This is a genomic window from Lawsonibacter sp. JLR.KK007, from assembly GCF_036941135.1.
Classification (GTDB): Bacteria; Bacillota; Clostridia; order Oscillospirales; family Oscillospiraceae; genus Lawsonibacter.
Genome location: NZ_JAYWSY010000001.1, coordinates 1 through 54992, shown reverse-complemented (window position 1 = coordinate 54992; position 54992 = coordinate 1). Strand labels below are relative to the sequence as shown.

Here is a 54992-nt window from a genome sequence, read left to right as displayed (position 1 = left end):
TTATAATGCGCCTTTACTCGATCTCCAGTATATTGCAAAGTTGGTTGGTGTGAAATGAAAATTAAAAATGTTATTAAAATGGTAGTGTTATTGTTAATTGGTGGCACTACCTATTTTGGTATCGAGATGCTATGGCGTAGTCATAGTCATTGGACAATGGCTCTTGTGGGAGGTATTTGCTTTGTTTTAATTGGTGCAATCAATGAATACTTACCGTGGGAACTTGGTATGATTCAACAGGCGTTTACTGGAGCAAGCATTGTTACGTGTGTTGAACTGATTGCTGGCCTGATTTTGAATGTCTGGCTTAAACTTGGCATTTGGGATTATTCAAATATGCCGCTTAATTTATGGGGACAAATATGCCTTCCATTCTTTTTTGCATGGGTGGCGTTATCTGTAATAGCCATTGTAATTGATGATTACTTGCGCTATTGGTTATTTAATGAAGAGAAACCTCATTATCAGTTGATTTGAAAGGGTTGTGCTGAATTGGCACAGCCCTTTACTTATAAAAACAGAAGGGAGGCATTTCAATGGGGAGGAAAACTAATCAATGTCTTGAAACAACACCTGAAAAGATTGAGCAGATTAACCCTGAAAACATTCAGTTGTTAAATGATTTTATGACGTATCTTCGTTCAGTCGATAGGTCGGAATTAACAATTAATGTATATGAGAATGATTTGCTCATCTTCTTCTGTTGGATTGTTGATAATGCGAAGAACAAATTTTTTACTGAGGTTAATAAGAGGGACATTATGATGTTTCAAAATTATGCCTTACAGCAAGGATGTTCAGCAAGCAGAGTACGACATTTGAAAGCTGCATTATCTTCAATTTCTAATTTTATCGAAAATATTCTGGATGACGAATATCCGAATTTCCGTTCTGTTGTTCGTAAAATTGAAAATCCAGTTAATGAACCTGTTCGGGAAAAGACTATTCTAACAAAAGAGCAAGTGCAATCATGCCTTGACTATCTTGTTGAACACAAGAAATATGAACAGGCTTGCTTTCTTGCATTAGCGGCATATTCTGGTCGGCGTAAGGCTGAACTTGCACGTTTCAAGGTGTCTTACTTTGACGATGAGAATATCATCTATGGCTCTTTATATAAAACTCCAGAGAAGATTAAAACAAAAGGACGTGGGCGAAATGGCAAACAGTTGATTTGCTATGTGTTGTACAAACCATTTAAGCCATATCTTGATCTCTGGCTTGCTGATCGTCAAAAACGTGGAATTGAAAGCGAATGGCTTTTTACTGATGTTCATGATAGGACACAGCCAATTACTATTTCCCGCATGAATAGTTTCGCCAGAACTTATTCTAAGATTATGGATACAGACGTGTATCTTCACTCTCTGCGGCATTTCATGACTTCAGAATTAGCAAGAGCCAATATTCCCGATTCTGTTATTCAATCTCTCATTGGCTGGGATTCTGCTGATATGGTCAATGTTTATAAAGATATTGATGCAGATGAGGAATTTGGAAAGTATTTCAAAGACGGCGAGGTTATTGGACAGAAACAAAGTAGTTTGTCTGATCTGTAAGGAGGTGAGTTATGGCTTTAATTGGAAATAACAACCCTGAGAAAATGTTTAATTTTCTTCGTCAACAGGGATTTACTGAAGCTGGATCGGCTGCTGTCGTAGGAAATGGGTATGCAGAATCCGGCTGTTCACCTATTAATCTTCAGAATAATGGCAATAGAGAACTTGATATGACAGATGAACAGTACACCGCTGCTGTAGATAATGGTACATATACAAACTTTGTCAATGATAAATATGGCTATGGCATATTTCAATGGACATACTGGAGCCGAAAACAAAACCTTTTGAATTATGCAAAGTCTAAAGGCGTTTCGATTGGCGATTTGGAAATGCACATGAATTTTCTTATGCAAGAACTTAATGCTGGATATAAGCCTTTGCTTAATATTCTTCGTACAAGTAATTCTGTGTCTGAATGTTCTAATGCGTTTATGTTACAGTTTGAACGTCCCGCCAATCAATCAGTTGAGAATCAAAATAAACGAGTAAGTTATGGACGGGAGTTCTACAATAAATTCTGCGGAAAAGGAGGTACAACTATGGGTTATACAAATAGTCCATTGGTAGACTGTGTAAAGATGAGTCCAAATCATAGTGGTAAACGCACTCATCGAATTGACCATATTACGCCTCATTGTGTTGTTGGACAGTGTAGTGCAGAACGGATTGGTGATTGCTTTCCTGCCGGAAGAGAAGCAAGCTGCAACTACGGAATTGGATATGATGGGCGTGTGTGTTTAATTGTTGATGAGGCTAATCGTAGTTGGTGTACGTCCAGTAATGCAAATGATCAAAGAGCAATTACTATTGAATGTGCGTCTGACTCTACTCATCCATATGCGTTTAAGGACGCTTGTTATAAAAAGTTGGTGAAACTTTGCATTGATATTTGTCAGCGTAATGGTATTAAGAAAATGCTGTGGATCAACAACAAAGAGAAAGCCTTGAACTATGAACCAAAAGCTGGTGAGGGTATCTTTACAGTACATAGGTGGTATGCCAATAAGAGTTGTCCGGGTGATTGGATGTACAATCGTATGGGACAACTGTGTGATGAAGTCAATGCAGGATTAAATGGAGGCAGTTATAATCCACCAGAGCAAGGCGCTGTTGTAAATTATCAGGCCAAGGTTATTGCAGATGATGGTTTGAATTGTCGTATTCAACCTTATGTGGCAAATAATAATCTTATTATGACATATCCGGCTGGAACTATTTTGACAATCACAAAAGAGCAAAATGGTTGGGGATATACTGGCACTGGCTGGGTGTCTTTGGACTATGTTGAAAAAATTCAAAATACTGTTGAGGGGGATGATTATATGACAAGAGATCAGATTCTTAAAGAGATTGGCGATAAGTATATTACTACTTACAGTGAACTTCCTGATTGGGCGAAGCCTGATATGCGTGAATTGCTCAACAATGGCACAATCAATGGCGGTACAGATTATGCAACCGATCCTGATGACATTAATATGTTTATGTCTGATATTAAGGCCATTATTGTTGCAAAGAGGATGATGGAAAAACGCTAAGAGGTGAACCATGAGAAATTTTTCAAATGGAAAACACGCCATACAGAAACACTTTGAATGGTCAAAAATTTTAACAGCTTGGGTGCTTGTGTTAAACACATATGTTGTTTATCACGGCATCCATCTTTGCTATGTTTTGATTGAAAATGGAGGTACAGGTTATAGTTTTGGTTGGCTTGCTACTTTAATTTCTGTTGTTGTTGGTTTAGGCAATATTGTTCTTACTGCTTATATGAGTAAAAGCGGAAAAGAAGGCGTGGAAAAAATCAAGACAAATAGTTCAAATGAAAATTATCCATAAGGAGGTAATTATATGGAATATATGCAGTATATTGTTTCTATTCTTGCTGGCCTTGCAGCAGTTATTCCTTTGGTAATTAAGCTGGTGGAATATGTGCAGAAAGCTACAAAAGAAAAGAACTGGAACAAGTTAGTTTCTTTAGTCATTGATTTAATGCAGACGGCAGAATCTAAACTTGAAAAAGGTGCAGACAAAAAGGAATGGGTTTTGGCAATGGTTAAATCTTCTGCCGATACGATCAATTATGATGTAAATATGGATGAAGTTGGCGCATTGATTGATAGTCTTTGCGATATGAGCAAGGTGCTTAACATCAATTCAAAAAATGCGGAAACTAAGGCAAAATAACAATGAATACAAACATGATGACAGGAGGTGTGTAAGATGAGCCTTATGGAAATCAAGGAGTTGCTGTCTGAAAATACTGGCACACTTCTTGCTATTGTGGCTATTACTATGACATTGGTTGAAATTACGCCAATTAAAATAAATCCGTGGTCTACATTTGGGCATTGGATTGGACGTATTTTCAATGGTGATGTTTTAAAGAAATTGGATACTTTAGAAAAAGGGCAACACGAAACACGTAAGCGGTTAGATGAACATATTCGTGTAGATGATGAGCGTGATGCAAATTTGCATAGGCAACGCATTTTACGATTTAACGCTGATCTTATGAGAGGTGATAATTGTTATACTCATGAATATTTCGTAGATGTGTTGCGGGACATTGATGAATATGAGGACTTCTGTAGAAGCCATCCGGGTTATAAAAATAACCGGGCAGTAATGGCAATCGCAAATATCAAACGTGTTTATGAGCAACACGAAAAAGATGAGGATTTTCTGGTCTAATATAGTTTAGGGGGTACAGGTTTTATGCCTGTACCCCCTATTTTTTACGGATCGTAAGAAATTTGAAAACCACATCGAGTCTTTTTTCATTTGGTGTAAAACTGGTGTAAGATTCAAAATACCATGTCTGGTATCTGAATTGTCATTGTCCTAAATCGCCTTATTTTCTACTGTTTTCTACGATACTGCAACATTTTAAGCCTGTTTTAGAAAATCGTTTCTATATCGCTGGGATTGACCACAACCGTCTGGGTCTTGTCATTGGAGCCGAGCACATAGCCATCCGGACACTTTTCCTCGGTCACCACGATGGTCCCCGTCACATTGGTGATCTTGATCTGACCGTTGCTGTCCGTAATATAGATACCGTTGGACGACAGCTTGCCGCCCTCAGTATCCACTACCCGGCCGTCCGCATAGACGACCTTGAACTGAGCGCCCATCAAGGGGGCCTTGGTAACGGAATCCAGTTTCTCGATCAGCAGCGTCCCAGCCCGCTTGTTCCAGAAGGTGAGGCTCTGCACCTCGCCGTCCTTAATCAGAATCTTCTGCGGGGTGCCGTCCAGCACAAACCCGTCTACCGTTTTGATCTCGCGGGCGATCACCGTAGTGCCGGGCTCCACATCAGACAGCACGATCTCTCCAGCCTTGTTTGTATAGCGATAGGTAATCCGCCGCTTTTACTGCTCTCGTGGGAGAACAGCAGTCAGAGCGGATTTTCCCCCGCTTCGCACCGTGCATGCGACTTAAGTAACGATACAAAAGAAAACTAAAATAAGCAGGTCTTATATGACCTGCTTACTTTTTTAACAAAATAGCCTCTTTACAATGTTTAACAGATATGATATACTTATTAAAACTATAATATTCTTGAGGACGTTGATAACATGGCAGCTTCAACAGTAGATAAACCGAAAATCATTACTAAATGGCAAAGTGAACTTCAAAATGATGAAGAAGGGACTTTTGCAAAAATATACTGCCATGTGGAAATTAAGGACGATGAATCAAGTTCTAATAAAGATGTAGATATAGGAAATGCAGACAAGTATTTCTTTACGGTACGACGTTATAAAGACAAGGCAACAAGAGAAGAACATTTTAGCATAAAAGTATATGAAGTAATAACGAATGATGTTTGTGCAGAGATTGAGAAAACAAACATTATTGAATTAGAAAGTAAGTTGCTTAACCTTAGAGTGTATGGCGTTTTATTAGGGAGAAAGCATTTTCCAAAAGTTAGACAGGTTATAGAGAAAGCCTATCCAGGTTTAACACCTCGTACAGTGGATAACAGTACTTTAGTTACTCCCGAAGTTGTTGAGAGAATCTATATGATGTTCGTTCGATACATTGACGAAGTCGGTATTGAAGTGGGAACAAATGGTTTATACAATATCCCTGTTGACGAGTTCAAGGAGTATCTTTCTGATACAGAATATAGTAAATATAAGTATTCAGACATTCGGCAAGGACTGGCAGAGTTTACTAAGGAAATTGAAAAGAAAGCGCTTAAAGGCACAAAATGCAGTTACGGAAGAAATGATAATACTATTGCCAAAGGAGACAAGCGTATTAAGGTAATAAGTTTTGTTCCGGCAGTAGTTGAAAGTTACCGAATTACCAAGTTACCAGAGACGTAAACAAAATGAAAGCAAGACAAGAACGATTGACACTTTTCAGCTATTTTGGAGGTAAAGCAAGGTTTTGTAAAGAAATAGCTGAATTGTTGGACTATGGCAATACCAACATTTACATAGAACCATTTGGGGGAGCTGCTTCGGTGCTCCTCAATAAGCCCACGCATGGAACGGAGATTTACTCCGATGTTTCCCGTGGGCTTGTTGCTTTGATGACTTATTTAAGTGACTCGGATAAGGCGTCTGAATTGATAGACTGTCTATATGATACCGTTTATTCTATTGACTGCTTTAATGAATGTTTAGAATACAGGAACAGTGTGGATGATAATTATTTGCGTGTGCGTCAAAATGCAGAAAGACGCAGGCAGAAAGAACTCTTTAAGAAAATACTTAACCGAATTAAAGAAAGCGGGCAGTTGAAGCAGTTAAAACAATTATCAGGAGAAGAACAATTTCAGTTTATTAAGAAACTTATAGGGGATAAAAAGAATCCTCTGTTAAGCGAAGAAGAAATTGCCATAATCAATTTACTTGATATTGACAGCTTTGATATAAATGAAAATATCGGTGCTATTGATGAACCTGACCCGTTAAAGTTAGCTGTTGCAACTTATGTCGTTTATAGTATGTCAAGAGATGGCATGGGTACAGCATTCTCGGCAAGTAAATTCCATTCCAGTGAAGCTTACTATAAACAGATTGACAGGCTATATAGGGTTGCAGAGCGGTTAAATGGTGTACAGGTTATAGGCGCAGTAAGTGCTTTGACATACCTGTTAGAAAATTCTTACTTGAATAACTCGAGTGCCATGTTTTATATTGACGCTCCATATTTGAGTGCAGACGAGGACGAGAAAAACCTGGGGATATGTTATAAGGGACAAATGGAAGTATCAGACCACCGCTTGTTGTTGGATACAATCAGCAAATCAAAAGCAAAATTCTTAATATCAAATTATGATACTCCTGTTTATAACGAGTATTTAGGGAACTGGACAAAAGTAACGATTGACACGGTAACGGGAGTGGGCAGTAAAAAGAATAATAAACGTACAGAATGTTTATGGTTCAACTATTAAAAGAGCATAGATAATATAAGGACATGATTTTGAAGGAATCCCTGGAAGAGAAGCGGGCGGAAACCGCTAGAGCCATAAGGACTTTCGGGGATTCGAGTGAGGCACCGTCAGAGGTTTAAGGGGTAGCTGTACCGCTTATTTACCGCTTCTAGGATGGGCCTAAAAAGTGAAAGATGGTACTGCTTGGGAGAAATCCCGGGCAGTACCATTTTTTATGTCTGCAATTCCAAAAATTCTAAATTATTTTGCCATATGCTTTTTTGATTGCTCCAAAAAGAAGTTTAAGTATCAAATGAGACGCACTAAAAAGGTGTCTCAAAAACAAAAAATAAGTTTTTGGGACGGGTCCAGAGGGGGAAGGGTAAAACGCTCTGCAAGGTATAGCTTTCCGGGCGCAACACTTTCGGGACGGTTTCGGTGTTTGGTTTCATTTGAAAATCTAGTTGGGAGGAGCAAGTACAATGAAAGTCGGATATGTGAGGATATCGACCAAGGAGCAGAACACGGCAAGACAGGATTTACTTATGGAGTCATTGGAGGTGGAAAGGGTTTATACTGATAAAATGAGCGGCAAGTCACAGGAAAGGCCCGAATTGCATAGAATGATAGATTTTGTGCGGGAGGGTGACAGTCTGACAGTGGAAAGTATTTCACGCTTTGCGAGAAATACGAGGGACTTGCTTGACCTAACCGCAACACTGGACGCAAAAGGTGTGCAGTTCATAAGCAGGAAAGAAAACATTGATACCAGCACAGCGGCCGGAAAATTCATGCTGGCGGTCTTTGGCGCTTTGGCTGAACTCGAACGGGATAACATATTGGAACGTCAAGCCGAGGGAATCGCCATAGCCAAGGCAGAGGGGCGCATGACTGGCAGACCCAAGAAAGCGGTTGATACTTTCGAGGGTGTTTACCTTAGCGTAAAGGAAGGGAAACTGTCAGCAAGTGAAGGGGCCAGACAATTAGGAATTTCACGCTCGACATGGTATCGAAAAGTGCGTGAATATGAGGATGACCCGTTTGTTGATTTGTAAGGAAACATAGAGGAAAAAAGCTGGTAGCAGTACAGCTACCAGCTTTTTTTGCCTTTCTGGATCCTTTGTGATGAAAAAGTAAGGAAGGCAGATTTGCTCTCGACAATCAAAAAAATGTCAGATACATGGGCTTTTTTTGATGGTATACACGGTGAAATTTTTAGGGAAGCATTGGGGTCAAAACGACATGGTTTTCTAAAAGTGAAAAATTTTGTAGGTTGCTGGTGCATGGATAAACAAAGGGAACATAGGAGTTTAAGAAATAGCTTTAGATACTGGAATGACCTGTGTTCCCGAATAGCAAAGGTAAGCGAAGGCCTGCAATTCGGCGTAAAGCACACAATAAATTACCAAAAGGTGGTCTTATGATATGAGTGGGGGCAACAATAGGCCAACATTTAGGAAAGATATATGGCAACTTAGCTATGGATATTTTAACTCCTAGGGAACTTTAATTGGAATAGAGGGCTTGACGAAAAGTAGGCCCTGCGGTAGAATAAAAAATACAAGAATAACGATTGCAGGCACCTGGGGGAGGGAATAGGCCCCCTCCCCCAGGCTGTACGGGTACACGCACTACCCAGCACAGCAGAGTAACTCTGCACCCAGCATTATTATACCTGTCTTTGGTGACTTTAGCAATAGGGCAGGAAAAATAGCTGTGTTTGCTTTGATGAAAAATCAGGCAATGTGATGGGTTTACATAAATCCGTCGCATTGCTTTTGTTGTTCTTGGCAGGGAAAGCATGGACTGTCCCTGACAGCCAGTCAGGGCGGTTCATGCGGAACCTGTTAAGAATACAGTTTGGAGGAAAGGAACATGAAAACAAGATCTTTAGCAGTTGCTCTTTCCCTTGCGCTTGTGCTGGGGATGGCGGGTTGCGGGGGACAGCAGGCCCAGCAGGAGCCACAGGAGCCGGATCAGGGGAAAGTTCAACAGAGCGAACCTGCTAGCACTATACCTCCGGTTGAATCAATGGAGGTAAAAAATGAGAACGACACCGCTAAACCTTTAACAGAGTTGGAGGACATAGAACCAAAAGAAGCGGGCGGGGCTGGTACATTTGAAGGCTCTGGGAGTGTCGAAGTTGAACTATTTACCGAGGTCAACGAGACAGTCTATGCAACAGGCACTGTTAATATCAGGGCGAGTTATACGGCAGACAGTGACAAGCTGGGAAGTTTATCGGTAGGTCAGTCGGTAACTCGCACAGGTACTAGCATAGCAGGCACCGAAGCAGAAGGATGGAGTCGGGTAGAACTAAGTGATGGAAGTACAGCATATATAAGCAATAAATATTTATCCACAACGAAGCCAGTGGCACAGCAACCAAGTGGAGGTAGCACTCAAGGTAAGCCATCAGGCCAAACCCAGCAACAGCAACCAACCCAGCAACAGCAGCCAACCCAGCAACAAACCCAACAGCAAACACCCCAGCCTAGTGGTGGAGACAGTGAAGCCGAGATAGCCGCCAGACGAGAAGCCTTCATAAATGGTATGGGACAAATGTTTGAAGATCACGGATACGGTAAAGCTGAAGTAGATCATGATTATACAGAAGAAGAACTAGAAGCATTAGTAAAAGCTGTCCAAGTTGGAGGCTAACAACCAATAATAAATAATATTAGGCACCAGTAATGAAAAGAAATTATTGGTGCCTAAAATTATACAGAATACAGCCTTGTTATTAGATGTTCTGTTTATTTAGCTTAACTTTCAGTTGAATTTTAATTTAATTGAAAGGTGGAATTGTCATGGCAGAAGCGATAATAAACAATGTCAAAGTTACCTTGATTCGCAGAAACAATAACAGAGGGCCTTGGAGGAATGAGTATTATTTTCGAGGCAATTGGGGGCTGGGAACTTCATATACTCAAAATCTTATGGGAATTATACTGCCATATCATATTTTGCTTACTACAGGGCAACTGGAATACATTACAAAAATGCTGAGCAACATATACGGGTTGAACCGAGCGAAGAAGGGTAGGAAACCTAAACAACACAGTTAATAATTAAGCAGATAGGCCAGATGTGAAAACATCTGGCTTGTTTTTATGTTTATTTTGAAATGATTAAAAATGTTGATACTTTATATAAACAAGTTTGTAAAACGGGAAACGTTCACCTGTTAATGTGTTTATTGGTAATTGATTAAATAATATGATACGTGCAATAGGCTAGTTAATAAAATGGGTTGGATAAATAAAATGACACCATAGAATGTACACTTGATAAGACAATTAAATTTCAAGGGGTATTCAAAAATTCGTGTAACAAAATTTCATAGGATTCATAATGATTTTGATTCATAGTGTGTTTATGGGTTGAAATTATAGGGTAAATAGGATGATGTGATGAAGGTGGAAAGGTAAGGAATATGAGAAAGTGGCATTTTTTGCATATACCGGACCGAGAGCCCCGTCTGCACGGAGTATTAGCCCCACCCTGCCGGAAAGGAGCCCCACTATTCCACGAGCAGTTTTAGAGGAAAGGCCCTGCCAGCCGAGGCGGCGGGCAGAGCCAGGGATCAGTGATCGCAGTCGGGGATGGGGATACCGTTGGCAGTCAAAACAGTCTCCAGTAATTGAGTGCGATTCAGGTAAAAGTGTAATTCCTCCCGCATGGCATAGAAGATTTCCAAGGATTCCCGTTCCGCTTCACGCAGGATCATCAAATCCAATTCAAGGTCACAGGGGGAATCGGAGGGATTGAAGGGGCAGTCAGGCATCCTGCTCAGCGCCTTTGGCGCGGGAAGACTTCAGGCCATTACGTTCCCGCATGGAGACGCGGCCTTCAACCAGGACCTCATAGGCGTTGTGGATGATGCGGTCCATGATTGCCTCGGAAACGGGGCTGCCGGAGTCAGGATTGGGATCAATGCGTGTATACCAGCCCTCAGACTGGTACTGGGTGCAGAAAATCATGGAGCGCTGGCAGCGGGCCTCCACGATTTCCAGCAGGTCATAGGACTCCTGGGGGGAGAGCGGCCGGATGAGCCACTCGTCCAGAATGAGTAGATCCACCTTCTTGTAGGAGGCCAGACACTTCTTCAATTCGCCGCCGCTGCGGGCAATGCTCAGCTCGTCGAGGAGCTCCGGCATACGGACATAGCGGACCTTCTTGAACCGGCGGCAGGCGGCGTTGCCCAAGGCGCAGGCAATGTATGTCTTGCCGTTGCCGGAAGCGCCTTTGAGGATGATGTGGTGGCCCTCGTCCACAAATTTGCAGGTGGAGAAGCGCAGCATCTGAGCCTTGTCCAGCTTTCTGTCCTCGTAGTACGAAATCTCTTCCACCGCAGCGAACGGGGCGGCGAAGTGGGCGTTGTGAATGAGCCGCTTCACCGTGTTGGTCTGGCGGCGGTTCCACTCGGCAGTCACCAGCAGCCCCAGCCGGTCCTCAAAGCCGAGTTCATTGAATGAGGAGTCCTGTAATTGGCTGGACAGCTCCGCCGCCATGGCGGTCATCTTCATTCCAACCAGCATGTCAATGGTTGCCTGGAGTACCATCAGCCCTCGCCTCCCTTCCGGAAATAGGAGGCTCCGCGTGTAATGCCGAAGCGGTTGGAATCGTTGGGCTTGTCCTGCGGGGCTGCTTTCGCGGGCCGGTCCTGGCCGTTTTTCAAGAGGCTGCTAATGTTGCGGACAGAGGGCGCTGCGCTGTACGCAAGGATCCGCCCACAGGCGTTTTCCAGACGCTCTCTGCCATAGCGCTCTCCCAGCTTTGTCAGGCTGGCACAGGCTTTGTAGCCCTGCTCCGGGGCTGTCCCGGAGGTCAGGAAGTGTTGGATCACCTTCTCCGTCATGGGTCCCACAGACATGGCCCAGCGGCTGAAATCGCCGGCGTTATATGTCAGATACTTCTGGTGCGCCAGCGGCATATGCTCCAGCTTTACCAGCGGCTCGCGCTGGATCGTCTGCAAGCGGCGGTGGCTGGCGACACGACTGCCATGGTAGAATACCTCCACCGCAGTCTTTGTCACACGAATATCCACTTTTTCGCCAATCAGGTTGTACGGCACAGAGTACTTGTTCCTGCCGTCAGATACCAGATAATCGTTGGGGACCTTGGCAACGGACCAGACAGCCGCTTCAAAGGGCACAGCAGGCAATGGCAGCATGTACGGTTTCTCTTCCTCCAGCCAGGCGCTGCGGCGTGTGCCCGCCATCCGCTGGAACGGGCGGTTGTTCAGTTCCTCCAGCTTTTCCGCTATGGCCTCGTTCATCTCGCGGATGGAGAAGAACTTCCGCTCACGCAGCGCCGCAATGATCCATGTCTGGGCAAAACGCACAGATGCTTCCGCTGCGCTCTTGTCCTGGGGCTTGCGGACGCGAGCCGGAACGATTGCCGTGCCGTAGTATTCGGCCAGCTCCTGGTAGCTGCGGTTGAGCACAGTCTCGTATCGGGTGTTAGCCGTAGTGGCTGTCTTGCAGTTGTCCGGAATCAGCAGCCGTGTCACACCGCCAAAATACTGGAAGGCATGGACGTGGCAGGACAGCCAGTTCTCTGTCTTCATGTCCTCACAGACCTCCGCATAGGTGTAGCAGCTGCACGGCAGCACGGCCATGAACAAGTACGCCGGGCTCTGTTTACCGGTTACCAGATCATATACCGGAAGGGTATCGCCCGCCCAGTCCACCTGCATGGCGTCTCCCGGCTTGTGCTGGATGCGCATGGTGGCCTTCGTCACCCGCGCCCACCTCCGGTACTTGTCCCCAAACTGCGTGCTCATGTACGGCGTTTCCCCAGCCTCATGGCACTTCCGGCAGTATTCCTCCCACAAAAGCGCCATGGTCACCCCAGGCTTCGCCAGCTCCCGGTGAATGTACGGATAGTCCGGCTCCACATACCGGCACCCGCTCTTATACTTACCAGGGAACAGAATCTCCTCCAGCTCTGCGTTGGTGATGTCATCATCCAGCGGCCACGCGATTTGCTTCTCCTTTGCTGCTTGCAGAACGCTGCGGACGGTGTGCCGCGAACAATGTACCGTTGATTCGATTGTTCGTTGGCTGTGGTTGAGGCTATCCAGTCTCAAGATCTCCAGATAGTTTGGCATGGTGGGACCTCCAATTGATATAGTCACAGTTTCCTGTGCTACGCCAATTATACAGGTCCCTTTCTTTACTTTCGTGGAGTGGGGCTCCCTTCCGGCAGGGTGGGGCTAAAATTCCGTGCAGATGGAGCTGCTGGTCCGGTGTATGCATTTTGAATGAGTGGATATAGCAGACGTATTGATTAACATTTGATTGTTAATAAGTTAGAGGATTGACAGGTGAATAGGCTTATTATGCTGTATCATTTATCAACTGATTGTGCGCAGTTGATAAGCATGACAGGGTTTATACAGTTCGGGCAGTTCAGGCATATACCCTAATTACAATGGTTAAACCCCTTGCACTTCGTCAATAGACGGAAATGGGCTGTCAGCGTTATAGTTTTATTGTGGTTAGGAGATAAGGCCACAATAAAATTACAGGAGGACTTAAAAATGTGTATGCGCTATATGATTAACCGTGAGGACTTAGGTAAGAGGGTTACAGGCTATATGTTCTATGACGCTGACAGTAAAGGGTTTACGGGCCTGACCGAGAAACAGATCAAAGACACCTTGAATAAGGGTGAGCGGCTGTATGGTCTGGTTCTGGATGGTGAGGGCAATATCACCATGGATAACGAGGGCTTCAAGACCAAAAATTATATGGTTCGCTCTGGCATTAACAGTCTGGCTCCGGCAGTTGAAACGGATATGCCGGCTAACATGATGTATGTGGTAGTCGGGATGAAAAAAGTGCAGGGCGGAGAGAGTGTTTACGAGGTTATCAGTTCTCGGTATGCTCGGGTGGAAATGCCTGAAAGCAAAATCAAAATGCTGTTGGAGTTTGGCTGTATTCAAGGCGGTGTTTACTTCGACAGCAAGGGCAAGCTGATGATCTGCGAGGGGGTCAGGGTGGATGATGGAAAGGAGGTGGGCTAAAATGCCCACCTCTTTTGAATGGCTCATAGGGTTTAGCTGTTTCGGGCTGTTGGCTCTGTTGTACCTTCTGTACCAGTTAATTGAAATATTCCGTGATTTTGTGTCAGTGCTGAAGGAGTTTATAGAGGACGATTAAAAGAAAGTAGCCAGCCTGTAAAAAGGTTGGCTACTTTTGTTTTTATGCAAAAGTTAGGCTAGTTAAAAAATTATGTACATTGTAATAAGCATTTAGATATGTAAGGTGTAAATTAAAAGAGAGAATTTTTTTGATTTACAGAATACATATATGTAAGAAAGGAACATTATAAAATGAAGTTTGATGTAATTCTCAATCACAATAGCACACGGAAGTTTGATAAGATTCTTTTTAACGGTCAAAATTGTATCTTGGGAACTCAAAGGGGGTTGGAGACTGACGAGCATATATCAGTCTTAAATCAGGATATAACATATCCGTCTGATAATACGGGTAAAGTTTTCTATCCTGTCAATAAAAGTGATTATATCACTGTTTGTAAAAAGATAAACGGGACGATTTATGCTGACTGCTACAAGGTTATATCTATTACTGATACTGAAGTTATTGGCGGGATTTGTTAATTGATGAAAAAGGCTCCAGCCCTTTTACAGGGCTGGGGCTTTTATTTATACAGACATAGAGGATAGTTAAAATTTTAAGGACGTTGCAACAAGCATTTTTGTATTCGAGGTAAATTTTTAATAAGGAGAGTTTACCGTGAATACAGTTGACGTAAATAAAGAGGTTGAGGTCATTAAAACCTTTGAATATGGTAGATTCAAGGTCACAGTCAGTCAGATTAAAATGACTGACGCAGAAAGAGAGGTAGAAAACAACAGAATACGAAAACAGTTTATGATGGCTCGGTCTTAATTGACCGAGTTATTTTATTTGAAAACAGGTCTTGACAGTTAAGTGTATCTCTGTCATATATAGATACAGAAGAAAACTAAGGAGGTTGTAAAAACATGGTAGCGATTTATGCTCGGCAATCAGTTTTCAAAGAGGACAGCTTATCTATTGAGACACAGATTGATAAATGTAAATTGCACGTCGAGGAAGGAGAAACTTTTAAGGTATATCAAGACGCAGGTTATAGTGGTAAAAATACTTCACGTCCATCATTTGAAACAATGCTGTTAGATATTGAGCGGGGATTGATTGATAAAGTCATATCGTATAAATTGGATAGGTTTACGAGGTCAATATCAGATTTTTCAAAGACTTTTGATATTTTAAAGAAGCATAATGTTACATTTATTTCTGCAACCGAAGGATTAAATAGCAAGACGGAAATGGGACAGGCAATGCTATCGATCATCGTTGTGTTTGCTCAACTCGAAAGAAGCAACACTATTGACCGTGTACGCAGTACATACTACCAGAGAGCAACACAGGGGTTTTATTTAGGCGGGCCAGCCCCATTTGGATTTGTAAAAGAGAAATACTCGATAAACGGAAAGAATACATCTTATTTAGTAGCAGACGAAAAAGTTATAGGTGTAGTACAAGAAATGTTCCGAAAATACGCATATGACGAAACAGTTACATTAGGAAAGTTAAAAAAGTGGCTTGATTCATGCAATATAGTGACGGGCCGGGGGCTACCTTGGACAAGTGCCTCAATGAGTAGGATTTTAAGAAATCCTGTTTATGTGAGAGCGGATGCAGATATATATACATATCTGCATGACGTAAAAAAGGCAACAGTTAATAATGAAGTAAAAGAGTTTATAGGAATTTATGGTTGTTATACTTATGCTCCAGGGGGTGGCACTGATTCAGAACATAAGAAAGATAAGTTTGCTCATATGGATAAATTAAGTGTGACGATTGCACCGCATGAAGGTATAGTTGATTCTGACACTTGGTTAAGGTGTCAGTATAGACTTGATAACAATAGAGTGTTTAAAGGGGCTGGAAAAGGTTCTCATACTTGGTTAAGTGGCATAATGAAATGTGGATATTGTAAAAAGGCTATGACTGTTACACGTAATAGAACTAGCGGAAAACTCTATCTAAGTTGTGGTGGGCGTAAGAATGGAAAGTGTTTTGATAGGAAAGCTGTAATACAGGCTTTTGAATTGGAAGAAATCGTTGTAACACAGTTGTTTGATAGAATGAGAACTGTTTTAGAGAACGAAAAAACACTTGCACCATCTGAGGACAGTAAAAAGGTAAATGATCTGAAAATTGCAATAGTTGAAGTTCAACAACGTATTGACGCATTGACTGAAAGTATTGCTAGTTTGTCAGTTAGAGCAACTGAAGAAATAGATAAGGCGATTACACGGGAGGTCGAAAAGAAAGACAGTTTAGCGGCAGAATTAGAGGACGCATTAAAGGAACAACGTAGTAAGAACTTTTCACACTACGACATTGAAGAATATCTAAGCAACTGGGATAGGTACGATATAGAGGACAAGAAAAGGGTGGCACGGATATTTATTGATAAAATTTGGGTAGGTTATAAGACCGAAGATGGAGAAGTCCAAGATGATAAAATTCAGATAATATTTAAATAATTTGATACTTTTTTAATAGTTTCTTTTTGTATATAGACCTTTTCACCGCACACGGCGCTCCATCAATGCAGATTATTTGTTGCGTGTATGTGAAGGAACCAGTTTTTCCCTGTAACCGATAATTTTCTTCTGTGCTTTCACATCAAATTGGCTGATTTCTTGGTTCGGATTATTCACCGCCATAAAGCATTTCTTATGGAGTGAGACCAGATTGTTGACACAATTCACCTTGTCCAACGGGAGGTAGGGGTTAACCCGGTGCGCCCATGGCGTGCTGGAAATGAGCCAGCCGCCGCAGACCCGGCACTTGAGCTTGTCACGATTCAGGGCATAAGCCCGATTCATAATGAACTCAAAGTTGTTGAGCTTTCCCCATTTTCCATAGCTGATGGCCCTTGCCGATTTCTCCGAGTACAGTTCATCGAAGCGCGCGTTGATACGCTGCTTTTTCGTGCGCTCAGAGAAAAGTTGCCTGCCAGCTTCAGTGTAGGGCGTCTCTTCCTCCTTTTTGGGGATAGTTTTCTCCCATTTGCAAAAGGAAAGTGCGGTAAAACCGATATAAATATCGCGATATTTCATGGAGGGTATCTTTTGCTTATACTGCTGATGAACACGGGGAAGATTTTGCGTTTGAATTGCAGGAATCCACTTTCCCTTGTACTGCGTCAGGCGGCGTCTGGCAACGAATTGTAGCCTCCTGCTATACTTCTTCATGGAAATGTTCACCCAGGTACAGCATTGATAATATTGGATAATTCCCCTGATTTGGCTGTTGATGCGATTGATTGCGTCCACCATTTGTTCCCGGCCGTAATAGTGCGGGATTTTCTTGATGTCATGAGCAATCTTGTCAGTTTTCCGCCTTAATCTGTCTCTTTCTGGAATCGTTCTTGGAATATAGCCTTTTCGCGCTTTTCCCGGAACCACCTTGTATTCATAGCCAAGGAATTTGATGTACTTTTTTCGGATATCTGTTATCAGCGTTTTCTCTGGGGATAGTGTCAGCTTCATTTTGCTGTGGAGAAATATTTGCAGTCGTTTTTTCCAGTCCTCGGCATGAGCGCGTGTGTCTGTGATGATTATGAAGTCGTCTGCGTATCGGACGAGGAATCCTGGAATCAAGGCCGTTCTACGCAGACCTTTGTACTTGCGGTAGGGTTTTGAGAATGGATATTCTGTTTTCTTTATTTCCCACTGCTTGGTAATCCATTCATCCATGATGTCCAAGTAGACATTTGCCAATAGGGGACTAATTAACCCTCCCTGTGGCGTACCTTCCTCATTTACCTCACATTCATCCATGACCCCGGTTTTCAGCATTGCCTTGATGATTTGCAGTACCCGTCTGTCCCTTATCCCCATGTGATAAAGACGTTTCAGGAGAATAGCGTGGTCAATACGGTCAAAGCATTTGCTGATATCACCCTCGACAATCCAATGGTAGCCAGTATGATGAACAAGCAATTTTGCGCGTTCCAATGCCATAGGTGCGTCCCGCATGGGCCGAAAACCGTAGGAATGGGCAAAGAACTGTGCTTCGAATATGGGTTCTAACACAATCCTCATGCACTCTTGTACGATTCTGTCCCGTATGGTAGGAATGCCCAGCGGACGTTTTTCGGCTTTTCCTGGTTTGTCGATATACACCCGGCGTATTTTCTGCGGCTCAAAGTGCTTGAACGCGCTTTGAATATCTCGAATGACCCACGAATGGGAGTGTTGCAGGTAATCGCGCATGGTTTTGGAGTCCACACCGGGGGTTTCACTGCCGTGGTTACTTTTGATGTTGTGAATTGCTGTGATGATGGTTGCTTCTGCTGACATAATTTCCAGAAGTCCCTTGAGCGCTGGCCTTCCGCCCTCGTCATAGACCTTTTTGCTGTGCTGATACAGTTTATCTTGGAGCTTGCGTAATTCCGTTTCGGTTTTCGGGTAGTCGAATTGTTGTGCCATACGCACCGCCTCCCTTCGGAATTGGTGTTTCTGGTTTTAGTCAGGTATGCCTACGGCTTCCTCGACCTTCTGTTCACATACGAATCTGCACTGACTATGCCCCTTCGCTCCGTCCGCCTTATTATTGCGGACATCCTCGCTACTACGGGCTGCTGCCCCATGGATTAGCGGGTCATTTCCTACCCGCGCGGCGGAGGTGCCACTCCACTTACTTCAAAAAGATGAAGTGCCGTCCATGGTTCCTTTGTTCCCTATGCTTTAGCTTTACATATCGGTTTTAGCCCGTCCCTCTAACCCGGCTGCCATCTTTGACTTGTGTGATATTCTGCCAAAGACATTCGACCTTAATGGTTTTCTGCCGTTTTCCACAAATTCAAATTTCAACGGCGGCAGCACCCCTCATGGGGGCGGATGGCTGTATAATCATCCTGGCGTTTACGAGCCGTACTCTCAGGACATATGTCGGTTGCAACAAAACATACTGGACATGACCGATTTATAGCCTCCTGCGGCGCGATACCGTCTCAGATATCGCCTCCGCTCTTTACCGAGCTTCGCACGTTCCATATGACACTATGGACGCACGTCGGAGCATCAGAGTTTTGGTCACCCGTCACACCGGGTCAGGCAGGTTCTGCCCCTGCCGAATCAAGCATAGAGTTCAGATTTCTTGCGAAATCTGCCTTGTTTTATTGCGTATTTCTACGCAGATTGTCAAGGAACAAAGCGCGCGAATTTGACCCCATAGATTCCGTCACCGGTGACAGAATCCACCTTATGAATGATGATGCCTGAGAAGGGGGCGTTGGTCACCGTCAGCGTGGTAGTTTTACCGTCCGTGATGGTGAAATAGGTGGGGGTGCTGTCCAGCTTGAAGCCCTGCGCCGCCTCAATCTCCACGGCATAGTAGTCACCGGCATCCAGCGCCGCATGGACGCGGCCCGTGCTGTCGGTGGTAACGGTGTCCACCAGAGCGCCATCCATTTTCCTGATCTCGAAGGTGGTGCCGGGGATGCGCTTGGTGCTGTCGATCTCGGAGACCTTAATCAGCTCCAGTCCGCCCTCGGCCTTGTTGAAGAAGGTCAGGGTCTGGGCGGCTCCCTGCTTGATAAGGATGGACTGCGGCGTGGTGTCCAGCACATAGCCGCTGGCAGTTCTGGTCTCCTTGGCGGTGATGGTCACGCCGGGGGTCAGGTCGGTGATAACGATGCGCCCGTTTTTATCGGTGACATACTCGCCATTATTCGGTCCCACAACCGCGCCGGAGCTGTCGGTGACGAGGAAGGCCACCCCCTGGATGGGGTCGGTAGTGCCGTCCACATACTTCTGGATGGTCAACGTCTGCTGGGGCGAATTGTAAAAGGTGAGGGTCTGCGTGTCTGCCGGGTTGACGGTGACAATCTGCGTCCGGGTGGCCTCGTCAATGGTGTAGCCGGGAATCGTCCTGGTTTCTCTGGCCACGATAGTGCCGGTCACGCCGGAAATACGGATTTCTCCGTTGGCATCGGTGGTATAGAGACCGTTGCTGGATAGATGGCCGTTGGCGTTGTCCACATAGCCGACGCCAGCGTAGGTCAGTTCAAATTCCACGCCTGCCAGTGGCTGCTTGGTGACGGAATCCAGCTTGCGGATCACCAGCTCACCCGCCCGCTTATTCCAGAAGGTCAGTTCGGGGGCCTGGGAGCCTGCGGTGATCTTCACGGTCTTGGGGGTGCCGTCCAGCACAAAGCCCTCCACCGTCTTGATTTCCCGTGCTGTAATTGATGTGCCGGGTTCCAGCCCTTCAATCACGATCTCACCCTGTCAGCGCCAATGATAAAATGAAAGAAAACGCCGAGGAAAAAATGTAGTTTTGTGGCGGAGAGGAGGGAAAAAAGATAGACTCCCAATCAGGGCGAAAAAGAGCCCGGAAAGGGAGTCAGGAAATGAAAGGAGCACAGTGGATGGAAATCCGAAGCGACAGACAAAAAGGGCTGAGCTATGTGGAACTGGGACGGAAATACCACATGGACCCGCGAACAGCAAAGCGGTACGCGGAATCGCCGCAGAAGCCGGAGTACACATTGAGCGAACCCAAGCCCACGAAGATGGACCCGTACAAGCAGATCGTGGACGAGTGGCTGGAAGAGGCGCCGTATTCAGCGCTGCGGATCCTGGAGAAGCTGCGGGAGATGGGGTTTGACGGAGGTTACAGTATTGTCAAGGCGTATGTGAGCAGCCGGAAGATGGATTTGAATGAGAAAGCGACGGTACGGTTTGAGACGATGCCCGGAAAGCAAGGGCAGATGGACTGGGGATTCTTCGAGGATCACCTGGTATACGAGGACGGGAAGTGGAAGAAGCTGTACTGCTTTCTCATGATTCTGGGGTACTCAAGGATGCGGTACATCGAATTTGTCACAGATATGAGCACAAATACACTGATTCGGTGCCATCAGAACGCGTTTCGGTACTTTGGCGGGTACCCAGAGGAAATCCTGTACGACAACATGTCCCCGCAAGGGGGATGCGATGGCTCTAAGCGGCAAAGCCGCTAAGAGCCATCCAAAAGCAGGTGGTCATCAAGCGATTGCTGAAGCAGGAGGACTCCACGCTGAACCGGCAGTTTGAGGATTTCGCGGGCTTCTATGGATTCAAGCCAATTCTGTGCCGGCCATATCGGGGTCAGACGAAGGGGAAAGTAGAGCGGACGGTGCAGTTTGTCAGAGATAATTTTATGGTGGGGATCCAGTACAACAGTCTGGCGGACTTGAACGGACAGGCCCTGGCCTGGTGCAATAAGGTCAATGGGAAAGTCCACGCCACCACCAACGAGATTCCCTTTGAGCGGCTGAAAAAAGAGGGCCTGAGTCCCCTCTCTCGTGAGTACATCATCGACAAGATCAACCTTAGGCGGGTACAAAAAGACTGCCTCATCTCCTACGCCGGCAATCAGTACTCCGTGCCAGCGGAGTATGTCGGCAAAGATGTGGCAGTCGTGGCCCTCGACAGCATGTTAGCAGCATATTACGAGGGAAAGCAGATCGCTCTGCACCGAATATCGTATCAGAGAAAGGACATGGTTGTCAATCCTCAGCACTATAGAAGGCTTACGCTGAAACAGACGATGGATGCAGAAAATGTTCTGCTGGAACAGGACAAAGTGATTGATTTTCCCTTGAAACCCTCCGATTTGTCCAGATATGACGAGGTGCTGTATGACTGAATTTACTATGGACAGGCTGAGGGAAAACCTGGAAGCCCTTAAGATGAAAAACACCCTGGAGATTCTGGACAATTACCTGGAACGGGCGGTGGCGGAGGATCTCAACATTGTGGAGGTTTTGGATCACATTTTCTCAGAAGAAGCCAAATCCAAGCGGAGACGGGCCTATGAGAAGCAGATCCACTGGATAGCTCTTAGCGGCTTTGCCGCTTAGAGCTATCGCGTCCCCCTTGCGGGGAGATGTCCGGCTTCCCCATTAAGAAGACCTTGGACGACTTCGATTTCTCCTTCCAGCCCTCCATCGACAAGCGCCAGATCGACGAACTGGCCACCATGCGCTTCCTGGAAAACGGGGAGAATGTGGTCTTCCTTGGCCCGCCCGGCGTGGGCAAGACCCATCTGGCCTCCGCTCTGGGCCTTGTGGCGGCACAGCATCGCTTTTCCACCTACTACATCAACTGCCATCAGCTTATTGAGCAGCTCAAGAAGGCCCATTTTGAGAACCGTCTGCCGGACAAGCTCAAGGTTCTCGCCAAGTACAGGATGCTTATCATCGACGAGATCGGCTACCTCCCCATGGACATCCAGGGCGCAAACCTGTTCTTCCAGTTGATTGCCAGGCGATATGAGAAGACGTCCACCGTCTTTACCTCCAACAAGACCTTCTCCCAGTGGAACGAGGTCTTTGCCGACGTCACCATCGCCTCCGCCATCCTGGACCGTGTCCTGCATCACTGCACCGTTATCAACATCAAGGGCGAGTCTTACCGCCTGAAAGAACGCAAGGAATTTATGCGCCAGAAGCAGCAAATCGTGAACACTCTTTTTGAGCAAGGAAACGCTTGATTTTGTCCCCCCCCTTACCGCCGAAAAACAACAAAATTTCTTCGGCGTTTTCTTACAATTTCAAATTGGCGTTGACAGTGTGCAAGCCGCTTTTCCTCGGCTTCCAGTTCCTCCGGCGTGAGAAGCCCCGCTTTTTTCCTTGCGGTAAATTCCCGTTTCTCTGCCTTGCGCTTCTCATACCGCGCCTTTGCAAGCTCCTTTGACCGGGCTTCCTTTGCCGCCTGTTCCTCCTGCTGGCGGCGTTGTTCCTCCACCTCTGCCGGGGTGACGATATGGGCGGGTACTTCAAAAGCCCCGATAAAGTTTAGGTATATGTCTATCCGCTGGCGGCGGTCATTCCCCCGCCCCTCGCCCTCATGCACAATCACTTTCTCGATAAACTCGTTGAGCATGGGTGTTGTCAATTCAGAGAAATCAGTGTAGCGTTTCACAAGCTGGATAAACTGGTCTGTTTTCAGCTTGTCGGCGTTCCAGTTCTCAATCTGCCTCTGCCATTCCGCTATGGACGTTTCCAGCCCGGTCTGTTCCTCGTCATACTCATTCAACAGACTGTCAACGCCGATTTGAAATTGTAAGAAAACGCCGAAGAAATTTTGTAGTTTTTCGGCGGAGGGGGGGGTAACAAAACTAAGCGTTTCCTTGTTCAAAAAGAGTGTTCACGATTTGCTGTTTCTGGCGCATAAATTCCTTGCGCTCCTTCAGGCGGTAAGACTCACCCTTGATGTTGATAACGGTGCAGTGATGCAGGACACGGTCCAGGATGGCGGAGGCGATGGTGACGTCGGCAAAGACCTCGTTCCACTGGGAGAAGGTCTTGTTGGAGGTAAAGACGGTGGACGTCTTCTCATATCGCCTGGCAATCAACTGGAAGAACAGGTTTGCGCCCTGGATGTCCATGGGGAGGTAGCCGATCTCGTCGATGATAAGCATCCTGTACTTGGCGAGAACCTTGAGCTTGTCCGGCAGACGGTTCTCAAAATGGGCCTTCTTGAACTGCTCAATAAGCTGATGGCAGTTGATGTAGTAGGTGGAGAAACGGTGCTGTGCTGCCACAAGGCCCAGAGCGGAGGCCAGATGGGTCTTGCCCACGCCGGGCGGGCCAAGGAAGACCACATTCTCCCCGTTTTCCAGGAAGCGCATGGTGGCCAGTTCGTCGATCTGACGCTTGTCGATGGAGGGTTGGAAAGAGAAGTCGAAATCGTCCAGGGTCTTCTTGATGGGGAAGCCGGACATCTCCCCGCAAGGGGGACGCGATAGCTCTAAGCGGCAAAGCCGCTAAGAGCTATCCAGTGGATCTGCTTCTCATAGGCCCGTCTCCGCTTGGATTTGGCTTCTTCTGAGAAAATGTGATCCAAAACCTCCACAATGTTGAGCTTGTCCGCCACCGCCCGTTCCAGGTAGTTGTCCAGAATCTCCAGGGTGTTTTTCATTTTAAGGGCTTCCAGGTTTTCCCTCAGCCTGTCCATAGTAAATTCAGTCATACAGCACCTCGTCATATCTGGATAAATCGGAGGGCTTCAAGGGGAAATCTATTACTTTGCCCTGTTCCAGCAGAACATTTTCCGCATCTATTGTCTGTTTCAGCGTAAGCCTTCTATAGTGCTGAGGATTGACAACCATGTCCTTCCTTTGGTACGATATTCGGTGCAGAGCGATCTGCTTCCCCTCGTAATACGCAGCCAGCATACTGTCGAGGGCCACGACTGCCACATCTTTGCCGATATACTCCGCTGGCACGGAGTACTGATTTCCGGCATAGGAGATGAGGCAGTCTTTTTGTACCCGCCTAAGGTTGATCTTGTCGATGATGTACTCACGGGTAAGAGGGCTCAGTCTCTCTTTTTTCAGCCGCTCAAAGGGAATCTCGTTGGTGGTGGCGTGGACTTTCCCATTGACCTTATTGCACCAGGCCAGGGCCTGTCCGTTCAAGTCCGCCAGGCTGTTGTACTGGATCCCCACCATAAAATTATCTCTGACAAACTGCACCGTCCGCTCTACTTTCCCCTTCGTCTGACCCCGATATGGCCGGCACAGGATGGGCTTGAATCCATAGAATCCCGCGAAGTCCTCAAACTGCCGGTTCAGCGTGGAGTCCTCCTGCTTCAGCAATCGCTTGATGACCACCTGCTTCATATTGTCATACAGGATCTCCTCCGGGTAACCTCCGAAATACCGAAATGCGTTCTGATGGCACCGGATCAGTGTGTTTGTGCTCATATCCGTTACGAACTCGATGTACCGCATCCGCGAATACCCCAGAATCATGAGAAAGCAATACAGCTTCTTCCACTTTCCGTCCTCGTACACCAGGTGATCCTCGAAAAATCCCCAGTCCATCTGCCCTTGCTTTCCTGGCATCGTCTCAAACCGTACCGTCGCTTTCTCATTCAAATCCATCTTCCGGCTGCTCACATACGCCTTGACAATACTGTAACCTCCGTCAAACCCCATCTCCCGCAGCTTCTCCAGGATCCGCAGCACTGAATACGGCACCTCCTCCAGCCACTCGTCCACGATCTGCTTGTACGGGTCCATCTTCGTGGGCTTCGGTTCGCTCAATGTGTACTCCGGCTTCTGCGGCGATTCCGCGTACCGCTTTGCTGTTCGCGGGTCCATGTGGTACTTCCGGCCCAGCTCCACATAGCTCAGCCCTTTTTGTCTGTCGCTTCGGATTTCCATCCACTGTGCTCCTTTCATTTCCTGACTCCCTTTCCGGGCTCTTTTTCGCCCTGATTGGGAGTCTATCTTTTTTCCCTCCTCTCCGCCACAAAACTACATTTTTTCCTCGGCGTTTTCTTTCATTTTATCATTGGCGCTGACACCTTTGGGGATATCAGTTTTTCCTACGGGGCGCGCACAATTCTGGACCACATCAGCCTCTCTGTTCCCGGAGGAACCACCACGGCTGTCGCCGGTCCCTCCGGTGGAGGAAAAACCACCCTCTGTAATCTGATTGCACGGTTCTGGGATGTGCAGGACGGCTCGATTTGCGTGGGCGGTCATGATGTGCGGGACTACAAGCTGGACAGCCTGATGAAAAACATCTCTATGGTGTTCCAAAGCGTCTATCTCTTCAACAACACCATTGAGAACAATATCAAGTTTGGCCGGTCCGACGCCACACACGAGGAGGTAGTCGCCGCCGCAAAGGCTGCCTGCTGCCACGACTTTATCTCCCAGCTTCCAGATGGCTATGACACCGTTCTGAGCGAAGGCGGCGGGAGTCTGTCCGGCGGCGAAAAGCAGCGCATCTCCATCGCCCGGGCCATGCTCAAGGATGCGCCTATCATCATTCTGGACGAGGCCACCGCCAGCGTAGACCCGGAGAATGAGGCGGAGCTGCAGGCCGCCATTGAAGCGCTGACCCATAATAAGACCATCGTCATGATTGCCCACCGGCTGAAAACAGTGCGAAACGCCGACCAAATCCTGGTGTTGGACGGCGGGCATATTGTACAGCGGGGAACCCATGAGGAGCTGCTGCGCCAACCGGGACTGTACGCAAGGTTCATTGGGGAACATAAAAAGGCCGCTGGCTGGAAACTGGCTTGAATGTCGAGGAGGACCGCAGATGACTGCGGTCCTCCTTATATCAACACCGGCCTGCAGGCCCATTTTGCGGGCTTGAATATCCGCCACCGCCCCCAACGATACCATCATCAATGTCCACGAACGGATGCCGGTGCTGCTGACCGATGACGAGGCGATGCCTTGGCTCCACGATACTGGGATGGCGTCCACAACGTTGGCAGCCTTGCAACCGGCTTTAGAGCGTATCGCTGTCTGATCACCATGGTATGCGCACCCTCTGCCCCCACAGCGTCTCAACCTGGACTCCCACCAGGAACCAACCGCGGCTGTCCATCTCAATGCGGGTAGGTAACCACTGGTCATTCAGCCAAATATCCATTGTAGTACCACAGTGGAGACCGCCGTAGCAGTCGTCACTGTTGAAACGGATATCGGCACGCCCGCTCGGCAGATCAGGGATCAAAATTCCTTCTCTCATGTAGATTGCTCCCATCTAAAAATAGTAAGAAGTACCAGCCATGAGGCTGGTACTTCTTTTGCCATACCAAATCCGTTTCGTTTGTCGTAAAACGGTTGTAAAATCCAAACGTGCATTTCTGACTTCATAACAAATCGCTGCATTTACACCGGATTTTTCAGTAATACGGTTCGTTTTGCTAATTTCTAATGTCAGTTTTTAATCCAACGGCTTCATCGTTGGGAAGAGGATGACCTCCCGGATGGAGTCGGCGCCGGTGAGGAGCATCACACACCGGTCGATGCCGATGCCCAGGCCGCCGGTGGGGGGCAGGCCGTACTCCAGGGCGGTGAGGAAGTCCTCGTCCATCATGCCGGCCTCGTCGTCCCCTTTGTCCCGCAGCTCCACCTGCTTCTGGAACCGCTGGCGCTGGTCGATGGGGTCGTTCAGCTCGGAGAAGGCGTTGCCCATCTCGCTGCGGCAGATAAACAGTTCGAACCGCTCGGTGAGCCGGGGGTCCTTGGGGGAACGCTTGGCCAGGGGAGAGACGTCCACCGGGTGCATGGTGATGAAGGTGGGCTGGACCAGCTTGTCCTCCACCCGCTGGTCGAAGCACTCGTACAGGGCGTTGCCCCAGGTCTTGTCCGCCGTTTCGGGCAGCTCCACGCCGATGGCCTTGGCGGCGGCCACCGCCTCCTCGTCGGAGGAAATGGCCATAAAGTCGATGCCGCAGTACTGCTTCACCGCCTCGTGCATGGGCATCCGGGGCCAGCCGGGGGTCAGGTCGATGTCCTCCCCCTGCCACTGGACCTGGTAGGTGCCCAGAAGCTTCTGGGCGGCGGAGGACAGCAGATCCTCGAACAGGTCCATCATGTCGTTGAAGTCGGCATAGGCCTGGTACAGCTCGATGGTGGTGAACTCCGGGTTGTGTTTGGGGTCCATGCCCTCGTTGCGGAAAATGCGGCCGATCTCATACACCCGGTCCATGCCGCCCACGATGAGCCGCTTCAGGGGCAGCTCGGTGGCGATGCGCATGTACATATCGATGTCCAGAGTATTGTGGTGGGTGATGAAGGGCCGGGCGGTGGCTCCGCCGGAGATGGTGTTCAAAACGGGGGTTTCCACCTCGATAAAGCCCCGGCCGTCCATAAAGTCCCGGACGTGCTTGATAAACTGGGAGCGGATGATGAAATTGCGCTTCACCTCCGGGTTGACGATCAGGTCCACGTACCGCTGGCGGTAGCGCAGCTCGGTGTTGGTCAGGCCGTGGAACTTCTCCGGCAGGGGCAGCAGGGACTTGGACAGCAGGGTGACATTGACCAACCGGACGGACATCTCCCCCCGCTGGGTGCGGAAGACGACCCCCTTCACCCCTACGATGTCGCCGATGTCGTACTTCTTGAAGCGGTCATACTCCTCCTCGTCCATCTCGTCCTTCCGGGCGTAGAGCTGGATGCGGCCGCTCTTGTCCTGGAGGTCGCAGAAGGACACCTTGCCCATCCCCCGCTTGGACATGAGCCGTCCGGCGATGGACACCTCTTTGCCCTCCAGAGCGTCAAAGCTGTCCTTGATGTTGGCGGAGTCGTTGTCCACCTCGTACCGGGTGATCTGGAAGGGGTCGCTGCCGCTCTCCTGGAGCTGCTTCAGCTTGTCCCGGCGGATCTGAAGCAGCTGAGACAGGTTCTCCTGCTCCGGAGCCCCGTTCTGGTTGTTCTTTTCGGCCATAGTTGACCACTCCTTCTTGTTATCTCTCGATCTTCATCAGCTTGTATTCCACCGGACCGGCGGGGGCGTCCACCACCACCTCGTCCCCGGCGTTCTTACCCAGCAGGGCGCGGCCCAGGGGGGAGTCCTCCGAGATGCTGCCGTTCATGGGGTCCGCCTCCTGGGAACCCACGATCTTGTAGGTCAGCTCCTCCTGGAATTCCTTGTCAAACAGGGTGACAATGGAACCAAGACGGACATAGTCGCCCTCGGTCTCGTCCTCCTCGATGACCACGTAGTTGGAAAGGATGTCCTCCAGCTCACCGATGCGGGCGTAGAGCTTGCCCTGCTCGTTTTTGGCCTCGTCGTACTCGCTGTTCTCCGACAGGTCGCCAAAGGAGCGGGCCTCCTTGATAAGCTCGGCCACCTCCTTCTCCCGGGTGGTTTTGAGGTAAGTCAGCTCATCCTGCAGTTCCTTGAGCCGCTGGGGGCTCAGCTTATATTCCTTCGCCATGAAAATTCGCACACCTTTCAATTCACTCTTGGCCGGCGTCCCCGTGCTTTCCCGGCGGGAGCGGGGGAATTTGGGCAGAATCATACATTCTGTGCTATTATATTGGTTTCCAGCCCACATGTCAAGTGATTTTTATGTCCCCGGCGCTCAGCCGCCCCCCCTCCCACAGAGCGGCCAGCAGGGGGAGGTCCTCTCTGTCCCTCTCCTCCAGGCGGGGCGCGGCAATGGACAGCCCGGCCAGCCGGGGACTGGGGCCGGACAGCTCCAGGGAGACCCGCTCCCGCAGAGGACAGCCCGCCTGAAAAATCACCGCGGCCTGTCCCAGCTCCCCCTCGGGGAGGACGGGCACGCCGTACTCCCGCCGCAGCCGGCCGGCCAGCTCCCCCCCGCCCCGCGGCGCGTCAATGACCAGGCTGCGCACGTTTGGACACAGCTGCTCCGCGGTTCGCACCATGTCCCGGTCCACCCGCAGGCCCCGCAGGGCCACTGTGGCCCGGTGCGGAGCCAGGCCCTGCCGCTCCAGCGCCGCCAGGACCAGCGGCGCCGACTGGGCTCTCAGAAAGGGCTCCGGGTCCACCGGGCGCAGGCCCAGCCCCTCCAGATACGGCAGCAGCTCCTCCGGCGCAAGCACCCGCAAGACGCCGCTCCGGCGCAGCATCCGGGCCGCCCGACGCAGGCGGCGCTCCCTCCAGAAGCCCGCCCACTCCACCTCCGCCCGCAGGACGGACAGCCCATACAGCCTGCCCGCCGCTGCCCTGCCCCGCCCTCCGGGCGCCAGAACCAGCTGTCCGATCAATTGCAGTCCCCCCTCCCCAACAGGGTATGCGGGACCGGCGGGAAAATATGAAAAGGCGGCGCGATGCGCCGCCTTACTGCTGGAAAAAGCCCTGCAATTCTCCCAGCCACTCCATAGCCTTGAACTTCAGCACATAGCCCTCGCCGTCCCCGGTGACCAGAGCCCCCTGGTCCGGCGTAAAGTGACCGGCCTCCAGAGCCTGATCCACCGTCTCGCTGGCCGCCCCCAGGCACAGAGGAGGAAAGGCCACGCACCACCAGTTCTGGCCCTTCCCCTCGCCGATGGTCACCCGGAGGGCGGTGTAATTCCCGGCGGGGAGGGCAAAGCCCTCATACTCCTTGGTGGGGAACCAGCAGTCCTCCAGCGCGGCGGCCACCGGGTAGTCGTACCCCTGCTCCTCCACCACCTCCCGGCCGGCGGCGGCCAGCAGGTTCAGGTGGCCCTCCAGCGCCGCCTGGGCCTCGGCCAGGGTGGCCCCCTCGGGGTAGATCTCCTCCGCCTGGGCCAGCACCCGGTCCCGCACGGCCAGCTTCAGGGCCTGATCCTCGTCGCTGTCCGAATTCGCAATGACGTGGAAGCGGATGACGCTGTCCGCCAGCTCCTGCTGCTCCCGGCCCAGCCAGCTCCCCGCCACCACCGCGATCAGCACGCCGAACATCAGCGCAGCCTCCCAGGTTTTCAGTTTCCGATCCATATGTCCTCCTCCGGCGGCAAAAAAAGCCGCCTGTACCGTAAGATTTCTTACAGTATAGGCGGTTTTTTACACGTTTAAACCGTCCGGGTCAAAAAAACTTCCCCGCCAACGCCCGTCAGCCGCTCCTGGGCCTCCCGGGCCAGAGCCTCGCTGTCGAACAGGCCGAAGGCGGTGGGACCGGTGCCGCTCATGCTGGCTCCCAGTGCTCCGCACTGGATGAGGACATTCTTGATGTCGTTCACCCGGCTCCGCTGGCGCTCCGGGAGAGCGTCCTCAAAGACGTTATACATCCGCCGGGCCACCCCCACCAGGTCCTGCTCCTCCAGGGCGGCGATCACCCCCTGGGTATCCGGGCGGCAGCGCAGCTTCACGCTGTCGATCTTGGCGAACAGCGCCGGGGTGGAGATGGAGAATTCCGGCTTGCACAGCACCACCCAGCACGGGGGCAGAGGGGGCAGCGGTGTGAGGACCTCCCCCCGCCCCTCGGCCAGGGCGGTCCCTCCGGTCACACAGTAGGGCACGTCGGAACCCACCCGCTCCCCGATCCGGGCCAGCTGAGCCGGGGACAGGCCGGCCCCCTCCAGCTCGTTCAGCGCCCGGAGGACGGCGGCGGCGTCGCTGCTCCCCCCGGCCATCCCGGCACAGACGGGGATGTGCTTGTCAATGGTGATATCCAGCCCCTGGGACGCGTTCCCCTGGGCCTCCCACCAGCGCAGGGCGGCCTGGGCGGCCAGGTTTTTCGCGTTGTTGGGCAGAAAATGGAGGTTGGTGCTCACCCGCAGCTCCCCCGAGCCGCTCCGTGTGATGTCCAGAAGGTCGGCCAACTCCACCGACTGCATGATCATCCGCATGTCATGGTAGCCGTCGGGACGCCTGCCCAGCACGTCCAGGGTCAGATTCAGCTTTGCGTTGGCTTCCACCCGCATGGCGGCCATCCCTCACCTTCTGATTTTTCGGGCCTCCAGATAGAACCGCTTGTCCTGGGCCTCCCCCATGGAGAAGGTCTTGCGGGGCAGAACACCGTCCCGGACAATGGTATCAAACAGTTCCGCCCAATCCGGGGCGGGCAGCAGAAAGGCAATGGCGTCCTCCCGCTCGCCGGCCAGGGCCCGGGCCTCGTCCTCCCCGTGGATGTAGTCCACCCGGGCCCTGGGGTGGGCGGCTATGTACTGGTCCAGAAAGCTTTGGAGGGTGCCCACCGGAAGGCTGGCCTCGGGCCGGGTGACGGTGACCGTCCCCTGGCTCCACCGGTTGATGACATAGGACAGGGTGTGTCCCTCGCCGGCGCCCTGCACCGTGGAGGGGTAATGGTCCATCAGAGCCTCCAGCAGCTCCTCCGGCTTCACGCCGAACACCACCCGGTGAATGGCCTCGATCTCCACCGAGCCGTCATAGAAGTTGACCAGCTCGCACAGGGCGTACCGGGAGGGCAGTTCGGGCCACTGGGACGGGTCGGTCAGCCCCTTGCGCCGCTCGTAGCAGGCCTTGGCGGCGGCCAGGGAGTGGTTGCCGTCCCCCACGGCGAAGAGCAGGCCGTCCCGCTCCCGGTCCGCCCATGTCTTCCGCTCCCGGATGGCCTGGGCGGTCTGCTCCTGCTGCTCCTGGGTGAGCAGCCAGCCCTTTATATGGCCGCCCCCCTCCATCAGTTCAAAGTCGTAGAGGAGCTCCATCTCCCCCGTCTGGCCGGACAGGGGAGGGATGATATCGTTGCAGTCGGCCAGCAGCATGGCGTGGGGCAGCTCGATGGGCGCGTTTTTCCGCACCGCCACCCGGGGCGGGATGCGGGCCATCACCGTACCCTCGGTGGCCCGGACGGCGGCCTTGGACCCTGGCTCGTAGTCATACTGCTCCAGATCCACCATGCCCACCAGCCCCCGGCGGACGCCGCCGTTGGACAGGGTGCGCTCCACATAGATCAGGGCGTCGGGGTACTCCCGAAAACGGCCCTCCCGGAGGTAACGGCTCATATTGCTGTTGATCTCCATGATGTCCGTCTCTACGCTGGGACCCTCCAGGCAGCTCTCGGGCAGAATCATCCGCAGAGCGGAGGGGGCCCGGCCCACCCGCTCCTCCACCCGCTGCCAGTACTCGGGCCGGGAGGTGTACTGGTCGCAGGCCACCACCGACCACAGGGTCAGGTCGCAGTCCTGGGGCAGTAAAATGCTGGCGGGCTTGAAGGGCAAATCTCGAAACATAATGCTCATCTCTCTCAACTCATTTTACAGTGTCAGTGCAGGGCTCCCTCAATGGCGGCCAGCAGCTCGGCGAACTCCTCAAAGGCGGGCAGCTCGGGGTGGGCGGCCTTGATGGTGCCGGTGGACTTGAACAAAAAGCCCGCCTTGCTGGCCTGGATCATGGCCAGGTCGTTGAAGCTGTCCCCGGCGGCGATGGTGTCGTAGCCCATGGACTGGAGGGCCTTCACCGTGGTCAGCTTGGACTTCTCGCAGCGCATCTGATAGCCGGTGATGGCTCCATCCTCCCCAACCTCCAGGGTGTTGCAGAGGATGGTGGGCCAGTTCAGCTTCTTCATCAGCGGTTTTGCAAACTGCTCGAAGGTGTCGCTTAAAATGACCACCTGGGTCTCAGACCGGAGCTTGTCCAGAAACTCCCTGGCTCCAGGCAGGGGGTCGATTTTGGCAATCACCGCCTGGATCTCCTTCAGGCCCAGGCCGTGCTCCTTCAGGATGCCCAGCCGCCAGGTCATCAGCTTGTCGTAGTCGGGCTCGTCCCGGGTGGTGCGGCGCAGCTCGGGGATGCCGCTCTCCTCCGAAAAGGCGATCCAAATTTCGGGAACCAGAACCCCCTCCATATCCAAACAGACGATATTCATCAAATACTCTCCTCTTTTCCCTGTTTTCTTCTCAAATTGGTGAGGAAATTGTCCATCCGGGCCACGGCCTCGGCGATGTCCTTCATGGAGGCGGCGTAGCAGGCCCGGACAAAGCCCTCCCCGCCCGGTCCGAAGGCGGAGCCGGGGATGACGGCCACCTTCTCCTCCAGCAGGAATGTTTCGCAGAACTCCTCCGAGGTCAGCCCGGTGGAGCGGATATCGGGGAAGACATAGAACGCCCCCTTGGGTTCGAAGCAGTCCAGGCCGATGCGGTTCAGGTTTTCCACCAGATACCGGCGGCGGCGGTCGTACTCCTCCCGCATGTGCTCGATGTCCGGATCGCCGCTGCGCATGGCCTCCACGGCGGCGTACTGGCTGGTGGTGGGGGCGGACATGATGCCGAACTGGTGCAGCTTGGTCATGGCGGCGATGATGGGCTTGGGGGCGCAGACGTAGCCCATCCGCCAGCCCGTCATGGCGTGGCTCTTGGAGAAGCCGTTGACCACCACCGTGCGGTCGTACAGGCTGGTCAGGTTGGCTGGGGAGACGTGGCGGCGGCCGTAGGTCAGCTCGGCGTAGATCTCGTCGGAGATGACCATGATGCCAGTACCCTCCAGCACCTGGGCGACGGCCTCCAGGTCCTTGCGGTCCATAGTCCCCCCGGTGGGATTGCAGGGGAAGGGCAGCACCAGCACCTTGGTTTTCTCAGTGATGGCCGCCTTCAGCTCCTCGGGGGTGAGGCGGAACTGGTTTTCCGCCTTCAGCTCCAGGTATTTGGGCACGCCCCCCGCCATCTCGGCCAGAGGGCCGTAGCACACGAAGGAGGGGGCGGGCACGATGACCTCGTCCCCCGGATCGACCAGCACCCGCAGGGCCAGGTCGATGGCCTCGCTGCCCCCCACAGTGACCAGGATCTGTCCGGCATAGTCGTACTGGAGGTCAAACCGGCGGTTCAGGTAGGCGGCGATCTCCCGGCGGAGCTGGAGCATGCCGGCGTTGGAGGTGTATTTGGTATGGCCCCGCTCCAGGGAGTAAATGCCCGCGTCCCGGATGTGCCAGGGGGTGACGAAGTCGGGTTCACCGATGCCCAGGGAGATGGCGTCGGTCATCTCCTCCAGGATGTCAAAAAACTTCCGGATGCCGGAGGGCTTGATGTTCTGTATTTTTTGGTTGAGGATGCTGTCATAATTCATACGAAGATGTACTCCCTTTCCTCCGGGTCCTGGGGGCGGAACACCAGATGTTTTTCCTTGTATTTTTTCAGAATAAAGTGGGTAGCCGTACCGGTGACGCCCTGGATGGGGGCCAGCCGCTCGCCCACAAATTGAGCCACCTCCCGCAGGGTCCGGCCCGAAATGATGACGGTCAGGTCGAAGGAGCCGCTCATGAGATACATACTCTCCACCTCGTCGTACTGGTAGATGCGCTCCGCAATGCGGTCAAAGCCGTCAATGGACTGGGGGGTGACGTTGACCTCAATGAGGGCGGTCACCGTCTCCCTGCGCACCCGGTCCCAGTCGACGATGGCCTGATAGCCCAGGATGGTGCGGTCGTCCTCGTATTGCTTGACGGCGGCCTTAGCCTCCGCCTCGGTCACTCCTGCGGCGGCGGCCAGCGCCGAGATGGGCATGGTGCAGTCCTGCTCCAGCAGTTCCAGCAGCTTTTCCATGATATTCCTCCTCATCATGTGGTCAGTATTTCACTAGTATACATTATACACGCTGTTATAGAGAAAAACAATCCCAAACACAAAATAAGTCCCCGGTTTTCACCGGGGATTCCTTTGATTGCTCAGACCCAGAATATAATCCGTGCTCGTCTGGTAATACTTCGCCAACTTGATCAGCGCCCAGACAGGAATCTCCCGGATTCCTTTCTCATAGCGGCGGTACACCTCCCGCTTGCAGGATAGCACGTCCGCAATCTCCGCCTGAGTTTTATCCGCATCGATCCGCAGGTCCTCTAATCGCTGAAACTGCATAGCGGCATCCCCCTTTCGGGTAATGCTACTATTTTGTTGCATTTCAGCTGGCGGTATGCCACCATATAGTGGCTTAATTTTTTGAATCTTCAGAAAAGGCGGGATAACTATGCCAGACTACAAAGAAATGTACCTGAAGCTTTTTCGTGCGTCCAATCAGGCTATCGAAATTCTGATTTCGGCCCAACAGGAGTGCGAGGAACTATACTGCGCTGCGGCAGATTCTGAAATACAGGTGCTGGATTTCATGAATACAAAAAACAAGTCCCCGGACAAACCGGAGACTTGAACATATTGAAGCTTAACCCAGGGTCACCAGCAGATCGTCGGTGTTGACGGCGGCGCCCTGAGCGGCGGCCACGGACTTGACGGTACCGTCCACGGGGGCGGTCACTTCAATCTCCATCTTCATGGCCTCCAGGATGACCAGCACGTCGCCGGCCTTCACGGCCTGGCCGGGCTTGCACTCCACCTTGAACACGTTGCCGGGCATGGGGCTGGGAACAGGAGTTTCGCCGGCAGCGGGGGCGGCAGGGGCGGGCGCGGCGGCAGGAGCCGGGGCGGGTGCAGGGGCGGCGGCGGGGGCGGGAGCGGCGGCCACAGGGGCGGCGGCAACCGGAGCGGCAACCACCGGCGCAGCGGGGGCGGGGCCGTCAGCGGCGGCGACCGAAACCTGATACGCCTTGCCGTCGATGGTGATGGTGTAGCTGCCGGGGCAGGTATCCATCGCGCCCATTACCAGATGGGGGGGCTGATAGCTGGCGGCAAAGGGCTGGATGGGCCGGGAGGTCATGCCGTTGGCTGCGGTGGCGGGCACGTTGGCGTAGTACACATGGCCCTGCCAGGCGGGCATGGGGGGCAGGTCGGACGCCTTGGGGGCGGCAGGAGCAGCGCCGGCCTTCTTGGGGTCCTCCTTCTTGGGGAAGCCGGCCTCCCGGTCCTTGAAGAAGGCCATGGCCACCTGGGGGAAGGCGATGTAGCTCAGCACATCCTCGTCGCTCTTGGCGGTGGCGCCCAGCTCCTTCTTGGTCTTCTCAAACTCGGGCTCCAGAGAGTCGGCAAAGCGGCCCTCCACCACGGGGGTGTTGCCCAGAATCTTCTTCTGGATGGCGGGATCGATGGGGGCGGGGGTGCGGCCGTACTCGCCCCGGCAGTAGGCCTTGATCTCCTTGCCCACCACCTTGTACCGCTCGCCGGCCAGCACGTTCTGCACGGCCTGGGAGCCAACCATCTGGCTGGTGGGGGTGACCAGGGGAGGATAGCCCAGGTCGGCGCGGACCTTGGGGGTCTCGGCCAGGGCCTGATCCAGCTTGTCGATGGCGTTCATCATCTTCAGCTGGGAGATCAGGTTGGACAGCATGCCGCCGGGGATCTGGTAGTTGAGGCACTGGGTGTCGGTGGTCAGGGAGATGGGGTCCAGGGTGCCGTCCTTGATGAAGTCGGCCCGGACGCCCTTGAAGTAGTCGGCCATCTGGATGAGCACCTTGTCGTCCAGGTCCACCTGGTAGCCCAGGGAGCGCAGGGCGTAGGCCAGGGTCTCGGTGGCGGGCTGAGCGGTGCCGCCGGACATGGGGGAGATGGCGGTGTCCAGCACGTCGGCGCCCGCCTCCACGCTCTTCAGGCAGGTCATGAAGGCCAGCCCGGTGGTGCAGTGAGTGTGGATGACCAGGGGCAGCTCGGGCACGGCGTCCTTGATGGCGGACACCAGGTCATAGGCCTCCTTGGGGCCCATGATGCCGGCCATATCCTTGATGCAGATGGACTTGACGCCCATGCTCTTCAGGTCCTTGACCATCTGGACGTTCTTCTCCAGGGTGTGGACGGGGCTGGTGGTGAAGCAGATGGTGCCGGAGGCGTGGCCGCCCTGCTTGACGGTCTCGTCGATGGCCACCTCCAGGTTGCGGGCGTCGTTGAGGGCGTCGAAGATGCGGATGATATCAATGCCGTTCTTGATGGAGTACTCCACAAACTTGCGCACCACGTCGTCGGGGTAGTGCTTGTAGCCCAGGATGTTCTGGCCGCGCAGCAGCATCTGCAGCTTGGTGTTGGGCATTTTCTTGCGGATCTTCCGCAGGCGGTCCCAGGGGTCCTCCTGCAGGTAGCGCAGGCAGACGTCGAAGGTGGCCCCGCCCCAGACCTCGGCGGAGTAGTAGCCGGCCTTATCGATGGTCTCCAGAATGTTTTCAAACTTGCTGTAGGGCAGGCGGGTGGCAATCAGGGACTGGTTGGCGTCACGCAGGACGGTTTCGGTAAAGCCTACTTTTCTAGTCTTGCTCATGATGTTTCGACCTCCAAATAGTTCCCCGGGAGCGGTCCGGGAAAAATTGCCCCTTGGGGCGGACGTTCTAGTCACTTGCCACTTATTTTAGTATAATCCTTCCCAGAAAGCAAGCCCTTCCTGCGGAATATTCTGACCTTTTTTTGCTGGAGTTCTTGTGCAAAAAGGCTGTGCGTCCAGCTGGGCGGGACCCGCTTCAGAAACATATACCGAAACCCGCTCCATGCGGAAGGGGGTTGGCCCATGTACGCCCAAAACAAAAGCGCCGCGGCCTCCGCCGCAGCGCTTCATTCCTTCCATTCAGCCTTCCGCTGGGTACAAGCGGCCTGTCAGCGGTCGCTGCAAATGCTGTCCTCACCGGTGTGGTACGCATCGTAATCAAAAATCAGATCGTCGATATCCTTATCCTCGCGGACCTTGGACCAGATGCTGTTGACCTCCTGCTTGGGCATAGTCATACCTGCCACCTCCTTTCTCTATCAGTCTGAAAATGGGTACAAAAAACCACCGTCTGCACTGCAAACGATGGGAGAAAAAAGCTGTGTAGACGCTGAAGATACGGTCCATCAGACCGCAGAGACGTGCACAGTATGCTCCAACCGCTTGCAGGGGAAGAGAACTCCAGGGGTAACATAACACTGTTGCATCTGTGCCCACCTCTTTTCCGCAGTAGCTTATACACTCCGGGGCCCCGTTTTATAGGCACAGGCCCCATCGGTATCCTTGATTGTAAGCCACCGGGCCGGATTTGTCAAGAGGAAATTTGTAACTTTTTTCGGAATGTTGATTTACCATTGAAGTGCGAAAGCTCGAAAGAGCTCGACGCACTTCAATTTTTTTATGCTTTTGGGAAAGGAGGACGGGGAACATGGGCCGAAAGCTCCGCTATCTCGGGCCGACTGAGCGGGCAGAAATTGAGAAGCTCCACAACGGAGGAGCCCCGGCGGCAAAGATTGCCGAGAGGATCGGCTATCACACGGCGACGATTTACAGAGAACTCCCCAACGGATACACCGGGGCCGTAGACGAGTATGGTCGGCGGGTGTATAGCGCCGAGGTCGCACAGCGGACCTTTGAGAGGAACATCAAGCGCCGGGGCGAGCGGGCCCCGGTAAACTAAAGAAAAGGAGATTGCTATACCGTGAAGAATACCGACAACAACATTTTGACCACCCTCCGGGGCTATTTCCTCCTCGCGGCGGCGGACCTCGCCCTCTATCCCGAGGGATCGCCGGAACATATCCGGGCGGAGCACTCGGCGGCGAACACCTCACGGACGGTTTTCGAGCTTTTCGGGGCCGCGGCGGCGGAGGCTTTGAGAGAGGAGGCGGTCCAGAAATGGCCGAAACTCGGCGGGATCGCGTGACCCTGGCCGCCCTCCTTGCCGTCCTCCAGGACGGGGACCGCGTCTTTATAGTCCACCGCATGGGCCCGCATGAGTGCGAGGGCGTGGCCGGAGGAACAGCCCAGGAGCTCCGCTCTACCCGTTGCGTGGAGGTATGCGGGGACAACATGGTCGAGCGCATCGCCCTGGACCTGGACGAATGGCCGGAGGTATGGCCGAGCGACGACCCGGCCCCGGTCCTGGTTATCACCATCGGCGGGAAGGAGGCGGAGAGGTGAACCAAACAAAAATTGAGTGGTGCGACAAGACCTTAAACCCGGTTGTCGGGTGCTCCTATGGTTGCCCGTACTGCTACGCCCGGAGGATCAACGCCCGTTTTCACTATGTACCGGATTTTTCGGAGCCGCAGTTTTTCCCGGAGCGCCTGGAGCAACTGAAAAGCAAAAAGCCCGCGAAAGTGTTCCTCACCTCTATGAGCGACCCGGCGGACTGGAGGCAGACATGGGCCGCCGCCGTCTTGGACGCGATCGAGAAAAATCCACAGCATGAGTATTTATTGTTATCCAAACGCCCGGAGGCGTACATGAATTTATTCCCGATATGGCGGCACATCTACGGGGACCTCAAAAATATATGGTACGGCGTCACCGTGACGAGCTATCGGGACCTCCACAAGATCGCAGACCTCCCGCTCTACGGAAAGCGGTTTATCAGCTTTGAGCCGCTCCTCGGCTCGGCGGACCCTCGGCTCCGCCCGGTAAAATGTGCGGTCCCGTGGATAGATTGGGCCATCATAGGAGCGGAGACCGGGCCGGGAGCAAGCGCCCGCCGCCCTCGGCGGGAATGGGTGGAGGAGATTGTTTCCTATTGCGACGAGACGGGTGTCCCCGTATTTATGAAAGATTCCCTCCTCCCCGTGGTCGGGACGGAAGGAATGAGGCGGGATTTTCCAGATCCCCTAATGTGGATATAAACGAAAGGAGATTGCTATACCATGAAAGCTCTTGTAATGACAGCCCAGGACGCCCGGGAGTTTGAAAAGCTCGGCGGCCTCACCATCACGAAACCGATCAAGCCCGCGCCCGCCGCCTATGTTGAGGGGGCAAAAATGGAGGAGGCGGCCCCCGGGCGCTGGAACCTGATCCGGGAGGGCGTGATCTACGCACACGACGGCGGGGCCACCTTTACGACGCCCGTCAACGCCGGGGACATTGTTTTCCTCCGGGAGCCGTGGGCCCGCCTCAAGAACCCGGCGAACGGGGAGCCCTCGGACCGCGTGATCCTCGCGGCGGATTCCACCGTTGCGGAGGGACAGACCGCCTATAAGTGGGCCTCCCCCGTATCCATGCCGGAGTCGGCGGCCCGCCGCTTTGCCGTTGTGAGCAAGGTCGAGCCCATCTATAACGAAAATGTCGCCGTTTGGTCTATCACGCTGGAGGCCGTCACAAAGGCCGCGGCGGAGGCCGGAGAGGCCGGGGCGCTCCCCTACTCCGACGCGCCCAGCCAGGAGGAGGGCTCCAACTATTTTACATACGCCGGGGACATGAGCCCGGAGGATCACGAGCGCATGATCGCCGCGATCAACCAGGACCGGGCCCGCCTCGCCGAAGTGCAAGATCGGTTAATCAGGATTGACAACCGCCGCCGGGAGCTGGCCTATCTCAATTTCGAGGGCCGGGACAAGGTGGACCCGAACGACCGCGCCGCCCTCCAGGAGGAGGACGCCACCCTGGACGCCGAACAGGCGGAGCTTGCAAGAGAGGAGGCGGAACTCCGCCACGCCCTGGAGGACGCCGGAGCCCCGGCACCTACCACAGCAGACCGCGCCCGGGAAAAGCTCGCGGCGATCCGCTCCCGCCGCGGCGAGATCGCTAATTTCGACGCCGAAACGAAGGTATCAAACAATTACGATATTGAGGAGGCGCGGCTAATCCAGGAGGAGCGGGACCTCTCCGCATACCTGGAGGGGCTCACTGCGGCGGAGGGTGGTCCGACCGGGGAGGAGCCGCCCGCCGGGGAAAGCGAACAAACCACGCTTGACGCCCAGGAGGACGAGGAGGTCGGCTCCTTCACCTTTGGCAAGTGTAACTATTGCGGGCGAGAGTGGGGCGTTACCCTGGAGGGCGCAAAGGGCGGCGGTTATCCCACACAGCGGACGGCCAACGCCGCCGCGACCCGCGTTTGTGATTGCCCGGAGGCCGTGGAGAACCGAAAGCCGGAGGTCGGCGTCGCCTTTGCCGTCACGACGGGGGCGTGTAAGTATTGCGGCCAACTCCAGGAGGTGGGCCCCCATCCGTCCCAGGCGGCGGCGGACGAGACGGCGACGGAGGTTTGCTCCTGCCCGAGCGCCCGGACGGCCCGCCGCACGGCGGAACAGATCGAGGACGCCCGGGACCGTGTAAACCGCCTTTTCGGGGAGAGGGCCGAGGACCTCGGCTTTAAGCCGATCGCCGGGGACGGCGCGATCGAACTCCTGGAGCGTGTGGTCGAGCTGATCGCCCGGGGGCCGATTTCCTCGGCGTCCCTCAATATCCGGGGCCAGTGTAAAGCGAAATTCTCCATTACCAGCAAGGGCAAAATCAAGGTATCCAGGAGCGAAACCCGCTCTTGCGATCTTGAGGCCGGAGAGTGATCTCATGGAAAACCTCTCTATATTTGATTTGACGCCGGGAGGGGAGCAATTCAAGCCGGAAAAATCGACGGATTGGAAATGGAGATTTTCAGACTATCCGAGGGAAAAGAACGGGTTAAAAGTATTTTCGTGTTTCGCTTGTGGCGGCGGGTCGACTATGGGCTACAAGCTCGCCGGGTGCGACGTTCTCGGGTGTGTGGAAATTGATCCCCGTATGAATGAGGTCTATGTGAGGAACCACGCCCCAAAATACAACTACCTCATGGACATACGGGAGTTTAACCGGCTCCCGGCCGAGGAGATTCCCGGGGAGCTTTTTGAGCTGGACATTCTGGACGGCTCCCCGCCGTGTACCACATTCTCCGTCGCCGGGAAAAGGGCGGAAACATGGGGGAAAGCGAAAAAATTCCGGGAAGGACAAAAGGAACAGACCCTCGACGATCTCCCGTTTGTATTCATTGAGACGGTAGAAAAGCTCCGCCCGCGGTGCGTGATCCTGGAAAACGTCGAGGGGCTGATTATGGGCGAGGCGTGGGGGTATGTCCAGGAGATTTACAAGCGCCTCAAGAAAGCGGGGTACAAGGTCCACCATTGGCTCCTCAAGGGTGAAAACATGGGAGTCCCACAAACGAGACATAGAGTTTTTTCGTGGGAATACGGAACGACCTCGGCGTCGATCCGGTCGATCTCGATATGTCATTTTATTATGAGCCGGTGCGTTTTCGGGAGATCAAGTCGGGAGAGGGCGGAGCGGTAGGACGGGAAAGTATGTCGTTTCGGGCCTTGCAAAAGGCGACACCGGAGGACAAAGACCTCGCCGCCGTATATAAGCGGATCGGGGAGCGGGAGCGTTGCTTTACGACCCGGATCGTATGGGAGGACGATATACCGCCAACGCTCACAGCGAGGACGGACCAATACCGGGGAGAGGAGAAAACACGGGTAAGCATTGAGGACCTGATCCATATACAGACATTCCCGGAGGATTTCGACTTTATCAGAAATACCTATTACCGGGCCCTCTATGTTTGCGCTATGTCCGTCCCGCCCGTAATGATAAAGCGGATCGTATCCAGGTTAATTGAGGCCGGGGTATTTGAGAAGGGAGCGACGCCGTGATTTGGGAATTGAGCTATAAAGCAGACCCGCGGGCCCGGGAAGTGGCGGACCGACACTATAACAGGCAAAAGCCGGGGACACCTCAATTTGTGCCACCGGGCCGCGCCCTTGTGCTTTACACGGAGACGGAGACCGGGAGGGCATTTTGGGTAACGTCCTACCCATTCGCTCAATATGTGCGCCACGCATGGGCGGGCGCGTGGGTATGCTCGGCCTTTAGGAATGAGGGCGCAGGCGTGGCCTCCGAAATGATCCGGGACGCAGTAGCCGCGACGCGGGCTTATTTCGGAGAGCCGCCAGACCTCGGCCTCGTGACCTTTATCGACCGCCGAAAAGTGCGCCCGACAATGGTCCACGGCCTCAAGACATGGGGGTACACCTACAAGCTCGCCGGATTCCGGGAAGTCGGAGAAACAAAAGGCGGCCTTCTCGCCCTCCAGTTACTTCCGGGGGATATGCCGCCGCCGGAGGCGGCGAGGGAGACGCCGCCGTGAGAATTGGCTTAATCGACGTGGACGGCCACAACTGGCCGTCCCTCCCGCTTATGAAAATATCCGCATACCACAAGGCGAAGGGCGACAAGGTCGAGCTGTGGTTTCCTATGAACCATTACGACAAGGTCTATATGAGTAAGGTTTTCCCAGGCTCGGCGGACGTGGACTCCGTCATATACGCCGGCGAGATCGAGCGGGGCGGGACGGGCTATTTCTATCCAGACGGCGGCCCGCCCCTACCGGAGGAGATCGAGCACATATTCCCGGACTATGGCCTATATCCAGAGGCCACGGCGGGGCGGGCTTATGGATTCCTGACCCGCGGCTGTCCCCGTCAATGCAGATTCTGCATTGTGGGAAAAAAGGAGGGGACAACCTCCCGGCAAATCGCCGATCTCTCCGAGTTTTGGAACGGACAACGGGAAATTAAGCTCCTCGACCCTAACATTTTAGCGTGTAAGGATCGGGAACGGCTTCTCCAAGAGCTCGCCGCCTCCGGCGCGTGGGTGGACTTCACCCAAGGGCTCGATATTCGCTTGATCGAGGGCGTCGAGGACCTCGTAACAGCTATAAAAATAAAACGGATTCATTTCGCGTGGGACAACCCGGAGCAGAATTTGAGGCCGTATTTTGAAAAATTCCGTAAAAAGTGCGATCTCAACTATTCAAAACTCGGCGTCTATGTCCTTGTAAATTTCAACTCAACACAGGAGCAGGATTTAGAGAGGGTCTATTTTCTCCGCGATCTCGGATATGACCCCTATGTCATGGTGTACGAAAAAGAAACCGCTCCGCGGGAGATAAAGCTCCTCCAGAGGTGGGTAAATAATCGGTTTATTTTCCGGTCGTGCCCGCGTTTTGAGGACTACGACCCGCGGCGGAGATAGGAGGGAACCGCTTGAAAATCAAGATTACAAAGAAGCTCCCGACCGATCCAGAAAACCGCCCGGAGGTGGGCGGCGTGTACGAGGTTGTCCGGCAAGCGCCGGGGCAGTATGGGCCGATCCTATTTATCAAGGTCGGCGGCGTGGAGGTCGGCGTTTTGGGCGGGGAGTATGAGCCCGCGGCGGAGGTGGAACCGTGAGCCGCCGGGTCTATCGCTGGAGGGTCTCCCCTCCTCCCGGCTCCGGCTTTGAGACGGTCGAGGTCCTCGGGGCCTCCCGCTATGAGGCTATGATCGCCGCCGCGAAATTGTGGCGCACTCCCTGGACGCAGATCGCCTGCGCTTGCACCTTTGAAAGGCTCGGGGAGGTAGCGGAGAAATGAGAGAAGCGGACATTTATAGAGCCGCCCTCGAAAATGGGGCGCAGACGCTCAAACCCTCATGGTATTTGAGGAAATGGCAGAACTACAAAAAGAACTTTGCAAAAATGCCAGGGGGAAAGACAACCGCGGGAGTATTGCGGAGGAGATCGCAGACGTTCAAATTATGCTGGAGCAAATGATTGCCCTCCATAATTGCCGCGCTATGGTTAGGACATATAAGGCCGCAAAACTTGACCGATTGAAAGAGCGGTTAGGTCTCGGGGAGGTGGAGACGTGAACGATCTCCCGGTTTGGCAACTTCCAGTAATGAGCGAAACGGGCGCAAGTGCAAACGCCTACATACCAAAAACGGCAAAATACCATTGTTTCATTGACAACGCCTCTCTTTGCAAGAGATACACCCAGGATACGGACTATTACGAGACAGGGATCGAAAGCGGAGAAATTCTCCGCAGACCGGAAATAGCTTGTAAAAAATGCCGGAAAATGTGGTTACGGCGGTATGTGCCGGAGGAGGCGGAGCCGTGAAAAAGGGAAAGAACCGGGCCGCGGCGGCGGTCGAGCTGGTCGCCGTCCTCCTGGCAACCGCCGCCGCCTTTGCGTGGGGACAGCGGGCCGCCCTGATAGAGCGAGGCTATACTGCCCACGGCGGGGAATACCTCCTCCTCGTAATTCCTTTTATCTACTACACCGGGAAACGGATCGCCGAGGACTGGATTGTGGAGCTCCGGGAGCTATGGAGGGGCAGACAGTGAAGGAAACGATAAAAAGGCTTGAGATCGCGTTCATGGGATACGACACCCAACAGACAAAGGCGGCGTTTCAACGGTTTGCAAGAGACAATCAGGAGGAAATAAGAACCGATTTATTGAAAATGGGGCTTTTGACCCTAAAGGACGGGACGCGGATCACGGCAATAACTCCAGGGACGGCGGGCTCGGGAATTTGTGCATACAAATACGACCAACTGATCCTCGCAGACGACAGCAGAAAAAGGATATACTCCGCACGGTGGAGGGAAATAAGCCTATTTTTACAAACGGCTATGGATCGCTCGTGCGTCCCGGAAGGATACAAAATTTTATTTTATGATCTCGACGCCCCGGAACCGCGGAGCGAGACCAGGAAAGGAGCGGGAAAACATGGGGAGGAATTATAAAATTTGTCCCAGGTGCGGGGACCACCTGGACCACGGCGAGCGGTGCGAGTGCATGGACCGCCGCCCGGAAACCGCGGAGACGGCCAGAGCCACGCCGACCGAGCGGGCCCGGGGCTATGTGATCGGCGTCGACCTCGCCCAGGGGAAGGACCGCACGGCGAAAGCCTACATTTCCAGAGCATAAAAAAGAGCCCCGGACGCTTGACGAGAGCGTCCGGGGCGCAACCGCCCGGAGGGCTGATTGCTATACCACTATTATATTACCACCTCCGGGCTAAAAAGGCAAGAGCCACAGGCCAAAAGAAAAGGCGGTTTTTTGATATGCAAAGAGTCAAAAGGCGAATTTTTTCGGGGGCCGTATGCGAGCAAGTGGTTTTCAATGTCCCGGACAGAATAAAAAACCTGGACAAGGCGGAGCCGCGGCCCCGTTTCAAAACAGAGGAGGAGCGGGCCGCCCACAAGCTCGGAATTTCCCGCCGAAAACACGCCCGGATCGTAAATAACAATTTCGGGCCTACATCTAAATATAGCACCTTAACCATGGACGACGAGCACGAGGTCCACACCTTCCAGGAGGCGAGGCGGGTCCGGGATAATTTCTATAATCGCCTCATATACCACGCCCCAGGCGCTAAAATCATGCTTTACATGGGCCGGGGCAAAAACACTCACCGGATACACTTCCACATGATAAGTGAGGGCATACCGGAGGACCTGATCCGCCGACAATGGACCTCGGGCTCCGTCCTACGGATCGAAAACCTCCGGGAACATAACTATTACGACGGCGTAGACCGGGGGCGGGACTATACGGGCCTCGCCAACTACTTATTTAATCACTGGACGCCGGAGGTCGGCGGCCACAGGTGGAAGGGCTCCCGGAAAACCCTCCAAAAGCCGGACTATGAGGAACCGACCACCGTCAAGCGAAACTACACAGAGGACAAGCCGCCCAGGCCGCCGAAAGGCTATATTTTCGTAGAGGCCACGGCGACGAAATACGGATACCTTTATTATAAGTATGTCCTCAAACCGCCGCCGAGAAAGCGGCCCAAAAAGAAGCGGGAATAAACCCGCCTCGAAAGCCTTGTAAATGTGTAAAGTTTTGAACCCAAACCACAGCAGGAAGGAGATCGCAAAAAATGAACATCAACCAGTTAGCGAAAGAGGTCCACGACAACGCCGTCGCTCATGGATGGTGGGACAAGCCGCCCGCGCTCCCCGAGGCGCTTTGTCTGATCCATGCCGAACTCTCCGAGGCCCTGGAGGAATACCGGAACGGGGCCCCGCTCGTTTATGGGACGTGCGCCCTCGCTGAGGAGGATTGTCAGTATTACGCCATATGCGACAGAGCGGGCCAACCAGGGGCGGAGGGCGCGGACGGTCCTTGCAAGCCGGAGGGGATCGCCGTCGAGCTGGCCGACGTCCTCCTCCGCACTCTGGACCTCATGGCCGCCCTCGGAGTGGACGTGGACGCCGTGGTTATGGCAAAGCACAAATACAACCTCGGGCGGGAGTACAGACACGGAGGCAAAACCGTATGATCGCCCCAGGACGCCCCTCGGCGGGGGGGGGTAACTGATCGCAACAGTGGAGGAGGTGGACCCCGTGGCAAAGAGTGAATTTCCGAACCAGCTCCGCAAGCTCCGGGAACGCCGCCGGATAAGCCGCCGGGTCCTGGCCGAGCTATGCGGAATAAGCAAAAGCGCCCTCTCCAGGTACGAGCGGGGGGAGCGTGTCCCCACCCTCACAGACGCCGAGGCGCTGGCCGACTTTTTCGAGGTCTCCCTTGACCGCCTTTGTGGCCGGGAAAAATAAATTTTCGGAGCGTCCCCGAACGGGGACACCGGGGGCCGTGGCCGTGGTTTAATTACCTTGTGGACATATAGCCGCCTGGAGCGGGACCACGCGCCGGGGCATGGGGCCCGGTCCCTCGGCTCCAGGCAAAGACGGGAGGGCGGCGGCGGTGCGGGACTTTGCGAAAGCGTTCTATCTCTCGAAAGAGTGGCGGCGGGCTCGGGCCTATGTATTCAACCGGGACGCGGGCCTATGCGTAAGGTGCGGGGCCCTCGGGGAGATCGTTCACCACAAGGAGCACCTCACGCCGGAGAATATCAGCAATCCAGAAATTGCGCTCAGCGAGGACAATCTCGAATTGCTTTGCCGAGAGTGCCACGCCCTCGCCCACGCCGGGGAGCTGGCAACAGACAGCGGGCTCACGTTCGACGACGAGGGAAATGTTGTCAAGCGTGAGTTACTGTCATAGCAAAAGCGGATCACAACGCAAGGGAAAATAAACCACAGGTGAAAGCAAGCCCAGCAGAAAACGCCCACCCATCCCGACCCCGGGCCGCCCATCCGTCCGGCCACGCGGGGCCAGCGCCTCGGCGGCGGTCGAGCGGGAAAAGAAAAGCGAACAGCCGCGGCGAGTCCTCGGCGCTCATGCCTCCCCCCCACCTCGGACCCCCGGGGGTGGGCTTTTCCGAACCGCGTCCCATCCCCGTCTATAACCCCCCGGGCGCACACATAAGGGGGGGGGTACAGCCCGCCGGAGAGGAGGTTTATACATCTTATGGCAAAACCAAAAACTTCCTATGAAAGCCTCTCAACCGCTGAAAAAACGGAGGTAAAAAAGCGAAAAATCGCTAAACTTTTCCGAGAATTGCCCGCCGAAAAGAAACAGTTTGCCGACGGTTTGATCTATCAACTGGCCGTGACAACTGTCACCCTGGAGCGCCTTGTGGAGGAGATCAACAACGGCGAACTGATCGAGGATTTTGTCCAGGGAACCCAAAAGCTCCGGCGCGAAAATCCGGCCCTCAAAAGCTACAATACCACGATCAAGTCGTTTACTGCCCTCTCGAAAAGCCTCCTCGACCTCCTCCCGGAAAAGACCCAAAAACAGGCCGGGGAGGAGCTTATGAATTTCGCAACTAAGCCCCCGGGGGCGGGTAGAAAATGAATTATATCCTTGCCTATTGGGAGGCAATCGAGAGCGGGAAGGTTGTCACAAGCCGCCGCGTCCGGGCCGTTTACAAGCGCCTCGCCCGGGAGATACAGGAGCCGGACCCGGATTCCCCGTATTATTTCGACGAGGAGATCGGGGAGCGCCCGATTATATTCGCCGAGCGGTTTTGCAAGCAATCCCAGGGCGTGATCGGGGCCCCGCTCGTGCTGGAGCTTTTCCAAAAGGCATATATTCAAGCTCTTTTCGGATTCCTGGAGAAGGAGACCGGATTCCGGCGTTACCGGGAGACTATGTTCCTCGTGGGCCGGAAAAATGGCAAGTCGACCCTCCTCGCCGCGATCGCCTTGTATATGCTGATCGCAGACTATGAGGGCGCGGCGGAGATTTACAGCGTAGCCACGAAAAAGGACCAGGCGAAAAAGGTCCTCACCGAGGCTATCAACATGGTCAAGCAATCGCCGGAGCTCCGGGCCGTTCTCAAGAAGCGGCGGAACGACCTCTATTTTGCGGCCACGGCCTCCATTTTCGAGGCCCTCGCCTCGGATTCTAACACCCTGGACGGCCTCAACGCCCACGCCGTCATTATTGACGAACTCCACGCAATCAAGGACCGGAACCTCTACGAGGTTATGAAGCAATCCACCTCCAGCCGCCGCCAGCCCCTTGTCGTTATGATTACCACGGCGGGCATGGTCCGGGAGAGCGTGTTCGACGAAATGTATGAGCTCGCTTGTAAGATCGCGGACGGCGTCGAGGAGGACCCGACTTTCCTCCCGATCCTCTACGAGCTGGACAGCCGGGACGAGTGGACCGATCCGACGAAGTGGCAAAAGGCAAACCCGGGCCTCGGGACCATCAAGCAATACAAGACCCTCGCGGCCTTTGTCCAGAGGGCAAAGATCAAGCCGGAGGACCTCCCCGGCGTCCTCTGTAAGGATTTCAACATCCGCGAGGTATCCGCCGCCGTCTGGCTATCCTTTGAGGCGATACAAAGCGAACTCCGCTTTGAGCTCCAGGACGTTTATAACACCTACGCCCTCGGCGGGTGCGATCTCTCTGCAACAACGGACCTCACTTGTGCGACCCTTCTCATACGCAAAGCCGGGGACCCGATCGTCTACGTTCTACAGCAATATTTCCTCCCGGAAAAACGGGTGGAGCACCTGGAGGACAAGAACACAAACGAGGCCCCATATCGGAAATGGGCGGACCGCGGCCTCCTCACCATCTGCCCGGGGAACCGCGTCAACTATTCCGACGTGACGGCGTGGTTTTGCCAAATGCGGGACGAGTGGAAGATCGACGCGATCAAGGTCGGCTATGACCGGGCCCTCGCCGGGTATTGGGTGGACGAAATGAAGTCGAACGGCTTTGACATGGAGGCCGTCGCACAGGGCCCCTACACCTGGAGCCAGCCAATGCGGGAAATGGGGGCCGCCCTGGAGGCGAAACAGGTCAACTATAACGGGAACCCGATCCTTGTTTGGTGTCTGACAAATACCGCCGTTAAAAAATCGGGATTGAACAACATCCAGCCCGTGAAAATCACGGACAAGCGGCGGATCGACGGCGCGGTCTCCCTTCTCAATGCGTGGGTTATGTATGTGAAATATTTCGAGGACTTTATGTATGCCGTGGGGTGAAACAATGGGATTTTTGAATATTCGCGGACTTTTTGAGTCCGTATTCGGTAAACGGCCAACGAGCGGGAGCAACCTCCCGGCGTTTCGGCTCCTCTCGTCCTATGACTCCAGCTTTACGCCATTTAATGGGCGGGCGTGGGACATTGGAACCGTCCGCGCCGCCGTGGACGCATGGGCCAGGAACGCGGCAAAGATACAGCCCCGGCACATCCGCCGCGCCGGAGGGCGGCGGGAGACCGTTTCTGACAGCTTAGAGCGGATTCTCCGGGTCCGGCCTAATCCGTATATGACCGCCTACGCCTTTTATTACCGCGTGGCCGCTCAATTCGTTGTGTATAATAACGCCTTTATCCTCCCCATGTTCGACGGCGGCAAGCTGACCGCCCTCTATCCGATCAACGCCTCCCGGGTGGACCTCGTGGAGGATATGGGCGGTATGTATGCCCGCCTCACCTTTGCGACGGGGAACGTCTACACGGTCCCCTATGAGCACCTCGTCCACCTCCGCCGTCACTACCTGGACAATGATATTTTCGGGGACGATAACCGCCCCCTCCTCCCCGCCCTGGAGACCGCGGACGCCTTTAACCAGGGAATGAGCAAATTTGCGAAACTCGTCTCCGTGATCCGGGGGATTCTGGAGGCCCCGACCGTCACAAAGCAAGAGGACCTCGCGGCTCGGCGGGACGCCTTTGTCCGGGATAATTTCAGCATGGAGGCCAACGGCTCCGGCGTGATTATCACGGACAGCAAACACAAATATACCCCCATCCAGCAGAAGGAGACGCCGATCCCCACCGGGCAACTCGAATTTGTCCGGCGGGAGATTTACGACTATTTCGGGATGAATGAGGCGATCGTCCAGAACAAGGCCACGCCGGAGGAAATGGACGCCTTTTATCAGGGCCAGCTCGTCCCGTTCTATATGCAACTCGCCCAGGGCCTCACCGATGCCATTTTTACGGAGCGGGAACAGGGTTTCGGGAATGAGGTCCTTTGTGAAATGGATCGTATTCAGTTTGAGACCCTGGACAAGCGGGTCGAGGCCGCGCAGTTTTTGGCACAGATCGGGGCCCTGGAGCTGGATCAAGTGCTGGATATTTTCGGATTCCCGCCCATCGGCGGCGACGAGGGAAAGCGCCGGGTCCAGACGTTGAACATGGTAAACGCCGAGATCGCGGACAAGTACCAAATGGGGACAACAGGGCAAAAGGCGGAGGAGACGCCGAAAGAGCCCCAGGAGCCGCCCTCCGGCGGCCCACAGGACACGCCGGAGCCCGAGGAGGGGCAGGAACCCACAGAGCCGAAAGACGGAAAGGAGGGCGCTTAAAATGCCCATTAAGAAGGGGCGCGAGTATCGCGCATTGCAGGGCTTTTCCCTCGTCCCCCGGGAGGGGGAGTCGGACGCCTACAAGGTGCGGGGGACGGCGATCGTGTTCGATACCCCGACCGTCCTCTTTGAGTGCGACGGCGTCAAGTATTACGAAGTGATCGACCGCCACGCGCTGGACGGGTGCGACCTCTCCGACGTGATTATGAACTACAATCACGGCGGGAAGGTGGTCGCCCGCCTCCGCAACAAGACCCTCACCCTCAACATCACGGACCGGGGCCTGGACATAGAGGCGGACCTCTCCGGCACAGTAGCGGGCCGGGACCTTTACGAGGAGATCGACGGCGGCTATATCGACAAAATGAGTTTTTCCTTTGCGGTGCAGGAGGCGGAGTATGACGCCGCCACCCACACCCGGAGAATAACTAAATTCCGCAAGCTATACGACGTTTCGGCGGTGGATATTCCCGCCTATGAGGAAACGGACCTCTCCGCCCGATCCTTCTTTGAGGTGGAGCACTCGAAGGAGGTCAAGGCTTTGGAGCAAGCCGCGAGGCGGCGGAGGCTTTTAGCGCGGACCCGTACCTATCCACACACCACACAGAAACAGGAGGAATAAAAACTATGTTTGAGAAAAGACGTAAAGAGATCGCCGCCCGCCGCGCCGAGATTCGGGCGCTTTTGGCCGGGGAGGGGGCCGTCGATATGGACGCCATGGAGAAGGAGCTCGACGCCCTGGACGCCGAGGAGCGGGACCTCGACCGCCGGGAGGCCGCGACCCGCCGCCTCAATGGCGGGGCGGGCCTGGAGGGCCGGAACGGCCAGCAGGGCGGCCACGGCGACCGGGGCTCCGGCGATCCTACCCCCGGCCCCGTGAACCCGATCGCCGGGGGCGGCGAGGCCCGGGGCGGCCTCCCCGTGGGCGTGGAGAGCCGCGCCGCCTACCTCGCCGACCTCCAGGGGATTCCCCTCCAGGACGTGGAGGCCCGCGCCCAGCGTTTCGCCGAGGGCGGGCGTATGGAGATCACCACCGACGCCCTTTGCCGCTCCCTCACCCTCACCAGCGGGAATATTGCCCAGCCGACCCGCGTCTCCGGGATTAACCCCGGCCAGAATATCGTCTCCGGGATCGTGGACATGGTCCGCGTCGTGGACGCTAACGGTATGGGCGAGGATTCCGTGGCCTATGAGGTAAGCGGCGGCCAGACGGCGGCCACCAAGAAGGACGACGGAACCGCCCCCGCGACCACGGACCCCGTCCTCCGTATCGCCAAGATTACCCCCGTTTTGATCTCCACTCTGTCCTATGTCTCTCGGAACATCCAGCGCACGACCCCCCTCAACTACCAGGGGCGGGTCTCCGAGGGCGCTTTGACCGCCCTCCGCAAGAAAACCGGGGGCCTCATTGTCACCGGGGACCCCGCGGCCACCATTCCCGAGCCGACGGGTATTCTCAAAGCCGCGGCCATTGAGGCGGGCTCCGACGTGGAGATCGGCAAGATCGACGAGAAAACCCTCCGCACGATTGCCCTCAAGTATGGCGGCGCGAACAATGTCGAGGGCGGCGGTGTTCTTCTCCTCAACAAGGACGACCTGATCGCGTTCGGCGACATTCGCGGGACCAGCGAGAAAAAGGCCGTTTACGAAATTGAGTTTTCCGAGAACAGCACCACCACGGGCACGATCAAGGACGGCGGCCTCGCGGTGAAATTCTGCATTGTGGACGAGCTCCCCGCCCTCTCCAAGACCACCTCGGCGGCGGGCTCCTATTGCATGGCATACGGGAAACCCCTGGCCTATCAGCTCGACTTGTTCGGGCCCTACACCGTGGAAGTCTCCCGCGACTATAAGTTCGCGGAGGGCCTCCTCGCCGTCATGGGCGAGGCTATGATCGGCGGGAATGTTATCACCGAAAACGGATTCCTCCGTATCAAGAAAAAGGCCAGCGCCGGGGCGTAAGGAGGCGGAGCATGAGCGAGAGCACGGGCCGGAGCCCCGCCGCCCGGGAACCCGCGGCGGACGTCTCGGAGGAGTATCTCGCCGCGGGGAGGCAGGCTGTACGAACGAAGTCGACAGCGTTTGACGGGGAGATCGTGGACCTGATCCGCGCCGCCCGGGAGGACCTCGCCCTCGGCGGAGTCCTCCCCGAGCGGGCCCAGGACGAGGAGGACCCACTCATTAAGCGGGCGGTTATGAACTATATCAAGGCGGAGTTTGGCCTCGACAATGAGGACGCGGAAAAATTCCGGGCCGTCTATGAACGCCTCAAGGTCTCCCTCGCTATGTCCTCGGACTACGTCGGCGGGGAGGTGTAGCCGTGTACTGGAGAGACGAGGCCGCCCTCATTCGAGAGGAAAAAAGGGTAAAACCGAACGGCTACAAGGAAACGGTCAAGACGCGGCGGGAGGTATTCGCCAACAAAAAGACCGCCACGCGCTCCGAGTTTTACACGGCAAAACAGGCCGGGGACAAGATCGCCCTCGTCCTGGAGGTGCGGGGCGCGGACTACCAGGAGGAGACCCTCGTGGAGTACGAGGGCCGCCTCTATGAGGTCGTGAGGGCCTACACCGAAAGCGGCGAGACCTACGAGCTAAACTGTAAAGAGGCCCAGGAGCCGCCAGAAACGGCCCAGGAGGGGCCGGACAAGGAGGGGGAGGGGTGAGTATCAATGAAACCTTGCGGGCCGTCCTGGAGCCTATAGCGCCCGCAGAGGCGGACGCCTACGAGGGCAAGAAAGCGGTTTACATCACGTTCAATTACCACACAACCCCGATCAATTACGGGGACGACGAGCCGGAACAGGAGCGGGTCTCCGTCCAGGTCCATCTATACGCCCCTCTCGGCTATGACATTACCGCAAAGCGGCGGGCCGTTAAGAAAGCCCTCGCCTCGGCGGGCTTCACCTATCCGGCCTATACCAACGCCTCGGATAAAGACGGTCAGCACCATGTTTTTGAGTGTGAAACCGTCGAGGGCTTAGAGGAGGAATGAAAGAGAATGGGACGCCTCACCGTGAATGGGCTCGACGCCCTCTCCGACGATTTCGCCGCCCTGGCTCGCCTACCGGATAGCGTGGTTGAGGGGATTCTTGAGGCCGAGGCGGGCGTTATTCTCCCGGCCCAGCGGGCGGAGATTGAAAAACAGTGGACAGGGCCGCACTCTTTGGGGATTTCCTCGAAGTCAGTCAAAAAGGGGAAGGTCAAAAAGGATCGGGACGGGCGCTCCCTCACCATCTACCCCCAGGGGACCCGCAAGCGCGGCGGGAGGTCCACAAGAAACGCCGAGATCGCTTTTATCAACGAATACGGGGCCCCGGGGCGGCACATAGCCGCCCGCCCCGCGATCGACGCCGCGAACAAGAAGAAAGAGAAAGAGGCGATAGACGCCGGAGAGCGGGTCTATAACCAATTTCTCGACAGCAGAAACCTATAAATTTTAGGAGGTTTTACTATGGCAAGTTTTGGGGCGAAATATCCCTATTTTAACCCCGTGGCGGAGGAGCCGGAGGGCAAGCTCCCGGTCTATAAGGACCAGGACCCCGTCCGGGTGGGCCGCCTCGTCAAGGCGGACCTCACCGTAAACCTCGCCTCCGGCAAGCTCTTTGCCGACGACGGCCTCGCCGAGAGCGTGGAGGAGTTTTCCTCCGGCTCTATCGCTATGGAGACCGACGACATGGAGGACCCCGTCGCGGGCGTCGTGTACGGTTGCAC

The 54992-nt window shown here is 53.7% G+C and carries 68 protein-coding genes and 4 pseudogenes (1 of these 72 running past the window's edge); 49 read left to right on the top strand and 23 right to left on the bottom strand.

The genetic code is table 11. The features are described 5' to 3' along the window. The 7 genes in view from VV088_RS00360 to VV088_RS00330 are tightly spaced (at most 59 nt apart) and all read left to right on the top strand, a layout consistent with a single transcriptional unit that may run on beyond the window. Positions 1–58, top strand: the 3' portion of a protein-coding gene (locus VV088_RS00360) for an isoaspartyl peptidase (protein ID WP_334598932.1). The gene continues 353 nt to the left of window position 1, outside the view; only the last 58 of its 411 coding nucleotides appear in the window; its start codon lies beyond the left edge, outside the window; it ends in the stop codon at positions 56–58. Then, on the top strand, positions 55–477 hold the full coding sequence (locus VV088_RS00355) for a putative ABC transporter permease (RefSeq protein ID WP_217959400.1): 423 nt from the start codon (positions 55–57) through the stop codon (positions 475–477). Before VV088_RS00360 ends, VV088_RS00355 begins: the two co-directional genes overlap by 4 nt. 59 nt (positions 478–536) lie before the next feature. Then, complete coding sequence (locus tag VV088_RS00350) at positions 537–1559, top strand: tyrosine-type recombinase/integrase (protein WP_217959401.1); 1023 nt, start codon at positions 537–539, stop codon at positions 1557–1559. Between the two features lie 11 nt (positions 1560–1570). Next, positions 1571–3100 carry a phage tail tip lysozyme gene (locus VV088_RS00345; RefSeq protein WP_334598931.1) on the top strand — a complete coding sequence of 510 codons (1530 nt, stop codon included), beginning with the start codon at positions 1571–1573 and terminating at the stop codon, positions 3098–3100. 10 nt (positions 3101–3110) lie between these two features. Continuing rightward, positions 3111–3401, top strand: a complete 291-nt coding sequence (locus VV088_RS00340; RefSeq protein ID WP_217959403.1) for a hypothetical protein — start codon at positions 3111–3113, stop codon at positions 3399–3401. Positions 3402–3413: 12 nt separating this feature from the next. Further along, entirely contained in the window at positions 3414–3749 is a 336-nt protein-coding gene (locus tag VV088_RS00335; RefSeq protein WP_217959404.1) for a phage holin, LLH family, read from the top strand. 36 nt (positions 3750–3785) lie between these two features. Next, a complete protein-coding gene (locus VV088_RS00330; RefSeq protein WP_217959405.1) occupies positions 3786–4256 on the top strand; it encodes a hypothetical protein in 471 nt (156 codons plus the stop codon). Positions 4257–4462: 206 nt separating this feature from the next. Here the strand turns inward: VV088_RS00330 and VV088_RS00325 are convergent, their stop codons facing one another. Further along, on the bottom strand, positions 4463–4927 hold the full coding sequence (locus VV088_RS00325) for an MSCRAMM family protein (protein ID WP_334600447.1): 465 nt from the start codon (positions 4925–4927) through the stop codon (positions 4463–4465). Between the two features lie 216 nt (positions 4928–5143). On the opposite strand from VV088_RS00325, the gene VV088_RS00320 reads away from it, so the two are divergent. The 4 genes from VV088_RS00320 (at position 5144) to VV088_RS00305 (ending at position 9618) form a co-directional block, all read left to right on the top strand. Further along, positions 5144–5899: a hypothetical protein gene (locus VV088_RS00320; protein ID WP_334598930.1), complete on the top strand. Its 756-nt coding sequence runs from the start codon at positions 5144–5146 to the stop codon at positions 5897–5899. Positions 5900–5904: 5 nt separating this feature from the next. Continuing rightward, positions 5905–6978, top strand: coding sequence for a DNA adenine methylase (locus tag VV088_RS00315; protein WP_334598928.1), 1074 nt, complete (start codon positions 5905–5907; stop codon positions 6976–6978). Positions 6979–7439: 461 nt separating this feature from the next. Further along, complete coding sequence (locus VV088_RS00310; RefSeq protein ID WP_334598927.1) at positions 7440–8012, top strand: recombinase family protein; 573 nt, start codon at positions 7440–7442, stop codon at positions 8010–8012. An 820-nt stretch (positions 8013–8832) separates the two neighbouring features. Beyond that, positions 8833–9618, top strand: a complete 786-nt coding sequence (locus VV088_RS00305; protein WP_334598926.1) for an SH3 domain-containing protein — start codon at positions 8833–8835, stop codon at positions 9616–9618. A 925-nt stretch (positions 9619–10543) separates the two neighbouring features. On the opposite strand, the gene VV088_RS00300 is transcribed toward VV088_RS00305, so the two are convergent. From VV088_RS00300 to istA (VV088_RS00290), 3 genes are read right to left on the bottom strand one after another with little or no spacing between them, the layout of a single operon-like run. Then, the gene (locus tag VV088_RS00300) at positions 10544–10744 is read right to left on the bottom strand and encodes a hypothetical protein (protein WP_334598924.1); all 201 of its coding nucleotides are present in this window, start codon (positions 10742–10744) and stop codon (positions 10544–10546) included. Next, positions 10737–11522 carry an ATP-binding protein gene (locus tag VV088_RS00295; RefSeq protein ID WP_334598923.1) on the bottom strand — a complete coding sequence of 262 codons (786 nt, stop codon included), beginning with the start codon at positions 11520–11522 and terminating at the stop codon, positions 10737–10739. Before VV088_RS00295 ends, VV088_RS00300 begins: the two co-directional genes overlap by 8 nt. Then, the gene (gene istA / locus VV088_RS00290; RefSeq protein WP_161845261.1) at positions 11522–13072 is read right to left on the bottom strand and encodes an IS21 family transposase; all 1551 of its coding nucleotides are present in this window, start codon (positions 13070–13072) and stop codon (positions 11522–11524) included. The genes VV088_RS00295 and istA (VV088_RS00290) overlap by 1 nt, the downstream gene beginning before the upstream one ends. 438 nt (positions 13073–13510) lie before the next feature. Here istA (VV088_RS00290) and VV088_RS00285 point away from each other — a divergent pair, with 438 nt between their 5' ends. The 4 genes from VV088_RS00285 (at position 13511) to VV088_RS00270 (ending at position 16534) form a co-directional block, all read left to right on the top strand. After that, the gene (locus tag VV088_RS00285; RefSeq protein ID WP_334598922.1) at positions 13511–13990 is read left to right on the top strand and encodes a hypothetical protein; all 480 of its coding nucleotides are present in this window, start codon (positions 13511–13513) and stop codon (positions 13988–13990) included. Positions 13991–14299: 309 nt separating this feature from the next. Continuing rightward, positions 14300–14590, top strand: coding sequence for a hypothetical protein (locus tag VV088_RS00280; protein WP_334598921.1), 291 nt, complete (start codon positions 14300–14302; stop codon positions 14588–14590). Between the two features lie 136 nt (positions 14591–14726). Beyond that, positions 14727–14882, top strand: a complete 156-nt coding sequence (locus VV088_RS00275; protein ID WP_334598920.1) for a hypothetical protein — start codon at positions 14727–14729, stop codon at positions 14880–14882. Between the two features lie 95 nt (positions 14883–14977). Next, a complete protein-coding gene (locus tag VV088_RS00270) occupies positions 14978–16534 on the top strand; it encodes a recombinase family protein (protein ID WP_334598919.1) in 1557 nt (518 codons plus the stop codon). A 72-nt stretch (positions 16535–16606) separates the two neighbouring features. Here VV088_RS00270 and ltrA read toward each other — a convergent pair whose 3' ends face one another. Both ltrA and VV088_RS00260 read right to left on the bottom strand, forming a co-directional pair. Next, positions 16607–18487, bottom strand: a complete 1881-nt coding sequence (ltrA, locus tag VV088_RS00265) for a group II intron reverse transcriptase/maturase (protein ID WP_334598918.1) — start codon at positions 18485–18487, stop codon at positions 16607–16609. Between the two features lie 714 nt (positions 18488–19201). Beyond that, on the bottom strand, positions 19202–20278 hold the full coding sequence (locus tag VV088_RS00260; RefSeq protein WP_334598917.1) for an MSCRAMM family protein: 1077 nt from the start codon (positions 20276–20278) through the stop codon (positions 19202–19204). Between the two features lie 134 nt (positions 20279–20412). Between VV088_RS00260 and istA (VV088_RS00255) the strand changes: the two genes are divergently transcribed. The 3 genes and pseudogenes from istA (VV088_RS00255) (at position 20413) to istB (VV088_RS00245) (ending at position 22538) form a co-directional block, all read left to right on the top strand. Then, complete coding sequence (istA, locus tag VV088_RS00255; protein WP_334598916.1) at positions 20413–21024, top strand: IS21 family transposase; 612 nt, start codon at positions 20413–20415, stop codon at positions 21022–21024. 32 nt (positions 21025–21056) lie between these two features. After that, positions 21057–21692 carry a Mu transposase domain-containing protein gene (locus VV088_RS22675; protein ID WP_442913099.1) on the top strand — a complete coding sequence of 212 codons (636 nt, stop codon included), beginning with the start codon at positions 21057–21059 and terminating at the stop codon, positions 21690–21692. Continuing rightward, positions 21685–22538, top strand: a pseudogene (gene istB, locus VV088_RS00245) (IS21-like element helper ATPase IstB). The gene VV088_RS22675 and the pseudogene istB (VV088_RS00245) overlap by 8 nt, the downstream one beginning before the upstream one ends. 14 nt (positions 22539–22552) lie before the next feature. On the opposite strand, the gene VV088_RS00240 reads toward istB (VV088_RS00245), so the two are convergent. From VV088_RS00240 to istA (VV088_RS00230), 3 genes and pseudogenes are all read right to left on the bottom strand, one after another. After that, positions 22553–23083, bottom strand: a complete 531-nt coding sequence (locus tag VV088_RS00240; protein WP_334598915.1) for a DUF4368 domain-containing protein — start codon at positions 23081–23083, stop codon at positions 22553–22555. A gap of 82 nt (positions 23084–23165) precedes the next feature. Next, positions 23166–24019, bottom strand: a pseudogene (gene istB, locus VV088_RS00235) (IS21-like element helper ATPase IstB). Beyond that, on the bottom strand, positions 24012–25235 hold the full coding sequence (istA, locus tag VV088_RS00230) for an IS21 family transposase (protein ID WP_334598913.1): 1224 nt from the start codon (positions 25233–25235) through the stop codon (positions 24012–24014). Before istA (VV088_RS00230) ends, istB (VV088_RS00235) begins: the two are co-directional and overlap by 8 nt. 126 nt (positions 25236–25361) lie before the next feature. On the opposite strand from istA (VV088_RS00230), the pseudogene VV088_RS00225 reads away from it, so the two are divergent. Further along, positions 25362–26090: pseudogene (locus VV088_RS00225) on the top strand (ABC transporter ATP-binding protein); the annotation flags it as partial. Positions 26091–26325: 235 nt separating this feature from the next. On the opposite strand, the gene VV088_RS00220 reads toward VV088_RS00225, so the two are convergent. The 11 genes from VV088_RS00220 to VV088_RS00170 form a co-directional block, all read right to left on the bottom strand. Beyond that, complete coding sequence (locus tag VV088_RS00220; RefSeq protein WP_334598912.1) at positions 26326–26547, bottom strand: DUF5348 domain-containing protein; 222 nt, start codon at positions 26545–26547, stop codon at positions 26326–26328. A gap of 198 nt (positions 26548–26745) precedes the next feature. After that, positions 26746–28251, bottom strand: coding sequence for a lysine--tRNA ligase (gene lysS / locus VV088_RS00215; RefSeq protein ID WP_334598911.1), 1506 nt, complete (start codon positions 28249–28251; stop codon positions 26746–26748). A 19-nt stretch (positions 28252–28270) separates the two neighbouring features. Further along, on the bottom strand, positions 28271–28750 hold the full coding sequence (gene greA, locus VV088_RS00210) for a transcription elongation factor GreA (RefSeq protein WP_334600446.1): 480 nt from the start codon (positions 28748–28750) through the stop codon (positions 28271–28273). A 115-nt stretch (positions 28751–28865) separates the two neighbouring features. Next, positions 28866–29540, bottom strand: coding sequence for a hypothetical protein (locus tag VV088_RS00205; RefSeq protein ID WP_334598910.1), 675 nt, complete (start codon positions 29538–29540; stop codon positions 28866–28868). 73 nt (positions 29541–29613) lie between these two features. Beyond that, complete coding sequence (locus VV088_RS00200; RefSeq protein ID WP_334598909.1) at positions 29614–30234, bottom strand: stage II sporulation protein R; 621 nt, start codon at positions 30232–30234, stop codon at positions 29614–29616. Between the two features lie 74 nt (positions 30235–30308). Continuing rightward, complete coding sequence (gene ispE, locus VV088_RS00195) at positions 30309–31169, bottom strand: 4-(cytidine 5'-diphospho)-2-C-methyl-D-erythritol kinase (protein WP_334598908.1); 861 nt, start codon at positions 31167–31169, stop codon at positions 30309–30311. Between the two features lie 3 nt (positions 31170–31172). Continuing rightward, complete coding sequence (locus VV088_RS00190) at positions 31173–32438, bottom strand: DUF1015 domain-containing protein (RefSeq protein ID WP_334598907.1); 1266 nt, start codon at positions 32436–32438, stop codon at positions 31173–31175. 23 nt (positions 32439–32461) lie between these two features. Beyond that, complete coding sequence (gene thrH, locus VV088_RS00185) at positions 32462–33064, bottom strand: bifunctional phosphoserine phosphatase/homoserine phosphotransferase ThrH (RefSeq protein ID WP_334598906.1); 603 nt, start codon at positions 33062–33064, stop codon at positions 32462–32464. After that, positions 33064–34257 (bottom strand): pyridoxal phosphate-dependent aminotransferase, encoded by a 1194-nt coding sequence (locus tag VV088_RS00180; RefSeq protein ID WP_334598905.1) that lies wholly within the window; start codon positions 34255–34257, stop codon positions 33064–33066. Before VV088_RS00180 ends, thrH begins: the two co-directional genes overlap by 1 nt. Next, positions 34254–34733 (bottom strand): Lrp/AsnC family transcriptional regulator, encoded by a 480-nt coding sequence (locus VV088_RS00175; RefSeq protein WP_334598904.1) that lies wholly within the window; start codon positions 34731–34733, stop codon positions 34254–34256. Before VV088_RS00175 ends, VV088_RS00180 begins: the two co-directional genes overlap by 4 nt. Positions 34734–34832: 99 nt before the next feature. Then, positions 34833–35045, bottom strand: a complete 213-nt coding sequence (locus tag VV088_RS00170; RefSeq protein ID WP_334598903.1) for a helix-turn-helix domain-containing protein — start codon at positions 35043–35045, stop codon at positions 34833–34835. A 109-nt stretch (positions 35046–35154) separates the two neighbouring features. Here VV088_RS00170 and VV088_RS00165 point away from each other — a divergent pair, with 109 nt between their 5' ends. Further along, entirely contained in the window at positions 35155–35334 is a 180-nt protein-coding gene (locus tag VV088_RS00165) for a hypothetical protein (protein WP_334598902.1), read from the top strand. Between the two features lie 12 nt (positions 35335–35346). Here VV088_RS00165 and VV088_RS00160 read toward each other — a convergent pair whose 3' ends face one another. The 3 genes from VV088_RS00160 to VV088_RS00150 all read right to left on the bottom strand — a co-directional run bounded on the left by VV088_RS00160 (position 35347) and on the right by VV088_RS00150 (position 37781). Further along, on the bottom strand, positions 35347–37323 hold the full coding sequence (locus VV088_RS00160) for a pyruvate carboxylase subunit B (RefSeq protein ID WP_334598901.1): 1977 nt from the start codon (positions 37321–37323) through the stop codon (positions 35347–35349). Positions 37324–37410: 87 nt separating this feature from the next. Further along, on the bottom strand, positions 37411–37623 hold the full coding sequence (locus tag VV088_RS00155; RefSeq protein ID WP_334598900.1) for a hypothetical protein: 213 nt from the start codon (positions 37621–37623) through the stop codon (positions 37411–37413). A gap of 29 nt (positions 37624–37652) precedes the next feature. Next, positions 37653–37781, bottom strand: a complete 129-nt coding sequence (locus VV088_RS00150) for a hypothetical protein (RefSeq protein ID WP_334598899.1) — start codon at positions 37779–37781, stop codon at positions 37653–37655. Between the two features lie 410 nt (positions 37782–38191). On the opposite strand from VV088_RS00150, the gene VV088_RS00145 reads away from it, so the two are divergent. From VV088_RS00145 to VV088_RS00005, 29 genes and pseudogenes are all read left to right on the top strand, one after another. Continuing rightward, complete coding sequence (locus VV088_RS00145) at positions 38192–38443, top strand: helix-turn-helix domain-containing protein (protein ID WP_334598898.1); 252 nt, start codon at positions 38192–38194, stop codon at positions 38441–38443. A 21-nt stretch (positions 38444–38464) separates the two neighbouring features. Further along, the gene (locus VV088_RS00140; protein ID WP_334598897.1) at positions 38465–38689 is read left to right on the top strand and encodes a hypothetical protein; all 225 of its coding nucleotides are present in this window, start codon (positions 38465–38467) and stop codon (positions 38687–38689) included. Beyond that, on the top strand, positions 38662–38946 hold the full coding sequence (locus VV088_RS00135) for a hypothetical protein (RefSeq protein WP_334598896.1): 285 nt from the start codon (positions 38662–38664) through the stop codon (positions 38944–38946). Before VV088_RS00140 ends, VV088_RS00135 begins: the two co-directional genes overlap by 28 nt. Further along, the gene (locus VV088_RS00130) at positions 38943–39641 is read left to right on the top strand and encodes a DUF5131 family protein (protein ID WP_334598895.1); all 699 of its coding nucleotides are present in this window, start codon (positions 38943–38945) and stop codon (positions 39639–39641) included. Before VV088_RS00135 ends, VV088_RS00130 begins: the two co-directional genes overlap by 4 nt. Before the next feature lie 21 nt (positions 39642–39662). After that, positions 39663–41300, top strand: a complete 1638-nt coding sequence (locus tag VV088_RS00125) for a hypothetical protein (protein WP_334598894.1) — start codon at positions 39663–39665, stop codon at positions 41298–41300. A gap of 4 nt (positions 41301–41304) precedes the next feature. Next, positions 41305–42057: a DNA cytosine methyltransferase gene (locus VV088_RS00120; RefSeq protein ID WP_334598893.1), complete on the top strand. Its 753-nt coding sequence runs from the start codon at positions 41305–41307 to the stop codon at positions 42055–42057. Between the two features lie 11 nt (positions 42058–42068). Continuing rightward, entirely contained in the window at positions 42069–42419 is a 351-nt protein-coding gene (locus VV088_RS00115; RefSeq protein ID WP_334598892.1) for a hypothetical protein, read from the top strand. Between the two features lie 248 nt (positions 42420–42667). Then, positions 42668–42913 (top strand): hypothetical protein, encoded by a 246-nt coding sequence (locus VV088_RS00110; RefSeq protein WP_334598890.1) that lies wholly within the window; start codon positions 42668–42670, stop codon positions 42911–42913. A gap of 107 nt (positions 42914–43020) precedes the next feature. After that, positions 43021–43800: a radical SAM protein gene (locus VV088_RS00105; RefSeq protein ID WP_334598889.1), complete on the top strand. Its 780-nt coding sequence runs from the start codon at positions 43021–43023 to the stop codon at positions 43798–43800. 11 nt (positions 43801–43811) lie between these two features. Then, positions 43812–43997 carry a hypothetical protein gene (locus VV088_RS00100; RefSeq protein WP_334598888.1) on the top strand — a complete coding sequence of 62 codons (186 nt, stop codon included), beginning with the start codon at positions 43812–43814 and terminating at the stop codon, positions 43995–43997. Continuing rightward, on the top strand, positions 43994–44179 hold the full coding sequence (locus tag VV088_RS00095; protein ID WP_334598887.1) for a hypothetical protein: 186 nt from the start codon (positions 43994–43996) through the stop codon (positions 44177–44179). The genes VV088_RS00100 and VV088_RS00095 overlap by 4 nt, the downstream gene beginning before the upstream one ends. A 273-nt stretch (positions 44180–44452) precedes the next feature. Next, positions 44453–44707, top strand: coding sequence for a hypothetical protein (locus VV088_RS00090; RefSeq protein WP_334598886.1), 255 nt, complete (start codon positions 44453–44455; stop codon positions 44705–44707). Next, positions 44704–44934 (top strand): hypothetical protein, encoded by a 231-nt coding sequence (locus tag VV088_RS00085; protein ID WP_334598884.1) that lies wholly within the window; start codon positions 44704–44706, stop codon positions 44932–44934. Before VV088_RS00090 ends, VV088_RS00085 begins: the two co-directional genes overlap by 4 nt. After that, positions 44931–45338 (top strand): hypothetical protein, encoded by a 408-nt coding sequence (locus VV088_RS00080; RefSeq protein ID WP_334598880.1) that lies wholly within the window; start codon positions 44931–44933, stop codon positions 45336–45338. The genes VV088_RS00085 and VV088_RS00080 overlap by 4 nt, the downstream gene beginning before the upstream one ends. Further along, complete coding sequence (locus tag VV088_RS00075) at positions 45322–45522, top strand: hypothetical protein (protein ID WP_334598879.1); 201 nt, start codon at positions 45322–45324, stop codon at positions 45520–45522. The genes VV088_RS00080 and VV088_RS00075 overlap by 17 nt, the downstream gene beginning before the upstream one ends. A 137-nt stretch (positions 45523–45659) precedes the next feature. Next, positions 45660–46409, top strand: coding sequence for a hypothetical protein (locus VV088_RS00070; protein WP_334598877.1), 750 nt, complete (start codon positions 45660–45662; stop codon positions 46407–46409). A gap of 71 nt (positions 46410–46480) precedes the next feature. Beyond that, the gene (locus VV088_RS00065; RefSeq protein ID WP_334598876.1) at positions 46481–46882 is read left to right on the top strand and encodes a hypothetical protein; all 402 of its coding nucleotides are present in this window, start codon (positions 46481–46483) and stop codon (positions 46880–46882) included. Positions 46883–46946: 64 nt separating this feature from the next. Then, positions 46947–47156: a helix-turn-helix domain-containing protein gene (locus VV088_RS00060; protein WP_334598875.1), complete on the top strand. Its 210-nt coding sequence runs from the start codon at positions 46947–46949 to the stop codon at positions 47154–47156. 148 nt (positions 47157–47304) lie between these two features. Beyond that, entirely contained in the window at positions 47305–47604 is a 300-nt protein-coding gene (locus VV088_RS00055) for an HNH endonuclease (RefSeq protein WP_334598874.1), read from the top strand. 306 nt (positions 47605–47910) lie between these two features. After that, a complete protein-coding gene (locus tag VV088_RS00050) occupies positions 47911–48300 on the top strand; it encodes a hypothetical protein (protein ID WP_334598872.1) in 390 nt (129 codons plus the stop codon). Next, positions 48297–49949 carry a terminase large subunit gene (locus VV088_RS00045; protein WP_334598871.1) on the top strand — a complete coding sequence of 551 codons (1653 nt, stop codon included), beginning with the start codon at positions 48297–48299 and terminating at the stop codon, positions 49947–49949. The genes VV088_RS00050 and VV088_RS00045 overlap by 4 nt, the downstream gene beginning before the upstream one ends. Positions 49950–49953: 4 nt before the next feature. Beyond that, complete coding sequence (locus tag VV088_RS00040; protein ID WP_334598869.1) at positions 49954–51279, top strand: phage portal protein; 1326 nt, start codon at positions 49954–49956, stop codon at positions 51277–51279. A 1-nt stretch (position 51280) separates the two neighbouring features. Continuing rightward, entirely contained in the window at positions 51281–51901 is a 621-nt protein-coding gene (locus tag VV088_RS00035) for an HK97 family phage prohead protease (RefSeq protein WP_334598868.1), read from the top strand. Between the two features lie 5 nt (positions 51902–51906). Continuing rightward, on the top strand, positions 51907–53241 hold the full coding sequence (locus VV088_RS00030; protein ID WP_334598867.1) for a phage major capsid protein: 1335 nt from the start codon (positions 51907–51909) through the stop codon (positions 53239–53241). A gap of 11 nt (positions 53242–53252) precedes the next feature. Next, positions 53253–53597, top strand: a complete 345-nt coding sequence (locus VV088_RS00025; protein WP_334598865.1) for a phage head-tail connector protein — start codon at positions 53253–53255, stop codon at positions 53595–53597. A 2-nt stretch (positions 53598–53599) separates the two neighbouring features. Then, a complete protein-coding gene (locus tag VV088_RS00020; protein ID WP_334598864.1) occupies positions 53600–53944 on the top strand; it encodes a phage head closure protein in 345 nt (114 codons plus the stop codon). After that, positions 53941–54273, top strand: a complete 333-nt coding sequence (locus tag VV088_RS00015; RefSeq protein ID WP_334598863.1) for a hypothetical protein — start codon at positions 53941–53943, stop codon at positions 54271–54273. The genes VV088_RS00020 and VV088_RS00015 overlap by 4 nt, the downstream gene beginning before the upstream one ends. 6 nt (positions 54274–54279) lie before the next feature. After that, positions 54280–54714, top strand: a complete 435-nt coding sequence (locus VV088_RS00010; RefSeq protein WP_334598862.1) for a hypothetical protein — start codon at positions 54280–54282, stop codon at positions 54712–54714. An 18-nt stretch (positions 54715–54732) separates the two neighbouring features. Next, positions 54733–54992 (top strand): annotated as a pseudogene (locus VV088_RS00005) (hypothetical protein); the annotation flags it as partial.

What these genes read in the sequence shown, in the direction of transcription:
- VV088_RS00125 (WP_334598894.1), top strand. Translation starts at nt 39,663, where the DNA reads ATGAAAGCTCTTGTAATGACAGCCCAGGACGCCCGGGAGTTTGAAAAG.
- VV088_RS00300 (WP_334598924.1), bottom strand. Translation starts at nt 10,744, where the DNA reads ATGCCTGACTGCCCCTTCAATCCCTCCGATTCCCCCTGTGACCTTGAA.
- thrH (WP_334598906.1), bottom strand. Translation starts at nt 33,064, where the DNA reads ATGAATATCGTCTGTTTGGATATGGAGGGGGTTCTGGTTCCCGAAATT.
- VV088_RS00165 (WP_334598902.1), top strand. Translation starts at nt 35,155, where the DNA reads ATGCCAGACTACAAAGAAATGTACCTGAAGCTTTTTCGTGCGTCCAAT.
- VV088_RS00180 (WP_334598905.1), bottom strand. Translation starts at nt 34,257, where the DNA reads ATGAATTATGACAGCATCCTCAACCAAAAAATACAGAACATCAAGCCC.
- VV088_RS00330 (WP_217959405.1), top strand. Translation starts at nt 3,786, where the DNA reads ATGAGCCTTATGGAAATCAAGGAGTTGCTGTCTGAAAATACTGGCACA.
- VV088_RS00350 (WP_217959401.1), top strand. Translation starts at nt 537, where the DNA reads ATGGGGAGGAAAACTAATCAATGTCTTGAAACAACACCTGAAAAGATT.
- VV088_RS00120 (WP_334598893.1), top strand. Translation starts at nt 41,305, where the DNA reads ATGGAAAACCTCTCTATATTTGATTTGACGCCGGGAGGGGAGCAATTC.
- VV088_RS00355 (WP_217959400.1), top strand. Translation starts at nt 55, where the DNA reads ATGAAAATTAAAAATGTTATTAAAATGGTAGTGTTATTGTTAATTGGT.
- VV088_RS00280 (WP_334598921.1), top strand. Translation starts at nt 14,300, where the DNA reads ATGAAGTTTGATGTAATTCTCAATCACAATAGCACACGGAAGTTTGAT.
- VV088_RS00170 (WP_334598903.1), bottom strand. Translation starts at nt 35,045, where the DNA reads ATGCAGTTTCAGCGATTAGAGGACCTGCGGATCGATGCGGATAAAACT.
- VV088_RS00310 (WP_334598927.1), top strand. Translation starts at nt 7,440, where the DNA reads ATGAAAGTCGGATATGTGAGGATATCGACCAAGGAGCAGAACACGGCA.
- VV088_RS00010 (WP_334598862.1), top strand. Translation starts at nt 54,280, where the DNA reads ATGGGACGCCTCACCGTGAATGGGCTCGACGCCCTCTCCGACGATTTC.
- VV088_RS00335 (WP_217959404.1), top strand. Translation starts at nt 3,414, where the DNA reads ATGGAATATATGCAGTATATTGTTTCTATTCTTGCTGGCCTTGCAGCA.
- ltrA (WP_334598918.1), bottom strand. Translation starts at nt 18,487, where the DNA reads ATGGCACAACAATTCGACTACCCGAAAACCGAAACGGAATTACGCAAG.
- VV088_RS00345 (WP_334598931.1), top strand. Translation starts at nt 1,571, where the DNA reads ATGGCTTTAATTGGAAATAACAACCCTGAGAAAATGTTTAATTTTCTT.
- VV088_RS00105 (WP_334598889.1), top strand. Translation starts at nt 43,021, where the DNA reads ATGAACCATTACGACAAGGTCTATATGAGTAAGGTTTTCCCAGGCTCG.
- VV088_RS00135 (WP_334598896.1), top strand. Translation starts at nt 38,662, where the DNA reads ATGGCCGAAACTCGGCGGGATCGCGTGACCCTGGCCGCCCTCCTTGCC.
- VV088_RS00190 (WP_334598907.1), bottom strand. Translation starts at nt 32,438, where the DNA reads ATGAGCATTATGTTTCGAGATTTGCCCTTCAAGCCCGCCAGCATTTTA.
- VV088_RS00160 (WP_334598901.1), bottom strand. Translation starts at nt 37,323, where the DNA reads ATGAGCAAGACTAGAAAAGTAGGCTTTACCGAAACCGTCCTGCGTGAC.
- istA (WP_334598916.1), top strand. Translation starts at nt 20,413, where the DNA reads ATGAAAGGAGCACAGTGGATGGAAATCCGAAGCGACAGACAAAAAGGG.
- VV088_RS00175 (WP_334598904.1), bottom strand. Translation starts at nt 34,733, where the DNA reads ATGGAAAAGCTGCTGGAACTGCTGGAGCAGGACTGCACCATGCCCATC.
- VV088_RS00305 (WP_334598926.1), top strand. Translation starts at nt 8,833, where the DNA reads ATGAAAACAAGATCTTTAGCAGTTGCTCTTTCCCTTGCGCTTGTGCTG.
- VV088_RS00035 (WP_334598868.1), top strand. Translation starts at nt 51,281, where the DNA reads ATGCCCATTAAGAAGGGGCGCGAGTATCGCGCATTGCAGGGCTTTTCC.
- istA (WP_161845261.1), bottom strand. Translation starts at nt 13,072, where the DNA reads ATGCCAAACTATCTGGAGATCTTGAGACTGGATAGCCTCAACCACAGC.
- VV088_RS00340 (WP_217959403.1), top strand. Translation starts at nt 3,111, where the DNA reads ATGAGAAATTTTTCAAATGGAAAACACGCCATACAGAAACACTTTGAA.
- VV088_RS00040 (WP_334598869.1), top strand. Translation starts at nt 49,954, where the DNA reads ATGGGATTTTTGAATATTCGCGGACTTTTTGAGTCCGTATTCGGTAAA.
- VV088_RS00065 (WP_334598876.1), top strand. Translation starts at nt 46,481, where the DNA reads ATGAACATCAACCAGTTAGCGAAAGAGGTCCACGACAACGCCGTCGCT.
- VV088_RS00025 (WP_334598865.1), top strand. Translation starts at nt 53,253, where the DNA reads ATGAGCGAGAGCACGGGCCGGAGCCCCGCCGCCCGGGAACCCGCGGCG.
- VV088_RS00155 (WP_334598900.1), bottom strand. Translation starts at nt 37,623, where the DNA reads ATGGAAGGAATGAAGCGCTGCGGCGGAGGCCGCGGCGCTTTTGTTTTG.
- VV088_RS00145 (WP_334598898.1), top strand. Translation starts at nt 38,192, where the DNA reads ATGGGCCGAAAGCTCCGCTATCTCGGGCCGACTGAGCGGGCAGAAATT.
- VV088_RS00315 (WP_334598928.1), top strand. Translation starts at nt 5,905, where the DNA reads ATGAAAGCAAGACAAGAACGATTGACACTTTTCAGCTATTTTGGAGGT.
- istA (WP_334598913.1), bottom strand. Translation starts at nt 25,235, where the DNA reads ATGAAAGGAGCACAGTGGATGGAAATCCGAAGCGACAGACAAAAAGGG.
- VV088_RS00070 (WP_334598877.1), top strand. Translation starts at nt 45,660, where the DNA reads ATGCAAAGAGTCAAAAGGCGAATTTTTTCGGGGGCCGTATGCGAGCAA.
- VV088_RS00030 (WP_334598867.1), top strand. Translation starts at nt 51,907, where the DNA reads ATGTTTGAGAAAAGACGTAAAGAGATCGCCGCCCGCCGCGCCGAGATT.
- VV088_RS00150 (WP_334598899.1), bottom strand. Translation starts at nt 37,781, where the DNA reads ATGACTATGCCCAAGCAGGAGGTCAACAGCATCTGGTCCAAGGTCCGC.
- VV088_RS00045 (WP_334598871.1), top strand. Translation starts at nt 48,297, where the DNA reads ATGAATTATATCCTTGCCTATTGGGAGGCAATCGAGAGCGGGAAGGTT.
- ispE (WP_334598908.1), bottom strand. Translation starts at nt 31,169, where the DNA reads ATGGCCGCCATGCGGGTGGAAGCCAACGCAAAGCTGAATCTGACCCTG.
- VV088_RS00115 (WP_334598892.1), top strand. Translation starts at nt 42,069, where the DNA reads ATGTCGTTTCGGGCCTTGCAAAAGGCGACACCGGAGGACAAAGACCTC.
- lysS (WP_334598911.1), bottom strand. Translation starts at nt 28,251, where the DNA reads ATGGCCGAAAAGAACAACCAGAACGGGGCTCCGGAGCAGGAGAACCTG.
- VV088_RS00295 (WP_334598923.1), bottom strand. Translation starts at nt 11,522, where the DNA reads ATGGTACTCCAGGCAACCATTGACATGCTGGTTGGAATGAAGATGACC.
- VV088_RS00110 (WP_334598890.1), top strand. Translation starts at nt 42,668, where the DNA reads ATGATCCGGGACGCAGTAGCCGCGACGCGGGCTTATTTCGGAGAGCCG.
- VV088_RS00270 (WP_334598919.1), top strand. Translation starts at nt 14,978, where the DNA reads ATGGTAGCGATTTATGCTCGGCAATCAGTTTTCAAAGAGGACAGCTTA.
- VV088_RS00220 (WP_334598912.1), bottom strand. Translation starts at nt 26,547, where the DNA reads ATGAGAGAAGGAATTTTGATCCCTGATCTGCCGAGCGGGCGTGCCGAT.
- VV088_RS00285 (WP_334598922.1), top strand. Translation starts at nt 13,511, where the DNA reads ATGCGCTATATGATTAACCGTGAGGACTTAGGTAAGAGGGTTACAGGC.
- VV088_RS00320 (WP_334598930.1), top strand. Translation starts at nt 5,144, where the DNA reads ATGGCAGCTTCAACAGTAGATAAACCGAAAATCATTACTAAATGGCAA.
- VV088_RS00050 (WP_334598872.1), top strand. Translation starts at nt 47,911, where the DNA reads ATGGCAAAACCAAAAACTTCCTATGAAAGCCTCTCAACCGCTGAAAAA.
- VV088_RS00075 (WP_334598879.1), top strand. Translation starts at nt 45,322, where the DNA reads ATGGGGAGGAATTATAAAATTTGTCCCAGGTGCGGGGACCACCTGGAC.
- VV088_RS00200 (WP_334598909.1), bottom strand. Translation starts at nt 30,234, where the DNA reads ATGGATCGGAAACTGAAAACCTGGGAGGCTGCGCTGATGTTCGGCGTG.